Below are 57671 nucleotides of genomic sequence, written 5' to 3' on the forward strand. Positions count from 1 at the left end.
TGAAGGTGCGGAGCGATTGTGCCCCGATGAGTGGGCGTATGATATGAAAAAGCACGGCCAAATGCATCGTGTATCCGCACACAGGTCTCACTAAAGATATAAAGATATAGATCCTCATTCCTTCAGGGCATTAAAGGTTTGCTGCTAAGCTAGCCGCACAAGCGATTGATACAGACTGGATGATTATGACCGAGATCGATTCTCTCCGGGCAGAACTGGATGGCCAGAGCCCCAGGGCAATTCTGAAAGCCGCCCTCGCCCACTATGGCAATCTTGCTATCTCCTTTAGTGGCGCCGAGGATGTCGTCCTGATCGAGATGGCCCATAAACTGACCGACAACCTCCGGGTGTTTACCCTGGATACCGGCCGACTACACCCGGAAACCTACGAATTTGTCGATCGGGTGCGCAAACACTACGACATCGATATTGAAGTCCTGTTCCCGGATGCCAACGAAGTTCAGGCCATGGTCAACCGCAAAGGCCTGTTCAGTTTTTATGAGGAAGGTCATTCCGAATGTTGCGGCATCCGCAAGGTCAACCCGCTGCGCCGGAAGCTCGCCACCCTGGATGCCTGGGTGACGGGACAACGCCGCGACCAGAGCCCGGGCACCCGTAACGACGTGCCGGTCGTTCAGATTGATAGCGCTTTTTCCACCGACGACAAGCCGCTGATCAAGTTCAATCCGCTGGCAAACTGGAGTTCGAAGGAAGTCTGGGACTACATCCGTATGTCGGAAGCGCCTTACAACCGGCTGCATGAACAAGGCTTTGTCAGCATCGGCTGCCAGCCCTGCACCCGCCCGGTGCTGCCCGGCCAGCACGAGCGGGAAGGCCGCTGGTGGTGGGAGGAAGCCACGCACAAGGAATGCGGCCTGCACGCCGGCAACCTGATCGGCAAGTCTGGCTAAAACCGCTCTCAGCGACGACAAAAAAGCCCGCATGGTGTCGACACCATGCGGGCTTTTCTTGACGCGACATTTAATAGGTCGGCAGTTCAATACCTTTGAACAGTTCCTGAATCTCCGACCGGCTGCCCTGATGGGCCACGGCTTCGTCGACTTTTTCTTTGGTGAGGTGAGGCGCAAACCGCTCCATGAAATCGTACATATAGCCTCGCAGGAATGTGCCCTTGCGGAAGCCGATGCGAGTAATTGACGGACGGAACAGTTTGCTGGCGTCCAGCGCGACGAGATCGGTATCCACCTCGGGATCAAACGCCATACTTGCGATGATGCCTACTCCAAGACCCAAACGTACGTAGGTTTTGATGACGTCGGCATCTGCCGCGGTGAAAACCACTTTGGGCGTCAGCCCACGGGTCTGGAACGCTTCATCAAGTTTGGAGCGGCCGGTAAAACCGAACACATAGGTTACCAGGGAGTATTCCGACAACTCTTCCAGCGTCAACTCCTGGCCTTTTGCCAGCGGGTGGTCCCTGGGTACGATGACACACCGGTTCCATCGATAGCACGGCATCATGATCAGGTCGTTGAACAGGTCCATACCCTCGGTAGCAATGGCAAAGTCCACCGCGCCATTCGCCGCCATCTCCGAAATCTGCATGGGCGTACCCTGATGCATATGCAGTGAGACGTCCGGGTACTCTTCAATGAAGCCACTGATAACCGGCGGCAGCGCATAGCGTGCCTGGGTGTGGGTGGTGGCAATACTCAGATCACCTTTGCGCTGATTGCTGAACTCCTGGGCAATTTTCTTGATGCCCTCCACCCGACGCAGGATTTCTCCGGCTTCGCGGATGATAATCTCACCCCCCGGGGTGATGCGCGTGAGATGCTTGCCGCTGCGTGCAAACACTTCAAGCCCCAGCTCATCTTCCAGTAAACGAATTTGCTTGGAAATGCCCGGCTGAGAGGTAAACAGACTCTGGGCTGTCGCAGACACGTTCAAATCGTGATGTGCAACTTCCCAGATATAACGCAGCTGCTGTAGTTTCATTAATACGGTCGCTCCCTGGATTTCCGGCCCGGAGTCGGTGCTTCAAGCACTGCTCGTGAACCCTGGCAAATTCATAACCAGATAATACGCATAAAAGATCTTTTTTTCATTCTTTTTTGATATACAAGATGATCTGTATTCAGTGTAGACCAAATATCCCGTTTCGCTGTCATGCCAACACCTTGCGTCGTCGCAGCCCTTGACTTGTGTGCGGCAAAGCACACAATCTTCTAATCAAACTTTCCCAACTCCGGGACGCTATGCTGCTGACCACCAAATTTCTCAGGCCAACTCCGGATGCCCGGGCCGTTCAGCGGCAGCGGCTGTCGGCATTGCTACAACCCGAATCAGGAAAACGACTGAACCTGGTTGTTGCCCCCGCGGGTTACGGCAAGACCACCCTGATCAGCCAGTGGTGTGCCAGCAATGGCCGCACCACGGCCTGGCTGTCTCTCGACGAACAAGACGACAAACCCGGTCAATTCTGGCAATACGTCATCGGTGCTTTCGAACACGCCGGCCTGATGGGGCTGGAGGAATGCAAAAAACTGCTGGCGCGGCAAGACAACGGCGAACTCACACCTGCCATCACCGCGCTACTGAACACCCTGGCAAAAGATGGCCACGGCTGGTCACTGGTTGTCGATGATTATCATGTTATTCAAGACGACGCGCTTCACAGGCAACTGGCCTGGTTTCTGGACTACCTGCCCCCGGGGATGCTGGTAACACTGGCATCCCGAACCGAACCACCGTTACCGCTGGCGCGCTGGCGTGTCCGAAGACAGGTGCAGGACATACACCCGGGGCTGCTGGCTTTCTCAGAACAGGAATGCGGAGAATTTTTCCGTAGCACCATGGCCATGTCGTTTTCCGAGGAAGACATCCGGGCCATTTGCCGCAAAACGGAGGGCTGGGTTGCGGCGATGCAACTCTCGGCACTCTCGGGCAAAAGCGATGCCGTTACCCCCGGCCATTCATCCCATACTCCCTCCGGGGCTGCGGATAACCGGCTGATTTCTGATTACGTGCTGACCGAAGTACTGGAACAGCTTCCGGAGGAGCTCAAGAACTTCTTGCTGGAGACCGCCTGCTGCACGCGCCTGTGCGCACCGCTGTGCAATGCCGTGAGACAGCGCCAGGACGGTCAGGAGATGCTGTCGACCCTACTTTCGCAAAACCTTTTCCTGATTCCACTGGACAACCATAACAAATGGTTCCGATACCACGACCTCTTCCGCGAAGCGTTACTGCACAGAATTCGCAACAACGCCCCCGTGCAGGCGTCGGAACTTCAATCCCGTGCGATTGACTGGCTGCTTCGCCATGGCCATGTGCAGGAGGGCATCGCCCAGATCGTCCGCACCAATAACACCGAGCGACTGGCTGACGTTCTCGCCGAGCATGGCAACAACCTCATTCACGGTGGCTACCACCTGCCGGTGCTGGAGTGGCTGGATGCTATCCCGGCGGTGAGAATGCAGCACAGCCCGCAACTGCAAATGCTGCGGATCTGGGGGCTGTTTTTCGCAAATCGGGTGGATGGTCTCGACCCCCTGCTGCTGGCGGTGGAGGATCTGCTGGACCGCCAGGTGGCAGACTCACATCCTGACGCAGAGGGGGCCCTGGCGCTCCACAGCGAGATTTCGCTGGTTCGTTCCTATCTGGCGCGCACCCGCAATGACGAGAAGAATGCCTCAGACCTTACGCAGCAGGTGTTGAAAGATATCGATCAGATCAGCATCCCCCTGAAATCGGTCACCTACTACGGTCTGGGACTGGATTATTTTGGCAAGGGAGAACTGAACGATGCTGAAGAGGCCCTGGCATCGGCCGTTCACTATGGACAGGTTGAGCGGAAGGCCAGCACCGTTCTGTCATCCGGCGGTCTTCTGGCCTGGATTCAGTATCATCGTGGCGATACCGACCTGGCGCTGGCGACCACCAGCCAGGTTCGGCAGTGGGTGGATGAGCACTATGCCGACCCCAGCCAGCCCCGGCTGATTTCCTGCTGGCAGAACAGCGCACTGACAGAAATCTACCGGGAGCGAAACCAGACCACCGCAGCCGAGAGCTACCTCGCGCCCCTGAAGGAACACATCCAGACAGGCACGGAACCCGGCCAGCACGTGGTGATCCAGTATGTTCGCGGCCACCTGGCGTTCAGTCATGGGGACCTTGAAACCGCGATTGAAGCGCTTGAAGACGCTGTTGCCACCGGCAAGCGACGCGAACAACACATTGTGTTCGAGCCGCCTGCGGCCTCTGCCCTGCTCGCCCGTTGCTACCTGGCCTGCGGCCGTGCAGAAAAAGCGTTGGCCTGCCTGCAACCGGCTCTGGACAGTCCGGCAACCAATCCACTCAACCGTGAGCAGAACCAGATTGCTCTGGCCAGGGTACAGAATGCGCTCGGGCAATACCGTCAGGCACAGGAAACACTGTCTGCACTCATCCCCACCGCAGAGCGTAACGCCCACAACCGGCATCTTGTGGAGATCCTGCTGGTTTATGCCGAAGCCCTGGCCTATGAAGGACGGGAGAGCGAGTCCGAAGCAATGTTGAGTCGAGCCCTGGACCGGGCGGAGAGCGCCGGTTTTCTACGCCTGTTCGCGGAAGAAAATCAGGTACTCCGGGACAGACTGCTGGATTGCCCCCGCCTGCGCACACCCGGGCGTTGGAACCGCGAGCTGCTGGCCATGCTCAGAGAGCTGGCAGCCGCACAACAGGCCCGCCAGCCCGAACCAACGGCTCCGGTAACGACAGAAAGCGCCCCGGAAGAAAAGCCCGGAGCGGATGCACTGCTGGAACCCTTGAGCCAGCGTGAGCAAGAGGTACTGGTGCTCATTCATCAGGGGCTGGCCAACAAAGAGATTGCCGAGCGGATGTCGGTCGCCCCGGCTACCGTCAAAGCACATATACGCAACCTGTACGGCAAGCTGGGTGTGGGCCGGCGCACCGAGGCACTGGCAAAAGCCCGCGAAATCGGGTTGCTCCGGGATACTAGCAAAGCGTGACGGACGTCACACTTTCTCGACATTAAACCCTCCCACTACGCCCTTTGGACGATCCGCTTACGCCCCCTTAAGCCCTATCATTTAACCATGGTGAGGTTAACGCCTTACCTCGAAATCTGAAATTCAGGCCTTCAGACTTCTTGTTCCGCGTTGTTTCGACGCCCGGGTTCGATAAGAACCCCTTCTATAAGAGCCACCCCTCGGGGATGGCTCTTTTTTTATGGGTAACCCGCGGGTCAGTGCTCAATAATCCGGCGAAAAGGCGGAAGGGCATCCAGCAGCAACTGGCCATAACGTCGCGCCACGATTCGCCGGTCCAGAATGGTTACCCGGCCGGTGTCCTGCTCTGTTCGCAGCAGGCGCCCCACCGCCTGGACCAGCTTTATCGACGCGTCCGGAACGGTAATTTCCATGAACGGATTGCCGCCGCGCTGCGTAACCCACTCCGCCAGACTGGCCTCAATGGGGTCGTCGGGCACGGAGAATGGCAGCCGCGTGATGATGACATGGTGCAGGTAACAACCCGGCAGGTCGATGCCCTCTGCAAAACTCGCAACCCCGAAGAGAACGCTGGGTTTACCCTCGTCAATGCGGTTACGGTGCAGGCGCAACACTTCGTTTTTGGCCATATCATCCTGAGTCAGGATCAAATCCGGATGCTCCGGTGCCAGCGCATCGCGAACCTGCTGCATCTGCCGCCGGGACGTAAACAGCACCAGGGTGGCCTTTTCCCCCGCCCAAAGCTCCGGCAGCCGCCGGATAAGCGCGTCGGCAAAGCCATCGTCAGTTGGCATCGCCATCATCGCCGGCACTTCAACCGTGGCCATTTCCGCGTACCGGAAGGAACTGGGCACCACCAGATAGCGGCTGGCTTCGGGCAGCCCCGCGCGCGAGCGCAGGCGATCAAAACGCCCCAGCGCCGTCAGGGTTGCGCTCGTCAGTACCGCGCCGTAGGCGCGTGACCAAAGCCGCGAATACAGCAGATTATCGGCCAGCACCGGAGAACTGAACAGGGTAATATCTTCGGCATGGTCCCAGCGCTGGCGAACCGCCCAACGCGCGGCAGGCGGCCCTTTACGGGCCGGAGCCTCAACCACGGCTTCCTTGTCTTCACTGACGGTGGTCACGCCCTCGCTCCAGGCGATCCATAGCCGAAGCTGGTCTTCAGCGCGGGCATGGAACGCGCCGATCACCGGATACCAGGAATCCGCAGTATCCCGGTCCAGCTCAGGGTCTTTGCGATCGTCAAACGCGCTTTGCAGTTCATCCGCCAGCGTTCCGAGATGGCGACACAACCCCGCGGTGGCAATGCGAGTCTCGCCCGCCAGCTCGGCAAGCCCCTCCGGCAGCGCCCCTTCCGGATACCGCCACTGGGCACTACGTCGCTCCTCGTTGAAATCCCACCCGGTATTCTGCTCAACCTCTTCGTAGACACGGTTCAGCGCCAAATCGAGATCCCGGCCAGCGGTACTGATTTTTTCCACGGCTTTGGCGGCCTGCGAACCTGCCGGTAACCACGGCTGGATTTTTACCAGGGCCTGAGACAACTGCTTCAGCCACTGGCGAGTCGCACCCAAAGGCACAGAGGCGGCAAAATGGTTCAACGCTTTGTCTGGAAGATGGTGCGCCTCATCAAAAATAAACAGGGCGTTTTCCGGCTCTGGCAGGATAGCCCCTCCTCCCAGTGCCAGATCCGCCAGAACCAGATCGTGATTCGCCACCACAACATCCGCATCGTCCAGATCCTTGCGGGCATCAAAAAACGCGCAACTATCAAAATACGCGCAGTGCCGGTTGGTGCACTGCCGATGATCCGTGGTCACCTGGCGCCAGATTTCATCGGGGATCTGCTCCGGCCAATGGTCCCGGTCCCCGTCCCATTCTCTCGAGCCGTAGCTGGCCAGCATATTCTCGAACGTGGCTTTGCTGCGGGCCTCATCATCTATCGGCTGGTCCAGCAAAAACAGCGGCATGGTATCGCTGTCGCCATGGCCTTCGTCGTGCAACCGGGCCTCTAGCCGGGACATACACAAATACCGCCCCCGCCCCTTGGCCAGCGTCCAGTTGAAATCCAGTTTGCTGTGTTTGCGCAGGTCTGGCAGATCCTTCAGGACAATCTGGTCCTGAAGCGCCACCGTGGCCGTGGAGATCACCAGGGTTTTCCCCAGTGCTTTGGCCACCGGTATGGCGGCGATAAGATAAGCCAGGGTTTTACCGGTACCGGTGCCCGCTTCCACCACGCAGGTGGCCGGTGGTGAGGTACGCTGGCCATCGTTGTCGGTAATCTCACCCATATAGCGCGCAATTTCGGCAATCATCAATCGCTGGCCATAACGGGCACGAATATCCTTGCCGGCCAACACGTCACGATAGGCTTGCTGGATCTGCTGTTTTACCGCATCGGTCAGTGCCATTATTGCGGGCTCAACCAGTCGCGCACCGTGCCAACGCGAAACGGCCGTCCGTCCATGCTTAACACCACACCATCATCGGTAATACGCTCAACCGACAGCGATCCGAAGCGATCTCCGGCTTTTAAGTAGTGGCCATTAATCATCACCCGGCTGGCTGACGGGTCCGAAGAAACAATATGGCTGTTGAAGGTCAAATCAGGAACACTCTTCTGAAACGAAAGGGGCAACTCGACAAGATGAGGCACCCTGCCTTGCGGTACCCGTTCCGTCAAGACGATTTTTTGCTCCGGCGGCTCATCAGCCCGGCTGGGAACGATAACCATCGGCGCTTCATAGGCCTCTGCGCGCTCTTGCTCGCCGGGTGCGGGGGCTGTGGGCGCGACCTCGGCCACAGGCTCCGCAGTGGGTACTTCCTCAGGTTGTGCGGGCCCTGAGTATCCGTCTGGGTCGGCCAGCTTGCCCTGGCTGACCGGCACTTCCAACACTGTTTCTGGCCAGAACAGATAAGCCAGCACCCCGGCATTGACGAAAAGCGCCAGCGCAATCCACACCACTGCCGATATCGGCTTGCGTTTGGCCCGGTACACCATCTGTACCGGCTGGCCAAGGTCGGGCGCCTTGCCCTGCCGACGCTCTGCTTCGGATTTTCTGAGTGCATCGAGAATGTACGACATACCCTACCCGTTCCCGGCCATCGTTGAGGGCACCAGTCTTGGAACCCGGTCGGACAGGTCATTATTCATCTGGATAATCGTCATGGCGCCGGCAATGCCATCCACTGTCAGCCCGCGCTCTTCCTGATACCAGCGTACCTGTTCCGTCATTTCCATCCGCTTGATGCGGGCGGCTTCGCTCTCGCCATTGCTCAAACGCTCCGCCAACTCCATCATGCGAGCGCCAATCCAGAGCTGTTCGCCGGAGTCGTCACGGTAAAAGCCATCGCCGCTCATATATTCCGGAATGCGCCAGAGTACCCGGAAATCACCATACCAGTAGCGCTCGAGCTCCCGGAACGGAACCCGCCGAGAGCCCTCGGCCGTGGCAATCTCCGCAACCTCACCGTCCAGGCTCTGGAGTACCACCTGGCTAATGCGCCCTTGCTCATCTCGCAACTGCAGTATTGCCGGCCGATTGATGAATTCCAGGCTTCGGCGGCTGCCCTGGCGCTCCAGACAGGCAAGCCCGGCTGTGGCGGCGTAATCACACGCGATGGGATGTGCCGAGCGCTCGTAGTTCTTTCCCCACAGCCCGAACAGGGCAGCAAACGCCTCAGGTAACGGCCGGGTATGCTGGCTGAACACGAAGGGCAAGGCAGACTCTGCAGGCCCGGCAGCCTTGCTCTCGGGCTCGGGCGCGCTGTCGGTTTTCGTGTCTGCGGCACGCTCGATAACACCAGCGCCTGAAGAGGCATCCTGCGTGCCAGCCAGCAATGAGGCCGGCAGACCATCCTCATCCAGCAGCCACAAGGTGCCGATGACTGCAATCATCACCGAAGCGAGCACAAGCCCTAACTGACTGGAACGGGCGCCTGAGGTTCGCCGGCCGGGAGCCTGTGACGGTCCACCATTGACCTCTTTCGCCGCTCTGCGAATGTGGGTTGCGGAGATCAGATGGTCACCCTCCGCGTAAGCTCCAAGCAGCGCCCGGTCACTGATCAGATTGATCAGCCGCGGAACGCCCTGACTTTCCCGATACAACCGGCGGATCGCCCCGGGCATAAAGATGTCACCGCGCAAACCGGCCACACCGAGCCGGTATTGAAGATAGGCGGGCAGTTCGTCGCGGCTTATGGCGTCAAGATGATAGCGCGCCGTGACCCGCTGGTTGAGCTGGCGAAGTTCAGGCAGGGCCAGAATATCCTGAAGCTCCGGCTGACCCAGCAACACTATCTGCAGCAGCTTCTTTTCCGAGGTTTCCAGATTGGTCAACAGACGCAGCTGCTCCAGCACCTCGGCGGAAAGATTCTGGGCCTCATCAATAATCAACACCTTATGCCGGCCCGCGGCATGAGCGTTCAGCAGGTCCCGATTGATACTGTCCACCAGGGTCTTGATGGAGGTATCCGGTTGGTGCGGGATTTCCAGCTCGTCGCAAACCGAAGACAACAGCTCACGGGCGGAAAGCCGCGGATTCAACACCAGTGCAATGTCTACGTGCTCTGGTGCATTTTCGATAAAACATCGGCATACCGTGGTCTTACCCGTGCCGACTTCACCAGTAATAACAATGAAGCCACCCTGCCCCTGCACACCGTACATCAGATGCGCCAGGGCCTCTTTATGGCGATCGCTGAGGTAAAGGTACCGGGGGTCCGGAGCGATGGAGAACGGCGGCTCGCGAAAGCCAAAGAAATCGTAGTACATGAGTCCTCAGAGCCTGGCCGGGGCGTTACCGCTTACCAGTTTGAGTTCCGCTGCGCGCCGGTTTTGCTGTTTCAGCCGGCGGACACAACGTTCCAGCGTTTTGGAGATTCGCGCATGGGAACGAATCATCGATATCTTCGGCCAGGTGGCGCGCTCCCCTTCCAGAATCATTTCCCGCACGTACTCCGGGCTGGGATTGGCTAACATACGGCGGTAATGCCGGAGGGAATAATGCGGCGCAATCGTAACATCCCCGGAATACCGCTGGGCCATGATGGTGTGCATCTGGCCCGAGAACTGGCGCAATAATTCAGGCCGGAGACGTTTTCTCAAATAATCAAAAATACCCTGGCCATGGAACTGTATCTCGGCCTTGAGCAAGTGTGACGGCAGATTCGCCAGAGACAGCTTCTCATCGTGACCACGGTTGTTCAGAAACGGCACCACATGGGGATTGGTCTGGCTCACAATCGTGAAATTCACATCGTACAGATGCATCAGGCGTTCGATTGGCAGGTCGCTTACCACCGAACCATCCACGAATTTCAGCCGGGGCATATAAGGCAGGGAGTGACCGTTCAGATCTTTTTTCATCAGCGTCACCGGCGGAAACACCCCGGGCACTGCGGCGCTTGCCAGCGCAGCGCTCCACACCTGCAGATACGGTGAGGTGTAACCGCAGAGCAAGCGGGCCTTCTGATGTGCCTGAACCGGAGAAACACTGATGTTAATGCTGCGCCCGGTACGCTGATAGGCTTCCTCGAAGGTGTAGTCGCCGATATTTTCCTGCAGACACCGGCGCAGTGTCCCCTGGTCCATTAAACCGTCACCACGCATGGCGCTCAACAACCCGCGCCATTTCCAGGCCTTCAGGTTGTGGTTCTCGGGTACCAGCATTCCCGGAATCTCGGCATCGGTGTGCACACCCAGAATGCCGGCAATAATGGCCCCGATACTGGAGCCCGCTATCACCTGGGGCAACAGGCCTTTTTCCCAAAGCGCCTTGATCACGCCAAAGTGAAACATACCCAGGCTGGCGCCACCGCTCAGCAGAAGCGTCGGCCGGCCATAGCTGGTGAGTGTGTCCCGGAAAAACTGAAGCTTGTCGTAAACCGGAAAGCCGGGAACGGGATGGTCGCACAGGTAATCCAGCGACTCACACACCTGGGTAATGTACTCTTCAATCAGGTGTTTGGTGCCCACCCGGGAGCGGGTGTATAGCGCCGGATTACCCATATTGCCCAGGTCGTGATGGAGCCCCTCCCTGAGCGCCCGCTTCAGGCGTTCGAAATCATTCTGCTGACGGTATTGTTTAAGATTGCTCAGGCGATCGTAAACCAGCTCGTAATGGTACAGGTCGGAACCGAAATCCTCTTTCCATTCGGCATTGCCTTCGAGAAAATCCAGCTCCAGTGCCGCCGCCTTCCATTGCTCATAGTTGTTGGCCTCGGCCAACATCTTGCGGAAACGGGCTATCCTCGGGTCCTTGATCACCTGTTGCCTCCCGGCATCAATACTCAGAAATCGTCGAGCATCAGATCTTCGTCGTCACTCGCGAAAGGATCTTCAGTGATCTTACCATCGTTGATCAGGAATTCACGACGCTGCATGAAGGCATTGCGCATAAACGTGTACCGGTCGCCGGAAATAAAGTTCTCCGCGGGTATCAGGTCTGCGCGCTTGTCCACAATCTGCAGCATCCGGAGATAGTACCACTCAGGACTCTCCACCGAGTCCCAGGCGGACGGCAGCATGAACCCGTCGGACGCCATCCCGGTGAAATAACGCGGCGTGGAGGGGCCCAGCAGTGGCAGCATCAGGTACGGCCCCGAGCCCACGCCCCAGGTCGCCAGGGTCTGGCCAAAATCTTCCGGCCTTTCGGGTAGCTCGAAAGCATTCGCCACGTCAAAAAACCCGCCAAGACCAAACACCGTGTTGTAGGTAAACCGGCCCGCGGCGACAACCGCCGATTCGCCCTTGAGCTGGAGAATGCTGTTGGTGAAATTGCGAATTTCAGTCAGATTGTTGAAAAAATTGGTAATGCCGCGGTCTACCAGGTCGGGGGTCACGGCGCGGTAACCCTGGGCCACAGGCCTCAGAAACCAACGATCAATGGCATCATTGAAGGCAAAGACCTTGCGGTTCCAGCTCTCGTAGGGGTCGCTACTGTCGACCGGCATTGCCGGATCCACCGGTGGCTCCTGGAGGTTCTGGGCCATGGCCGGTTTGAGGAATACCGGGATCATAAACACTGCGATGGCCACCAGGAGTGGCCAGCGCCGGAACTTACGCTCGTTCATGTCGTTCTCTTGGGTTGTTTAACCTGTTCAGTTTCGTCAACAATACCGGCGCTTTATTATTTTTTTCATTTTCCGGAGGAAAATCCGATGTCAGTACCGGGTAATCGAGTCAGCAGCCTCACCATGACGCTGCGCTGGGGCGACATGGACGCATACGGCCACGCCAATAACACAGTGTACTTTCGTTTCTTTGAAGAAGCCCGAATTGTCTGGCTTGCCTCACTGGAACTTGGTGGTACAGGCGACGACACCGGGCCAGTCATTATAAAGACCAGCGCCACCTTTCTGAAAGAGCTGACCCACCCGGCCAACGTGGTGGTGGAAACATACGCGGACAAGGCAGGAAACACCAGCCTGGAAACCTACCACCTGCTGAAGGACGAGCACACCGGCGATATCTATGCGGAAGGGTACGCGAAAATTGTGTGGATGGACCGTCACTCGCGGAAATCCACCGCACTGCCAGACACTCTCAGAGCACTGGCAGCGCAGTAGAACGGCTTAGCGGTGGCGCACGACAACGCTTCCGATGGAGTAGCCGGCACCAAAGGAGCAAATAACCCCGAGGTCGCCGGCTTTCAGGTCGTCTTTGTGCTTGTGGAAGGCAATGATCGAGCCTGCGGAGCTGGTGTTGGCGTATTCGTCCAGAATCACCGGCGCTTCGGTAACCGTGGCATCGCGCCCCAGCACTTTGCGGGCAATCAACTGGTTCATATTCAGATTGGCCTGGTGCAACCACATACGAGTCAGGTTGTCCGGGCTCAGTGAAAGCGCGTCGAGATGACTCTGGATGGTGTCCGCCACCAGGGGTGATACTTCTTTGAAGACTTTCCGGCCCTGCTGAATAAACAGCTTGTCCGGCTTGCCAATGCCCGACTCATCCGCCCGGTTAAGAAAGCCAAAGTTGTTCCGGATGTTGTTGGAAAACTTGGTTTTAAGGCGCGTGCCCAGAATTTCGAAGCCCTGACCGGCCCGGGTGTCTTCTTCCCGTTCAACCAGGATGGCAGTGCAGGCATCACCAAAAATAAAGTGGCTGTCGCGATCCCGGAAGTTCAGGTGCCCCGAGCAGATTTCCGGGCTGACCACCAGCACAGAGCGTGCGGCGCCATTTTCAACCGAGTTCACGGCCGCCTGCAGGCCGAACGTCGCAGAGCTACACGCCACGTTCATGTCGTAAGCAAAGCCGTCAATACCGAGGGCGTCCTGTACTTCAATGGCAATGGCCGGATAGCCCCGCTGCAGGTTGGAACAGGCCACAATAACAGCGTCCACATCCGCCGCTGTTTTACCAGCCTGCTCAAGTGCTTCTTTGCTCGCCGCCACGGCCATATCACATTGCACCGAGGGTTCATCGTTACTGCGCTCGGGAATGGACGGGGTCATTCTCTCGGGGTCGAGAATGCCTTCACGGTCTATCACATGGCGCCGCTTGATGCCGGAAGCCTTCTCGATAAATGCCGAGGACGAGGGCTGCAGTGCCGCGATTTCGCCTCGGGCAATCTGGTCTGCGTGCTCGCTGTTGAACAACTCCACATACTGGTTGAAGGCCTCAACCAGCTCATCATTCTCGATAGTGGCGGGCGGCGTATAGAGGCCGGTTCCGCTAATGACGGCTTTAATCACAATAACCCCACGTCAACATGGTAAGAACAGTTTCTGACAATACAATGTCAGAAATACTAACACAGTCCTGCAGAATTGCCCGTGGGACTATCGTCCAGTGGCCCCAATCTGGTGCATGGTACAGACCTAAATCCGGGTCTTTTCCCATTGTTTGTCCAGTCGCTTGACCGAAACAGTCATGACCGTGCCCAATTGCTGGGCAAAAAAGGACACCCGGTATTCCTCCAGCATCCATCGGTAGCTGTCCAGTTCCGGATCTCTGACACCCTGGCGTTTATGTTGTTCGAGTTTCGCAGCATACCGGCTCCACAAAGGTTCGATGGTGTGCAGAAACTCCCGCTCCCGGCCCATCTCCCGGGGCATTTTCTCCAGCCGGATATCCGCAGCCTCGAAGTAGACACCAAATCGCTCAAGCCAGGGTGCCGGGGTACTCACCAGAAATCCGGGATACACCAGCTGCTGCATCTGGAATTTGAGATCTGCCATACTGGCAGCCAGCGCCAGACTGATCTTGCCTTTAAGCTGTTTCGCCACTTTCTGATACCCCTTCATGGCCTGAAACAACCGCTCATCGGCCGCCTCCAGCGCCGGTATGAAGTCGCCACGATAACGGTCGAACAGAGTTACAAAGGCCTGCTCGCTGCGGGGCAACTCCTCTGCCAGAAAGTGCTGCATAACCGTTGACAGCACCAGATCATCCAGCAAAACCTTCGCCCGACCGACAGGGGCAAACATCAGCGCCGACTGCTTGAATCGCGGTAATTTGCGCTCGAGGTCCGCCAGGGTGTTACCAAACCGGTTTACGATGAGCCGGGCAATACCCCTGCGCAAAGTGTCTTCCGCCGTCAATCGATCGAGGTAGCGCACCTCCCGAACCTTGTTGCCCAGATCCTCCAGGGCGGGATAGACCGTTACCTGCATACCGCCTTTTTCGGTCTGGACCTGCGCCGGCAGCGTGCCGAATTGCCACTCGGCAGACTCATCAGCAGGTTTGTGCCCGCCTTCATTCTGCGTCGCCGATGCCAGGGCTTCTTCCGCGCGCCCTTCCAGCTCGCCCTGGAGCTCATCGGCATCCCGGCCCTCGGCGATCACCCTGCCTTTGTCGCCCGTTACCCGGAGATTCATCCTGAGGTGGCGAGGTAATTCCTCCTCAGGCCAGGCATCCGGCGCAATCTGAACACCGGTCATGCGGCGCAGTTGCTCACCCAGTTTGATGGCAAGGGGCTGGTTATCCGGTTGTAAATTCGCAAGAGCTGCATCCACAAAGTCCGGAACCGGAACAAAATTGCGACGCAACGCCTTGGGCAGGCCTTTAACAAGCGCAATGCACTTTTCACGGAGCAGACCGGGCACCAGCCACTCCAGGCGCCGGGCAGGTATCTGGCGCAAAGCCATCAAAGGCACGTTAAGCGTCACGCCGTCACGCTCGCTGGTGGGCTCAAACTCATAACTCAGCGGGTAATTGACGCCCTCCCATTCCAGATAGTCCGGGTACAGCTGCTCCGCGGACTGATCCAGCGGGCGCTGCAGAACATCACTCTCTGTCAGTTCCAGCCCTTTTAATTCCTGAGCCGACAAGCCCTGCCACCAGGTTTCAAAATACCGCCCACTGACAATCTCTGCGGGCATTCGCTGGTCGTAGAACGCCACCAGCACTTCATCATCCACCAGAAGATCCCGGCGGCGGGTTTTCTTTTCAAGGTTTTCGACCGTATCCAGCATTTCCCGGTTCCGGGCAATGAACGGCGCCTTCGATCGGTATTCGCCCTCCACCAGAGCACGGCGGATAAACAGGTTACGGCATTCCTCCGGATCTACTTTCGCGTAAGGAATGCGGCGTTTAGGCACCACATCCAGGCCATACAGAGTCACTTTTTCATAGCCCATCACCTGGGCACGCTTCTGCTCCCAGTGAGGCTCGAAATAGTGGTGCTTCACCACGTGGCCCGCCAGGGGCTCCACCCACTCCGGCTGAATGGCTGCCACCATACGCGCGAACACTTTGCTGGTTTCAACAATCTCGGCTGCCACAATCCACTTGGGCGCGGTCTTGCCTACCTTGGAACCCGGAAAAATCAGCACTTTACGATTTCGGGTAGCCAGGTACTCGCGCTTTTCGACTTTCACGGCAACCTGCCCAAGCAAACCCGCAAGGATGGCTTTATGGACTGCATCGTAGTTCGCCGGCTGCTTGTTGAATGACAGCTTTTGCTCCCGGCAAATCAGGGTCAGCTGGCGATGAATGTCCCGCCACTCCCGCATCCGCATCCAGCTCAGAAACGTTTTCTGACACAGTTTCTTGAGCTGGTTCTGGGACAACTCCTGCCGCTGCTCTTCAAACCAGTTCCAGACGTTGAGCAGCGTTACAAAATCCGATTCCTTGTCGTTGAAGGGCGCGTGCGCCTGGTCGGCTGCCTGCTGTTTGTCCTGAGGGCGCTCTCTGGGGTCCTGAACACTCAGGCCGGCAATCACAATCAGCACCTCGGCCAGGCTGCCCTGCTCCGCCGAGGTAACCAGCATCCGCGCCAGTCTTGGATCAAGGGGCAGGCGTGCCATGGTGCGCCCCAGCCTGGTTACCCGCCGGTTGTCATCAACCGCGCTGAGTTCCTCCAGCAGCTTGTAACCATCGTTTATCTGGCGGCGGTCCGGGGCTTCGAGAAACGGAAAGTGGCGGATCTCGCCCAGGCCGGAAGTCGCCATTTGCAGAATAACCGAGGCCAGGTTGGTTCTCAGTATTTCCGGATCGGTATATTCCGGCCGATTGAGAAAGTCCGTCTCGTCGTACAGGCGGAAACAAATGCCCGGCGCCACACGCCCACATCGTCCCGCACGCTGGTTGGCACTGGCCTGGGAAATGGGTTCAACAGGCAGGCGCTGAATCTTCGAGCGAACGCTGTACCGGCTGATTCGGGCCACACCGGTGTCAATCACATAGCGGATTCCGGGAACCGTCAGCGACGTTTCCGCTACGTTGGTGGAAAGCACTATCCGACGCCCCCGATGGCTCTGGAAAACCCGGTTCTGCTCCTGGTTACTCAAACGGGAATACAGTGGCAACACCTCTGTGTGGCGCAGGTCGGCATGGCGCAGCACCTTGCTCAAGGCACGGATTTCGCGCTCACCGGGCAGGAATACCAGAACATCGCCCGGCGGCTGTTTTTCCTGCCGTTCATGCTGTTCAATTTCCTCGAGCGCCGACAGTACACCGTCGGTCCAGCCCTGGTCCCGGTCGTCTTCATCGCCCGCCAGAGGTCGATAGCGAATGTCCACCGGGAAGGTGCGGCCACTAACCTCAATTACCGGCGCTTCATTGAAAAACTCGCTGAAACGCTCCACTTCGATGGTGGCCGATGTGATGATAACTTTCAGGTCTGGCCGCTTGGGCAGCAGCTGCCTCAGATAACCCAGCAGGAAGTCGATATTCAGACTGCGTTCATGGGCCTCGTCGATAATCAGGGTGTCATAACCATCCAGGAACCGGTCGTGCTGGACCTCTGCCAGCAGAATGCCATCGGTCATCACCTTTACACGGGACGATTCGGAGGTATTGTCGGTAAACCGAACCTGATACCCCACCTGCTGGCCCACCGATTCCCCGAGCTCTTCGGCAATCCGGCTGGACACGCTGCGCGCGGCAATACGCCGTGGCTGAGTATGGCCAATCAGGCCACGAATACCGCGCCCGAGGTTCAGACAGATTTTCGGGATTTGCGTGGTTTTGCCGGAGCCGGTTTCACCGGCGATGATAACCACCTGATGGCTCTGGATCGCCTCACTGATGTCCTCTACCCGGTCGCTGACCGGCAATCCATCCGGAAAGGTGGCTGGCTTGTGCAGAGCCTGGCGCTTGCGCACCTTGTCCAGCCCACATTCCAGCCATTGCCCCATCTTCTCGATATCTTTTTCGCCAGGCTTGCCCTTGCAGCGGCTAACCCGGCGAATGATGCGGGCCGCCTCCTGCTGATTACAGGCATCCAGCTGGCTCATCATGGCTTTGACAGCGACCTTGGGATCAACGGGGGTGTCGGAACGGGTGTTGTCAGTCATTAACAGCTGCAGGCTCATCAAGAGGTGGATGGAACATCGGGCGGAACAGTCTAACGAAATCCGGAGCCAAGAAACACAAAGACCCCGCCGAAGCAGGGTCTTTGAAAGGGCAACAAGGTTCGCCGGTTAACTGGCGTTCGCCTCATCCCGCAACTCACGGCGGAGGATTTTGCCGACGTTGCTCTTGGGCAGTTCATCGCGAAATTCAAAGTGCTTCGGCACTTTGTAGGCCGTCAGCCGTTCGCGACAGAATTCCTTGAGCTCATTGGCGGTCACACCCTCCTGGGTGGGCACCACATAAACCTTGACCGCCTCGCCACTCTTGGCGTCTGGAATGCCCACTGCGGCGCATTCAACTACTTTCGGGTGAGTGGTGATGACGTCTTCGATCTCGTTCGGGAAGACGTTGAAGCCAGAGACGATAATCATGTCTTTTTTGCGATCGACAATCCGGATGTAGCCGTCTTCCTGGATCAGCGCCACATCGCCGGTTTTGAGGAAACCGTCTTCGGTGAAGGACTTCTGGGTATCATCCGGACGCTGCCAGTAGCCGCGCATAACCTGCGGGCCTTTCACGCACAGCTCACCGGGCTCGCCCACGGGTGTTTCGTTGCCGTCGTCATCGATGGTTTTCACCACAGTCGACGGAATTGGCAGGCCGATGGTGCCGATCTGTATCGCACTGCGAGGGTTGAAGGTCACGACCGGAGAGGTTTCAGTCATGCCGTAGCCTTCGCTGATTTCACAGCCGGTCACACGCTGCCACATCTTGGCCGTGTCGCTGGTCAGCGCCATACCGCCAGACGCCGTCAGTTTAAGGCCGGAGAAATCCAGATCCTGGAAGTCTTCATTATTGCAAAGCGCCACGAACAAGGTATTCAGGCCAATAAAGGCCGAAAACTTCTGCTTCTGCAGCTCTTTGACAAACCCAGGGATATCACGCGGGTTCGGAATCAGCACGTTGTGTGCACCGGCTTCCATCATGATGCCGCAGTTCAGTGTGAAGGAATAAATGTGATACAGGGGCAGCGGCGCGATGACGACCTCTTTGCCTTCTTCCACCTGATCTTCCAGCATCGGCCGCACCTGTGTAAGGTTCGCAACCAGATTGGCGTGGGTCAGCATGGCGCCTTTGGCAACGCCTGTGGTGCCGCCTGTGTACTGCAACACGGCCAGGTCGTCTAGCTTGACATCCACCGGTGAGAACTTCTCGCGGGCACCGGCACTGAGTACTGCCGGCAGCTTGTGTGCCCCAGGCAAGTTGAACGCCGGCACCATTTTCTTAAGGTGCTTCACGGCGGCGTTCATCAGGGTCCGCTTGATGGGCGAATGCATATCGGCCAGCTCGGTCACAATTACGTGCTCAATACCGGTATGCGGCAGAACCTTTTCCGCGTTGTCCGCCATATTGGCCAGTACCACCAGAGCCTTGGCACCGGAGTCATTGAACTGGTGCTCCATCTCACGTGTGGTGTAAAGCGGATTGGTGTTGACCACAATCAGCCCCGCGCGCATGGCGCCGAACACCACAACGGGATACTGGGTAATGTTCGGCATTTGCACCGCAATCCGATCACCAGGCTTCAGGTCGGTTTTGTTCTGCAGCCAGGCGGCGAAGTTACGGCTTTGAGTATCAAGATCCCGATAAGTCAGGGTTACACCAACCGCGCTAAACGCAGGCTTGTCGGCATATTTCTGAACCGCCTGCTCGAACACATCCACCATGTTCTTGTACTTGTTGAGATCAATTTCCCGGGGGATGCCAGCTGGGTATTTGTCTTGATAGAACTGCTCAAAATCCATCACCATCTCCTGTCTGATTGGCGCTTTGGGGTACTGCCGGATGGGTTCAGAAGCCCCCTGATTGTAATGTTTTGCCAAGACTGAGCGCATCGGAAAATCAACCCGACAAAAGTATCAGCCTCAAAAAAGTGGGGAGAGAATAGCAGTTTTGTTAACGATGAGGTAGCTTTCAGATAAGCAAGCGGTACCGTTGTACCCGAACACTGAATCACCGGAGCCTGTGATGAGCGATACCCTGGATACGCTGGAAAACATTACCTACAACGAGTTGAACGAAGGCGACTCCGCCACCTTTACCCGCACACTGACCGAAGACGAACTGGTGCTGTTTGCCGCCGTTTCCGGGGATGTAAACCCGGTGCACCTGGATTCGGAATTTGCGGCCGAATCCATGTTCCGTGAGCGCATCGCCCACGGTATGTGGAGCGGGTCACTGATTTCTGCGGCGCTGGCCACCGTCATGCCAGGGCCGGGCACCATTTATCTGGAGCAAAGCCTGTCGTTCAAAAGGCCGGTCAAGCTTGATGACACACTCACCGTTACCCTGAGCGTTGTTCGTAAAGACCCGAAGAATCGGGTTGTTTTCGACTGCGATGTGCGTAATCAGAACAACGACCAGGTAGTTTCAGGCGAGGCCAAAGTGATTGCGCCTACAGAAAAAATGTCTCTGCAAAAGCCCCGCTTGCCCAGAATCACCATCGAGAACTGAGGCCCAACGCGCCTAGCCCGGAAGGAAATCGATGGGGAATCGTACCTTCCGGGTTTCCACCTCGGCGGCACCGAAATCGAACATTCGCACGCGCAGTGCAATGCGTTGCTCCAGCGACGGATGATCCAGTTCAGAGCCGACAACATTACAGGCCGATACGCTGCCGTCCGGTTCAATAACCAGCTCCAGGGTGACCTTGCCCTCCAGCGTCGGATCCTTTCTCAACTCGCGCTGGTACAGCGAATAAAGCACGCTTTTCTGGCCATCAAACACGTTCCGGATATTGCTCATGGCGCGCTCGCCTACCGATGGTCTGGCGGGCTCAGGCTGCGCCGCCACTTGCGGTTCCGATGCCTGGGGCGCGACGACCTCACTCGTTTCGTGCCGCGCCAGTTGTACTTCCCGCACCGGTCCTTCGCGGTTCTCAACACCGCCACTGCCTTCCAGCACCTGCGGGCTCACCGATTCAGGCTTTGATGCAACGGCACTTTCAGTACTGACATTGGCCCGCCGCTGCACCTGTGGCTCACTGGCCTCCACGGCGGTTAGCGCACTGAGCCGGTCTTTCATGGCAAACAGACCAGAGCGGGCGGCGGTTTCCCTGGCTTGTTCTGCGGTTTGCTGCACCGGCCGTGGCTCGGGGCTGGTCGGTTCCGGCTTGGGTGGCAACGCCACCGGCTCTGGCTCGGGCTCAGGCTCAGGTTTGGGCTCAGGTTTGGGCTCAGGCTCGGGCTCAGGTTTGGGCTCAGGCTCGGGCTCAGGTTCAGGCTCAGGCGGCTCTGGCTCATCAACGGGCTGAATCGGCTCGACGGGTTCCGGCGGCTGCACCAGCTTGGCCAGGCGGGGCGGTAACTGTTCCGATGTTTCGCGTTCCGGTTCCGGCACCTGCAATCCGGGAATCATCAGTGCAGGGACTAAAAACACAGCCAGCGTCAGCCCTGCAATCAACCCGAAACGGACGTTTTCGGCTTTATCCCGGGACCAGGGCAGCCGGGAAGATGACAACGGATTCCTGGGGTCAGCCATTCCGAACCTCCGACTCCACGGCAAGGCGCACCTGGCGGAACTCCTCGTCGACACAGGTCTGCATAATTTTTCGCAGCAGTCGGTAATCGGTATCCTTCCCCGCCATGATGGTGACGGCCAGCCCTTGCTCCGGCACCTGCTCCCAGCGGTTCCTGCGATACGCCAGCTCCTCTGACAGCCCGGCAATGCGGGTGTCGGTGGCTTCTATTCCGTCCAGCCTGGCCACTTCCCGCCCCTGCACCAGGATAGACCGGCCCACCACCTGAACAGTGAGGTTCTCTACCGCCTCCTGCTTTGCCGTGGATTGGGGAAGCGGCACATCCGCCGTATTCTGCATAACCTTTACATCAGAGGAGTTTACCATCAGGAAAAATACCAGAATGGTAAATATGTCCATCAGCGACACCAGGTTCAGGCCGCCAGCCTTGTGCATTCGGCCATAATGTCGCTGGCGCAAGCGGGCTCGTCTGGAAAGCTTCATGCGCCCTCTCCTTTCCCGTCTGCCGGATGGGCAGCAAGATCCCGCTCGTCGCCGGCATCCATCAGTGAGACATCCGGAAACAACTCCGCCTCCACCACGCTCGCTGCCACCACGGCGGGATAGGAACGCACCGTATCCATCACGGAGACGAGGGTCTGGTAATCAACGTCGGGACCTACCTCCAGGATTACATCGGTTTTTTCCGGCACATGGGATTTGATTTGCTGCAGTCGCTCACTCAAGCCGGAATAATTGTGGCCCTGCTGGCCTGCAGGCAACACATCAATTAACCCACGGTCGCTGTCTGCCACTTCAATACCTGCCGGCAATACGGTTACAACCAACCGGAACGACTCGGCATCCGGGGCCTGCCCGGCTTCCATCCCGGGAAAGTTAAGCTCGATCATTCTGATCTGGCTGAACACCATACCCAGCAGTAATACCGGAACCAGCACAATCATCAGGTTGAGAAAAGCCGTAATGTCCAGGTCAGCCGAGGCGTGCAGCCGGCGATGTCGACGTCTCATGATCTGCGACTCCTGATCAGATCCAGGTTTACCGGTACCATCACGCCGCGACTTGCCGGCCGGCCGGCTCGGAAACCATGTTCAACAATTTGACGCCCGCCATTTCAAAACTGTCGACAATTTCATTGGTGCGCGTTTGCAGGACAGCGTGAAACAGCAACAGCGGGATAGCTGACATCAACCCAAACGCCGTGGTGTTCATCGCCACTGAAATACTCTCGGACAACAACGAAGCCTTCTGCGCCGGGTCTGCCGCCGCCACAGCAGTAAAGGCGGCAATCAGACCAATAATCGTACCCAACAAGCCCAGGAGCGTTGCAATGTTTGCCAGTGTCGCCAGATATTGCGTGCGCTTTTCCAGCCGTGGCAATACCTCCATCAACCCTTCTTCCATGGCGTATTCAATGTCTTCGCGCCGGCTGTTATTGATCAACCGGGCAATTCCGGCTCCCAGTACCGCAGCAATGGCGCTGTCAGAGCTGGAGGCTGCTTTCATGGCTCGCGGGTAATCGCGTTTTTGCAGTGCGGGCAATATTCCCCGCTCAAATGCCCTGCGGTTGCGCCGGCGAACGGCACCGAGATACAGGAAGCGCTCCAGTGAAATTGCCAACCCCAGCGCCAACACGATGGCAATCGGATACATGAAGGGCCCACCCTCCTGGAAAAAACGGATTACGGTATCAAGCATGGTGTCTGTCTCCATCGACTGCTGGGTTACGGTTGTGAGTCATCGGCTGTGGCCGGCCTTGCTACAGGGACTGGCCCCAGTACAAGCGGGTTCAGGGTCTCGCGGAACTGTCGGTGATTCTCCAGTACCGGTTGAGGCACCGCCTGCAGGAGCTGCGGTGCCTGTTGATTGAGTTCCGTTCTGGGGCGCCGCGGCAACGTTGGCGTTTGCCAGGGCAATATGTAGAGAATTCTCGGATCATCTTCTCCCGGCCCGGCCGACAATCCACGCACCTCGAACATGGATTGGTCGATATCAGCGGGCGAACCGCCCCGCTCTTCGGCATAGGCCCCGAGGGGCAACATGGCAAGGATTACCAGCAGGTTTCGGCAGCGGCAGAGCGTTGCGGGTGTCATTGCAATCTCCTCTCGAGATCGGCAATCCAGCCGGCTACATTCTGGCTGTCATCATCTGCCAGAGCCTGATATTGCCGGTAATGCTCAAGGGCCGTATCCAGATCCAGCAGGTACAGTTCCGAGATCACAGCCAGGTTATAGTGCAAGTCCGGAACCTCTGGGGTAACCGCAAGCCCGGCCTGCAGCAACCGTGCAGCCTCATCAAAACGTTTCTGTTCTTTCAGCAGCAATGCCAGATTATTGCGCACGGTTGCATTGGCGGGGTTCGCCGCCAACGACTTTTGCCAGGCTGTCAAAGCCACCTCCCGATGGCCGGCCTCCAGAGCCTGCCGACCTTCCTGCGCCCATTGCTTTGACTGTTCGGGCCGATAAACCGGAGCCGTCTCTTCGGGCGCCGGCGCGTTCGATGCGCAGCCGGCCAGCCCCGCCATCAGCAACAACACCAACAGGCGGGAAGCCAGCAATACCGGATAACGGTCCATCACGATCCTCCCTGGCTGACATCGGTCGACCAGCTCATCCAGCGAAGCTGCCGGTCGTAACGGCCGGGATGCATGGTGGCCAAAGCATCCAGGCTGCGCTGAATCCAGTCATCAAAACCGACGTCGGTAATACGTGCATGGTTGCGGGCGTGCAAGGCCATCGCCTCTTCCTCGAGGGGGAAGGCTTGTTCTTCAAGTAACATCTGATACTGCATGGTTTCCATGTCGTTGAGCTCTGCGGGCATTTCGGACGCCATCAAATCAGAGGCCAGCGTGCGATACAGTTCAGCGCGACGATACAAAACTTCGGAACGGACACGCTCTCCGGCAAACGACTCCGCTTGCTGCAGGTAATCCTGAGCCTGTTTCATGGCGGCCTGTTTTTTTGCCAGGGAACGTTCAAGCGGATGTACCAGAGCAATTCCGGTAAATCGATCAACAGCCCGAACCCCGAAATAAAGTGCAGAATCTGCCGCCCAGCGGAGTGTTTCTTCGGAATGCCACTGACTGTCGCTTTCCTGAATCAGAAGCTGATTGCGCATGGCATCCACAGACTCACCCGAGGTAATCAGGCGCCAGCGCATTGTTTGATGTTGCAGGTGCTCCTGAGCAGAGGCCGGCTGTGAGGCCACCGCAAGCCAGCGTTTGTACAGAGCGTTTCTGGACGCATCGTCGCCTTCGTCATGGTAAATCGACGCGGCACGCAACCGTTCCGGCCATGGGGCAGCCAGTGTCTCGGCCCGATCCAGCAATTCCTCTGCGGCTTTCGGACCCTGGCCGGATTCCTGGTAAGCAAGGACCAGTTTCTCACTGATGTCAGGGGTCAAATCGTGTTTCGGATAATCGGAACGGAACCGGTTGAGCTCGTTAATGGCGGACAGCCAGTCGGAGGCGCGGAGCAGCGTATTGGCCGCATCGTAACGGGCCCTGACGGCAATCTCAGAGCCGGGCAGAACGCCCTCGACTCGCTGAAAATGTGCCACAGCGAGGGTTGTGTCACTCTTGAGCGCGGCCTCTTCACCTTGTTTATAAATGGCCGTGGCAAGCTGCTCGAGCAGCGTATGCTTTTCGGCACGGGATTCCTGGCTAACCACCTCGGCCAGGCGGATTGCTTGCCGCCAGCCCCTTTCGGCCAGCCCGTATTCTCCGTTGTTTTGCCGAATACGTGCCGTTACCAACCAGGCCGCGTACTGCTCGGAAGGCTTCGCCTGGCCCCACTCCAGGGTACTTCGGGCATATTCGAGAGCCCGGTCATATTCGCCGGTTTCATACCACCGGTTGGCAAGATCGGCGCGCAAGCCCGACAAACGTGCATCCGGCCCAAACGACTTGCCATAACGCTGCTCGGCCTGACTCAGAGCGCCCAGCAATTCGGCCCGGCTTGCAGCTGGAGTTGCCTCAAGATTCTGCCGGGCAATCCGGATGGCTGCCCAGGCGGAATCATCAGAGCCCTGGTGGACATGGTCATACGCTGCAGAACGAAAGTTCTGAACAGCCTCTGGGCGATTACCCGCCAGTAACCGCGCATCACCCGCCAGATGGAGAAACTCGCCGGTTTGCGGTGAGCGGGGTGCCAGTTGTTCGTAATAACCCGCAGCCCGGGCCCATGAAGCCCTGGCGGCCAGCGTTTCATTCCGCCCGGCAAGCTCAGAGCCCATCGCATAATGATGCTCTGCCAGAAAGCGGGCGTACTGTGACCATAGGGCTTGCTGTTGTATGGCCAGCACACGAAACCGGGCGTCATCCCCCAAACGCTGCACATAGCGCTCTCTTGCCGCCAGTGCCTGGGCCGGGTCGCCGGCAAGTTGCCAATACGTCACGCTCTGGGCAAGAAAGTCCGGGCTTGCAGGATGCCCGGGGTACTCCGAAATATAGACGTCGTTGACGGCGACCGCCTGTTCGTATCGACGCTCTACCGAATGCAGGTCTGCGAGACGATCGTAAAGAAGATGCACCCATGGCGACGATTCCCGGTCGGCCAGCCAGGTGCTGAGGGTCTGAGCGTTGTTTTTACGGGAAGCCATCAGTGCCAGCACCCGAAACGTGTCTTCAAGCATATCCATCGCTGACGCGGGCGGACTGTTCAGCGAAGCTGAATCCGGTAGCTGCCGGTCGAGAACGGTCATGAACGTTTGTGCGGCACGGTTCCAGGCGGCCTGGCCCTGTTTGAACTGACTCCAGCCCAGCATATATCGGGCTTTGTCCGCCAGCTCAGGACGACTGCTATCGTCCAGTAACTGGCGATAACCGGTCTCCGCCTCGGCATAGCGGTTTGCCGAGAAAGCAGCCTCGGCAATGCGAAAGCGCGCTTCCGGTACCAGCTCGGACCGTGGATACAGGCCAACCAGCTGCTTTAGTCGGGCAATAGACTGTTCGGGTTGACCAGTCAGCGCGTGAGCCTTGGCCATCTGGTAAAGCAACTCATCCAGACGCCCGGAGAAAGAGCCTTTGGCCAGGATATTTTCATAGCTACCCAGCACCTCCTGGTAGATTGCCGTTTCCTGCTCCTGGGAAAAACCGACGTTTTCGCCGGAGCGATCACGAATATTATTCAGTCGATTCAGGGCATCAACCCGAACTTCCGGCTCATCTGAGGATTCAAACAATTTCTGGTAACGGCGGGCCACCTCGCGCGGTGAAATCGCGGGTAATGGCCGGCTCTCGAACTTGAGAAAGACCGGCCGCATATCCCCGAGGGTTTCACCATCCCGACCCAACTCAACACGAAAGGATTCCTGTGCAGCAGCGGGTATCGGAGCCAAAATCAGAACCAGGGCAAGCAGACCAACAGGGATCTTCGGCGAAAAAACCAGGATCACGGCGTGCCCTCCCCGAGATTTTCCAGCGCCAGATATTCGTAAAGATGCGCAATCTGCTGTTCTGTTTTATCCAGGGCGTGCGTCATCCGCCGGGATTGCCCCTCCACAAACGCCAGGGCCTGCGCATCCAGCTCGCGAGCGGCCTGCTGCCTGAGCGTGAGCGCCCTTTGCTGTAGACCCTCCGTGGAATCTCTCACGGCAGAGGCTTCACGCAAAATACTGTTCAAACGCTCCGGCTGCCTCGCGATACGCTGAGTGAGCGCGGCCAGCCGATCGCCCGATACAGAGAGCGTCTCTTGGAGCCGATCCAGTGCCGCCCCCTGAACAGACGCAGGTGCTTTTGCCAGGAGCTGATCCAGGCGAGCCTCAAGGCTTGCCTGCTGCCTGATGAGTTCGCTCTTTTCCGTATCGCGGGTTTCTTTGCGGGATGAGTGCAACACCCGTTCCAGTGCCTGGATAAACACGGTGAGATTCGCTTTGTTTTCATCAAGGACAGCCAGCATTTCATCCAGCTGTGCCACCCGGCGCACAGCGTTCTGGGCATCAGGCGCTTCCATGAAGCGCATCAGATAGGCCAACCGGGGTTGTGTGAGCGTTCGACTGTCTGCCAGAAACCATTGCAGATCGTTATTTCGGGCATCCTGTACCAGCGTTTTATAAGCACCCTGCTCTCTGATCCGCTTTGCAAGACTGCCCAGGGTGACACGTTCGCTCTCATAAGCAGCGTTGGCCGCAAGCCAGGATTCCCCGGCCTGCCCGGCATACCCGGATAAATCATAGCCCCGCCCCATCCCGATCCAGGCATCAGCTACGCCGGGGAAGGCCAGGGGAAATTTCTTGGCACGATGCCAGCTCTGCATGGCAGCCCGATGGTTACCTTTCTCTGACAGGGCCAGGCCATGAAGGTACAGAGCCTGTGGCGTATGATAACTGTCGAGGGAGACCCTCTCCAGAAAATCAATCGCCTTGTCGTACTGCTCATCGCCAAGCGCGAGGTAACCGGCCCGAAGGTTGAGTTGGTCGAGAAGTGCCCGGCTTCGCTCCGGTGCCTGGTCTTTCGCCGCCATCGCCATGGCAACTCGCAAAGCTACCAGACCTCGAGATGCATTAACGTCATCCCGGGCGAAATCCGCAGCCAGATTCATGTACCCGACAGCAGCCCAGTAGCCATCGTCCATGCGGGCAAGGTACTGCCCTGCTGCATCGGTCTTGCCCTGATTCCGCGCCTGTTCAGCCAGGCCAAGCAAGGCCTTCTGAACGACCTCGCCATAACCGGTTTGGCGAGCCTGTTGATACCATTTTTCGGCACCCGCAGCGTCGGCGTCGTGCAGAGCCATTTCCGCCAGAGCCAATGCCGCTTCGCCACGATGGGTCGTTCCGGCGAACACACCCCTGAAAACCTCACGCGCCTTCTCCTTCTGACCTGAAGACAGCAACCATCTGGCCCGGAGGTAATCTGCAGATTCGCCCTCAAGTGCCGCAGCCAGGCCGGCAACCCTGGCGGGCTCACCGGTATCAAGGGAAAAGCGGACAACACCGGTAGCCAACTGGCCATCCAGAGCGCTGGCCGCTGGCGCGGCCAATCCTGCGCCGAATAAAGCCATAACAATCATGCACTTGTGCAATAACGGATACGTTCGCCCGTTCATGGCCGGTTATTTCCACTCGACAAATGAAACGTCCGGTTCGTAATCCGGGGCCTGGGCACTCAGCGTCATCTGCAGGCGCAAGGCTCCGGGCTCTTTCCGGAACTGGTGGGTGATTTCCCGACGGACGAAACGATTGTTTGAAGCGCGGGCGTTAATGACCGCTTTGAGGCTATGTTGGCCGTCTGCCAGATTACCAAGGAACAGTTGATGTACGCCGCCCTGGGCCAGAGAATTGCGCTCATTCTCACCGTACAGATGGGCTGTTACCGGTTGGTCATCGACAAAAAGCTCTACCGAATCCAGTTCCAGAGCTTGCCTGTTCGCCAGAGAGAGAAAAACGGCCACTCGGGTATTCACCGGATGAAGCAATCTCTGCTCCACGGCATTCACGCGTGCCGAGTGCCTCATAATGTCGGCGCTCAGACGCTCTATCTGCTCCTCCAGCGAGGAGGCATGGGACGTTGCCGAAAATATGGCTACGATAACTCCGGATATAAACAGCCCCCTGATCCCTGGGGCAATCCGGCACTTTTGTGTTTTTTGTCTGCCGAACATCACTTTTCTGCCTTGCCGGGCCGCGTGACTGCGCGGCTCAGGTAACATTTCGAAATAAAGGGTAACACCCGCTCACAACCAAGAACGGTATCCAATTCACCAAATTGGCATTTGAGGGAAGGTTACATCGAAAAAGTGTCGACTAATTTGACAGACGCGCACAGAGGGGGCCATTGGGAACAATCAGCTGCGCTCCCAATTGAAGGATAAAGCTTTGAAATATATAAATTAACAGGAAAGGTGGCCCCGGCCTTGCTAGACCGGGGTTGGCGGGCGGCCTGATCAGGCACAACCCGCTTGAATATGCCGAGCTTTGCCGATGCTCTCAACCGCATCGGCTTTTTTTATTTACTCAGCTGCCTCATGGCGGACTCAAGGCCTTCAATGGTCAGCGGATACATATGATTATTGACCAATTGCTGGGTAATGCCCAGTGAACCACCCGAGCCCCAGTAACTCTCGGGCAACGGATTGAGCCACACCACTTTTCTGAAATGCTCGCTTACGCGCTGGAACCAGGTCGCCCCGGCTTCTTCATTCCAGTGCTCAATAGACCCGCCCGGATGGGTAATTTCGTAGGGTGCCATGGTGGCATCGCCCACAAAAATCACTTTGTAGTCCGGAGTGTACTTATGGAGGATGTCCCAGGTACTCATGGTCTCGTTCATGCGCCGGATATTGTTCTTCCAGACACTTTCGTAGAGAAAGTTGTGGAAGTAGAAATACTCCATGTGCTTGAACTCAAGACGAGCGGCCGAAAACAACTCCTCGCAAACCCGCACGTGAGGATCCATTGACCCACCCACGTCAAAGAAAATGAGTACTTTGACGGCATTATGCCGCTCGGGCACCATCTTCAGGTCGAGATAGCCGGCGTTGCGCGCGGTGGAACGAATTGTGTCGTCCATATCGAGTTGGTCTGCGGCACCCTGTCGCGCAAATTTTCGCAAACGGCGCAAGGCCACCTTGATGTTGCGTAACCCCAGAGTAATGCTGTCGTCCAGATCCCGGTATTCGCGCTTTTCCCATACCTTCACAGCCCGACCGTGCCGGCCTTTATTCTGGCCAATACGAAAACCCTCGGGGTTATAGCCGTTGGCGCCAAACGGTGACGTTCCGCCAGTGCCAATCCATTTGTTGCCGCCGGCGTGGCGCTCTTGCTGCTCTTCCATGCGCTTCTTGAAGGTCTCGATCAGCTCTTCCAGGCCACCGAGGGATTCAATTTTCGCTTTCTCTTCGTCGGTCAGATGTTTTTCAAACTCAGCCCGCAACCAGTCGTCCGGAATCAACGCTTCGAGCAGGTCATCGAGATTTTCAATGCCTTCAAAGTAGGCCTGGAAAGCTCGGTCAAATTTGTCAAAGTGCCGCTCATCCTTGACCAGGCAGACCCTGGCCAGGTAATAGAACTCCTCCATGTCTGCAAAAGCCAGGCGCTGCTGGATGGCCTCCAGCAGATCCAGAAATTCCCGCAGACTGGCTGGCACCCTGGCCCGCCGTACTTCGAGGAAAAAATCGATCAACATAAAGCAGAGCTCTTTTCAGTGATCAGTTTCGGCGACGCGCCATGAAAGCCAGCTTCTGCAGCAGGTGTACATCCTGCTCGTTCTTCACCAGAGCACCGTAGAGTGGCGGTAGAGCCGAGCTGGAGTCCTTCTCCTGCAGCGCCTTCGCAGACAATTCGTCAGCCATCAACAGCTTGAGCCAGTCGATCAGCTCGGAGGTCGACGGTTTTTTCTTCAGGCCCGGTACCTTGCGTACGTCGAAAAATACTTCGAGTGCGTCACGTACCACTTGTTGCTGAATATCCGGGAAATGCACATCCACGATGTTCTTCATGGTGTCGTGATCCGGGAAACTGATGTAATGGAAGAAGCAGCGGCGAAGAAACGCGTCCGGCAGTTCCTTCTCATTGTTACTGGTAATCACCACAATCGGCCGCTTTTTCGCTCTGACAAACTGCTGGGTTTCGTAGACAAAGAACTCCATGCGGTCCAGTTCGAGCAACAGATCGTTCGGGAATTCGATATCCGCCTTGTCGATCTCATCGATTAACAGAACAACCTGCTCATCTGCTTCGAAAGCGTCCCAGAGCTTGCCCTTCACGATGTAGTTACTGATGTCTTTGACCTTCTCGTCGCCAAGCTGGGAGTCACGAAGGCGGGATACGGCATCGTATTCGTACAGGCCCTGCTGGGCTTTGGTGGTCGACTTGATGTGCCAGGGGATCAGTGTCATTCCCAGCGACGCGGCCATTTCTTCGGCCAGCAGGGTTTTACCGGTGCCGGGCTCGCCCTTGATCAACAACGGACGTTGCAGCGCGATCGCTGCATTCACTGCCATTTGCAGGTCATCGGTGGCTACGTACTTATCGGTGCCGGTAAACTTCATGTGTCTGGTTCCTGTTGGTTACTTTTTTGGCTTCTCTTCGTCGTTTTCTGTCGACCCGGGCTTTTCCGGGTCCGAGGACGGATCGTCATAATCGGGCAAATCATCGAACTCTGACAGGTCAAAATCTTCCAGACCAAACTCGTCATCATCAATGTCGAATTCGGATTCGCCAATATCATCGGCCTCTGATGCGTCAGGCTCTGCCTCAGAGGGCACAAGGTCTTCTGCCAGCGGAATATCTGTCTCGTCCGCTTTGACTTCCTCTGAGACCAGTTCATCGGTGACTTCCGGTATGGCTTCCCCGGCGCTGTCACTGGTTATTTCGTCGTCTGCGGGCAACTCCGGTACCGATTCAGGCTCGGGCTCCTGTAATTCCGGCGGCTCCTGCTCTGTTTCTGGTTCCGGCTCCGGTTCTGGTTCCGGCTCAAGAGCGGCTTCTGGCTCCGGTTCCGGTTCTTCTATAGCCGGCGCTTCTTCAGGTTCCGCCTCCGGCTCTACCACAGGCGGTTCCTCCGCTACAGCAGCCAGATCATCCAGAGTTTCCCGTTCAGCCGCTGCCGCCTGCTCCTGCTCGGCCCTCGCTTTTTTCTGCCGCCAGGCAAACAGGCCAAGACCAACAACGGCGACCAGGCCCGCCGCGCCTGCACCCCAGGCCCAGACCGGCACCCCCCACAGCATTCCCTTTTCCGGCTCCGGCTGGTCAGACGCCGGCTCCGCTGCCGCCTCACTGACCGGCTCCGGTGCGGGTGCGGGTACTGGCTCGGCGGCCGGCTCCGGCTCCGACACCTCAGGCGTTTCATTGTCTTCACCGGCAGAGGGCGGCGATGTCTCCTCGGACCCGGGCTCATTATCAAAATCCGGCAGTGGCTCAACCTGTTCCGAGAGGTCCGGAACCATGGGCTCGGTAACAACCTCCAGCGGCGGCTCTTCACCCGGCACCACAAAACTGCTCATTGCACTGAACTTGCGCGAGAAAGTACCCCCGTCCGCAACGACATCAATCTGGTAACGCCCCGGTGCCGGCAATTTCGGTACCGAATCGCGATACACCCCGTCCTCGGGCGGCGCCTCTGGCGACAGCGACTTGGTGCCCTGCCGGCCATCGCTGGCGGTAATCGATAAAGTTACGTCCATTACCGAGAGGAAGTCAGAGCCGGTGATTTTTTCTGCATCCTCGAAAAAAGCCACCTCGATGGACAACGGCTCATCTTCAGAGAACTCTGCCGGAATCGGATTCACCGCCATACGCAAATCGCTGACCACCGTCACCCGGCTACCCTGGCCGAGGTCGCCAACAATACGCCAGCGGCCGGCTGCCGGTTCAGTTACGGTGATCAGGTCATAACCTGGCTCAGACGCCCAGCGGACGTTCTCCGGCGTATTGTTACGAGTAAACGGCTCTCCACCAGGCTCTGACAACGCCAAAGGCTCGGTGTCTGAAGCGCCCTGCCCGGCAAAAATCAGCGCGGTAAATTCACTGACACCCTCATCGACGGCAAAGCCATTTCCTTCAATCGGGACCTGTTCCTGCGGCACAGCCGTGTTCAAGGCATTGGCAAACGCCAGATTCAGCGCTTCCGCCGACTGCGCCAGCTGAAAGCTGCCTCCGGTTTCACTGGCAAGTTCCCGAAGAAACTGTATATCGGCCCGTTCAGAGAGCCCCACGGTATGAATGGTAGCGCCTTTAACCTTGAGCGCCGGCAGGAGCGACCCGAGAATGCGGCGCTCCTCTGCCAGACTGACCTCCGCACTGCCCGGCACATCGACTTTGCCATCGCTGAGGACAATCACATGAGTGTTTTCCAGCGTGCCGCCAGACAACCAGTCATCAGCGGCCTTTTCCATGGCAAGCCCAAGATTGGTGTACAGGGCAACGGAATTGATCTGTTCAGAGCGCTCTATCGCGGTGTCCCGCCAGGCCGGGTCGACCACACCATAGGGAACCAACATATTCACGTATTGCCCGAAGGTCCACAGGCCTGCACTCGCCCCCTCGGGCAGGATTCGCGCCAGCAGCCGGACAGCTGGCCGGCGAAGGTTCCGGGGATCGGTCTCTTTCATGGACCCCGAGATATCCACCACAATGCGGACGTCTGCAGTGCCGGGCATCGACAGCGTTGGCTCCTGTGCCGATATCTGCGATGAAACCAGCAGGAAAACTGCAGCCACCCAGGCGTGTTTGAACCGTTCCATTAAAATGCGCCCTTATCTTTTGTTTTTTTCAGAATCCAATTATTTGCGCACCAATCGGTACCGAACAAGATCGAGTATCCAGACCAGTAACATGACAATAGCGGCAAGACTGAAATTGACCAGCGCGAGACTGGCTGCCTCGGTATTGTCGAGAATCAGTTCATAGCCTGCGAACAGCCAGCCGGGAATCCACCAACCCATAACGTCGGGCGATTCAACGGGCGTGAGCAACAGCACAACCAACGCGGACAAAAGCAGTGTCCGCAGGCCATAAAACGGCACTATTCGAAACAGCGATTTCATCATGTAAAAAAACACAACAAAGGCAACCGCGTAGGCTGCCCAGAAAATCCCGTAGGCTAAAGATGCATCCGAATCGATCATTACAGAATCCAGTGAATGATATGTTCTTCCCAATCCTCTTCCGGAACGCCCTCCTCGGAGCGCGCTTTTCCGTGCACAGACACACCCGCCTTGTGAACGGTTTCAGGGTCGCCGCTGCGCAATGGGTGCCAGTCCGGCAGAGGCCTTCCTTCGGCGAGGGTACGATACGCACAGGTGTACGGTAACCAATGGTAGTGATTGATCGTGCCCGGCGTGATGACTGTGCACCCCGGCACTTTTTCCAATCTCTGTTCGTAGACCGAGCAGCCACAGGTCTCGAGGTTCATGTAACGACACGCCAGGTTGGTATGGTAAACCTCCCCGGTGTCCTCATCTTCCAGTTTCTGAAGACAGCACTTACCACAACCGTCACACAGGGATTCCCATTCCGGCCCGGTCATTTCCGCCAACCGTTTGCGCTGCCAGAAGGGAATCTGGGCAATCATTTGCGGTTTTGCTCAATCTTGCGTTTAAAGTCCACGATGTAGGTGTCCTGCTCTTCCGGCATCTGCAAATAGAAATCTTTTTCCGCGATGGCTGCCAGAACTTCCTCGCCACTGGTGCGCGCCAGCTTCTTGTCTGGCGTGAGCAACAGATCCATCGAGTGGACGGGCTGGCCGAAGATGCTCCTCAAGGCGTCCGGCAACTCCTGCCAGTTCTGCCCTCGGCGAACATAAAGGTATGTGTCGTTTTTTTTGCTACTGCGAAACACCGATACGAATTCGCGGTCAGTCATTGGCTGAGAAGTTCCTCTATATCTTGCCTTACCGGCGCGATGATCGCTGCGCGCCAGCCCTCAAAAAATTCCTGCCCCTTGCAAGTACCGTCCTGGATCAGCTTTTCTATGCGCTTTCTCGGCGCCAGTAATTCCATTGGAATATCATGCTGTTCGGCAGCGTTACTAAAGTAACGCTTTACTTGCTTGTACAGTGCCTGCTGATCTCGGCTCAGGGGCCGGGGGATTAGTTCAAGCCCGGCATGATCCGCATCCCGGGCGCTCTGCACCAGCTCGGCCAGATGTTCGCCGTAACGTTTGACGAAACCACCAGGCACACCCTGCACATCCCGAATCATCGCGGCAGAGGTTGGTAACTGTTCCGCAATAGCAATCAGTAAGCCGTCATTGAGCACCCGGTTTCTGGGCCTGTCCTTTCTTCGGCACTCGTGTTCACGCCAGGCAACCAACGCCTTGAGTACGGCCTGTTGCTCCGGATTCAGGGCCCAGCCGCCGCGAAGCTTGAGGTAGTGCTGCCCGGCATCTTCCTGGGTTGCTGCTTCGTTGGCAAATCGACGGGACTCATCCGCCAGGGCCTGCTCCAGCTTACGCTGCCGAAGATTGGTTTTAACCCATTCATAAAGCGGTTCCAGAAAGCGGATATCGTCGAGGGCGTAGCGTTCCTGACTTGGACTTAGCGGCCGCGACACCCAGTCAGAACGTGTGCAGGACTTATCAAGGGTTTCGCCAAACAGGGTCTCGACCAACCGCGCATAGCCAACGGAGAAACCGGCACCCGCCAGTGCCGCGCCAATCTGCAAATCCAGGATGCCGGCCGGCTCTAACTGCAACCAGTGACGAAACAGTTCCAGGTCCTCACTCATTGCGTACAGGAGCTTTACCCGTGCGTCATCCGCCAGCATGGCGCGGAACGCCTCTGACGCTTCGGCAACCTCCGGATCGACCAGCCAGAACTCACCGTTCGCGCCTAACTGAACCAGGCCGGGGATCGGGTAAAAGGTGGAGACCCGTTCAAACTCGGTGTCCAGGGCTACAGGCAGACCTGGCTCAAGACTTTCCAGCCATTGATTCAACTGTTGTGGCGTTTTCAGCCAGTGAACGCTGTCCGGCGCCGGGGGAATTGATACAGCCGGGGAGGTTTGGGTCATAAACAGAACCTGGAAGCTTATTCAGACAGGGGTTTTCGACCCCGGAATGCATGGGTAAGTGTAAAGCCATCGACATATCCCAGCTCGCCACCCACGGGAATGCCGTGAGCCAGACGGGTAATCAGAATGTTCTGGCCATCCAGGCGATCCGCGATGTAGTGAGCCGTTGCCTCACCTTCCACCGTGGGATTGGTCGCCAAAATCATTTCCGTGACACCTTCCTGGCGCACGCGGCTCAGCAGGCGCTCGATGCCGATTTCTTCCGGCCCCACGCCATCGATGGGCGACAGATGCCCCATCAAGACAAAATAACTGCCTTTGTAATCGCCGGCCTGCTCAATGGCGAGCAAGTCTGAGGGGCTCTCGACCACACATAAGGTGCCGTTGAGGCGCTCCGGCTTTTCACAAATCTGGCAGATCTCGGTGTCCGAAAAGTTCTGGCAACTGTCACAACGGCGCACGCCATCCATCGCATGATTCAGCGCTGCGGCCAGCCGGGTGCCACCCGAGCGCCCGCGCTCCAGCAACTGGAAGGCCATGCGTTGTGCCGTTTTCTGGCCAACGCCCGGTAAACACCGGAGCGATTCCACCAATTCATCAACCAGAGGGCTGAAGGCCATGACTACTCCTTAAAAATCAATGGCAGGCCCGCTCAGAACGGCATTTTGAAGCCGGGCGGCACGCCCATGCCAGACATCATGCCGGACATCTTGTCTTTCTGGTTCGCCTCAACCCGACGTACCGCATCGTTCACCGCCGCCGCCAACAGGTCCTCGAGAATCTCTTTATCCTCAGACAACAAAGACGGATCGATGTCGACCTTGCGCACATCATGCCGGCCATTCATGGTGACTTTTACCAGGCCTGCGCCGGCTTCTCCGGTCACCTCCGCCTTGGCGATCTCTTCCTGGGCCTTTTGCATCTGCTCCTGCATTTGCTGGGCCTTTTTCATCAGGTCGCCCATATTATTCATCATCTACTTATCTCCTGGCTGTGTCTGCGGGACGGATACTCTCTTCGACGACCCGCCCTTCAAATCGTTCCACGATGCTTTTTACCAGAGGGTCATGCCGGATAGATTCCTCTGCCGCTTTCTGCCGGGCCGCGCGTTGGCGCTCTTCATAGGCCGCCGGCGTATGATCCCCTGGCACACCCTGCTCTATTCTCAACTGTGTGGCGTCACCAAAGCGTGATCTCAAGGCCGCGAGGATTTTTTCTTCATGCCGGGTGTTCAGCAGCCGGGCGTGGCCATCATCCAGCGTCAATACGATGGCATCGCCGTCTCTGTGCATACAGGCATAACTGGCAAGATTCCCCGGCATTCCGGTGATACCGAGAGAGCGGAAATCGCGCTCCCAGACAAATCCCTCTTCGGATACTGGCGGCTGAGATTCAGGGCTGGCCTGCGGCGCTGCATCCGCCGTAACAGGCGTTTCCGGCGGCTGCTCCGCAGGTAATGGCTCAGGTTCAGCCGGAGCCTCATCAACCGGGGACTCATCAGACGGTGCCAACTCCGGAATCCTGTCGGCCTGCGGTTGCAAGCCATCATCCTCAGGCTCCCAGGGCGGCGGTTCATCAGCGACCGGCGGTTGTGGTGCGGGTTCGGGTTCGGGTTCGGCCTCCGCGACCGCGGCAGTGTCAGTGTCAGTGGCCGGAACGGTAGCGTTTTCCGGCGCAGGGCCGGGCTCGGGCTCTGACTCGGCCTGGCCCGTTTTACCTCCGCCCGAGGCCAGTGCCGGTGGCTCACGCCGATCGGCACCCGGCCGGAAGGCCAGCATTCTCAGCAGCGTCATCTCAAAGCCCATGCGGGCATCCGGAGTGACCGACAGATCTTTGCGGCCGATCAGCGCGGTCTGGTAGAACAGCTGTGCGTCTTCAGCGCTGAGCCGGCGGGCAAGCTCCTGCACCTGCGCGGCATCCCCCATGGCATTATCTGCACTACCCGGCACAACCTGCTCCATGGTCACCCGATGGAACAAGGAGAGCATATCGGACAGAATCACACCGTAATCCGGAGCAAAATCGGAAATGCGATTCACTTCAGAGAGCAACCCCGGGCCGTCGCGCTCGACCAGTGCGTTCACGATGCGCTGAATATCACGCTGGTCTATGGTGCCAAGCATCTTGCTGACATCACTGGCCGCCAGGTTCTCATTGCCAAAGGCAATCGCCTGGTCAGTCAGGCTCAAGGCATCCCGCATACTGCCGTCGGCAGCCCGCGAGAGCAGCCACAATGCCGGCTCTTCAAAAGGTATCTTTTCTTCCGTCAGCACGTGCTTCAGATGTCCGACGATGTGCTCCGGAGTCATGCGCTTCAGGTTAAACTGCAGACAACGGGAAAGCACCGTTACCGGGAGCTTCTGGGGGTCTGTTGTGGCCAACAGGAACTTGACGTGCTCGGGAGGCTCTTCAAGGGTTTTCAGGAAGGCATTGAACGACTGATTGGTCAGCATGTGCACCTCGTCAATGAGGTACACCTTGTAGCGACCGCGAGTCGGCGCATACTGCACGTTATCCGTCAGTTCCCGCATATCGTCGACGCCGGTGCGGGATGCCGCATCAATTTCGATCAGATCGACAAAGCGGTTTTCAAGTATCTCCCGGCAGCTGTCACACTCACCACAAGGCTTCGCAGTGATGCCCGTTTCACAGTTAAGACACCGGGCCAGCAAACGACCAATCGTGGTTTTGCCCACCCCCCGTGTGCCTGTAAACAGATAAGCATGATGCAGTCGCTGGTGCTCAAGGGCATGAATCAGCGCCTGCAACACGTGCTCCTGTCCCACCATATCTTCAAAGGTGTGGGGGCGCCATTTTCGGGCTAAAACCTGATAGCTCATGATCCGTCAACTGCTCTGAAAAATGATGGTAACTCTAGCATGGACGCGGAATGAGAAGAAGCCGCTATCACCCTCTCCAAGGGAGCGTCGTGAAGACACGAAAACACAGCAAAGCCGCCAGGCATCACATAGCGTCGAAGATATGGGAGAGCAACAGAAAAGGGGGAGAGAAATCTGGGGGTGACCCCACCAGCGATCCTCCGGCACACACATCCACCGCTTCGGCTGCTCCCTTCCGGGCCTGACCGGGTTCACGGTTTCATGTTGCGGAGGCACCAATGGGGCCACCATAACGGCGCTTCGAGGCAATTCCCTCGAAAGCGGCGCGCATAGTAACAGAAGGATTTGAGGACTACAACGGCAACGGAACCTCATCCCGACGGAACCAGCAGGCTATGCTGTAACGGGTGCGGTTGGCTGGCAACACCTCATGAGGTATATCTTCACTCAGAAACAGCACCGCACGCCCGGCCTCCGGCCGAACCATCCCGATAACCTGCTCCTCATTGTCGGGGCTGAAGACACGTAAATCGCCGCCATCTTCCAACCCCCAGTTTTCATTAAGGTACAGCACCAGGCTGATCACGCGGGATGCCCTGCCCCGGAAACTGTCCAGATGTCGCTTGTAAAAATCACCGGAGTGATACGTTGCGTAATGGGCCTCGAAGCGCTTCAGGCCCAGGAACAAGCGTTGATTCATCCCCAGCCGGAGCACTTCGAAAAACCGGAACAGTTCGGCCTGGGCCATGGTGTAACCGTCGAGCCAGGCAATTTTGTCGCGCCGCACACTGCGATCACGGATCAGATCGGTACCGCGACCAACCCCGGCGCGCCCCATGGCTTCGGTTCGGTCGAGGATCGCCACCTCATGGCGCAGGGCCGCGACTAAACCGGCCGGCAAATGCGCTGTCAGATCCAGATCAACCCAGGCGTTGCCACACAACCTGTCGGCCAACTCATCCAACCAGCCTTCGTCAACCGGCTGCGCACCGCGAACCCCGGCCACACCGGCTCCTGCAGCATCACCGGCCAGCCGATCCAGCTGCCCCGAAGCCTCCTCAAGCCGCGGTTCCGGCAAGGGAAGCACTGCAGCCCTGGTCTTTTCGGATTCCATATTCAGACCCTCTCAATTTCGGGTTATTGTAGTCTGAAACTCGCCGAACACACGGTTTTAATTTACTCTGCAAATACGAAGTTTTACCTAAGGATGCAGTCTCTGAATATGTCGGACAGCAGTAGCAAGCCGCCAGCCACCGGAGCTCCCGGCAACTGGTCATTCACCCGCTGGAATACCATCGGGCAACTGGAAGCCCTGGAGGTTCATCACCCTCTGTTTCAGGCAACACTGTTTCTGCAGGGCGCACACCTCACTCATTTTGCCCCGAAAGATGAAAGCAACTGGCTTTGGCTGAGTGAATTCGCCCGCTTCCAGCCGGGACGAGCCATTCGGGGTGGCATCCCGGTTTGCTGGCCCTGGTTTGGGGACCCTGCGCGTAACCCGCCCGAAATTCGTAAACGCATTGCCGCGACATCGGCCCATGGCTTCGCGCGAACCTCACTTTGGCGACTCGAAGATGTTCGCGAAAGCGCCCATGAAGTCGAAATCAGCCTGTCTCTAAGCGCAAACGATGACTTCAAGGAACACTGGGACGGCCACGCACTGGTGCTGATCACCTTCAGCTTTTCGGTGCGGGGCTGCCAGATAGCCCTGACAACCACGAATTTATCGAAGGCGCCGTTGGCATTCAGCCAGGCTTTGCACACCTACCTCCCCACAAACGACATCCAGCGAACCCGGATACTGGGGCTGGGCAACAGCCAATACATCAATGCCATCAAAGATTGGGAATACACCCATCAGGAAGGGCCCGTCTATTTCGAGGGCGAGGTAGATCGCATTTACGAATCAGGCGAGACACTGACGGTGGTCACGCCTTCGAGCAGGTGCAAACTCAGCTCCGTGGGCAGCGACTCTACCGTTGTGTGGAACCCGGGGCCTAACAAAGCACGTCGCCTTTCCGACTTTCCGGATTCGGCATGGCAAAAAATGCTGTGCGTCGAAACAGCCAATGCGGCGTCGGATTATCGCGTGTTAAATGAGGGGCAGAGCCATACTTTGGGTGTCTTTATCGGTCGCGCGTGAGCACCCCATGATCACAACAGGGAGCGGGCATGGGCCTGGCATCGTATCTGAAAACAAAATTGATACCGGCAGAACTGGACGAACAGGTAAACCGGATTCGCAAACCGATAGGCTCGCTCGGGTACGATCCCTGGGGTTACAACAACGAGGCCGTAAAATACGGTTTTTCGATTGCCCGCCAGATCTACGAAAAATACTTTCGAGTCAGTGCTTCCGGCGTGGAGAATGTCCCCGCTGAAGGACCGGTTCTGATTATTGCCAACCACTCCGGCCAACTGCCCATTGATGGCCTGCTCATTGGCTATGCGCTTGCCTCCAGAAAACAGAGCCCGAGAATTCCCAGAGCCATGATCGAGCGCTTCTTCCCCACGGTGCCCTGGCTTGGCAACCTGCTGAACGAGGTTGGCGCCGTGCTCGGAGACCCGGTTAACTGCGCAAAGATGCTGGCCAATGATGAAGCGGTGATCGTGTTTCCCGAGGGCATTCGGGGCTCTGGCAAGCTTTACCGCGACCGATACCAGCTAAAGCGCTTTGGTAATGGGTTTATGCACCTGGCCATGAAGTACAAGGCCCCTATCGTGCCGGTGGGCGTGGTCGGTTGCGAGGAAACCATCCCCGCCATCGCCAACATCAAACCGTTGGCCCGAACCCTGGGCGTCCCCTACGTGCCTGTAGCCATGCCCATAGTTCTGCCCGCCAAAGTACACCTGAATTTTGGCGAGCCCATGTACTTTGATGATGCCGAAATTCCCGAAGAACAGGTAACCGAGCGGGTGGAAGCCGTAAAGGCGGCAATCAGCCGGCTGATCGACAAGGGACTGAGCGAACGGAAAAGGCTGTTCTGATGACCGAGCAACAACGCCCCCGCATTCTGATTACGGGCGCCGCCGGCGCCCTCGCCCAACAGGTAATCCGGCGTTTACGCGACACCTGCGATCTCGTTGCCGTCGATTTCCGCGAACAGGTTTACCTGGGCGACGATATCCCGAGCTACTGCATCGATTTCAACAAACGGGTTTTCGAGGATCTGTTCCGCCGATACCGCTTTGACGGAGTCATTCACCTGGGGCGAATACTTTCCAGCCAGCTAACCCGTATGCGCAGGTACAATGCCAATGTACTGGGTACCCAAAAGCTGCTGGACTTGTCCCACAAGTACGGCATTCGCCGGGTAATTGTGCTTTCCACTTACCACGTATACGGCGCTGTGGCCTATAACCCGGCCCTGATTGACGAATCCGCTCCCCTGAAAAGCGCGGGACTGAGTGCCGACCTGGTGGATTCGGTGGAGCTGGAGAATCTGGCCAATATCTATCTTTGGCGGTACCCGGAACTCAACATTACCCTTCTTCGCCCCTGCAATATTGTGGGTCCCGGTGTCCGGAACACCATGAGCCTGCTGCTGGGCAGCGAGCGGGCACCGGTGCTGGCCGGTTTTTCACCCATGATGCAGTTCATTCACATTGATGACATGGCCGACGCCATCGTCGCAACCTGGCGCAAACCCGTTAAGGGCGTATTCAACGTTGCACCACAGGATTGGGTGGCCTACCAACACGCACTGAAACTCTGCGGCTGTAAAACCGTACCGATTCCCTCCGTGCCGCCGGGCGTCCCCAAAGCCATTGCCCGCTTCCTGAATCTCAGGCGCTTCCCCCCTTACCTGATGGCTTTCTTCAAATATCCGGTCGTTATTGACGGGCGCGCCTTCGCCCGCGAATTCAGTTTCGAACCGAAACGGCCACTTAAAGAGATCTTCAGTTACTATCGCGGCAATAAAAAGCCGGTGTGACTTCCGTCGTCTATTTGGGTTTCGAAATAGACGCGCCCGTATTTTCAAGGCTACTCTGTAGGGGTTAAGTACAGTCCCCGGGCATCGAGAGCCACGGGAGTCCCCGAGGGGTCAAGGAAAGGACGAATGTTCAGGGATCTCAGCGTGATCAGTCACGGTGCAGCCGCCGCCTTATTTGCGGTTCTGGCTGTATTGGTGGCCACCCGTTATCTGCGGCGCGACATTGATCGTGCCCTTTTTCTGGCGGCTACCGTTACGTCCCTGTGGGCCGCCATTATGGTCACCCAGAGTCTTTGGGGCGCGCCGGGGTTTTTTGTCCGCTATCTCCTGGAGCTGCTCCGGGATACCACCTGGATACTTCTGCTGTTCGCGATGTTGCGGGACGGGTTCCGGCAGGGTCCATTCGGCAGGCAAAGTAAAAAGGTGTTGGGTGGCGCAACGGCGGTGCTCATCCTCACTCTGCTCAGCCTTGGCCTCCTGGAATTCGCACTGGATATCGATCTGGTGCACGGCAAAAGCAAAGTAGTGGGCCAGATTGCCCTTTCGCTCCTGGGGCTGTCGCTGGTCGAGCAAATCTGGCGCAACTCGACTGCTTTCGGTCGCTCCAGCATGAAATATCTTTGCATTGGCGTGGCAACCATTTTTGCGTTCGATTTCTTTATGTATGCCGATGCACTGCTGTTCGGGCAGGTCGCGGATTCATTCTGGAATGCCCGGGGGTTTGTAAACGCGGCGCTGATGCCACTATTCGCCATTAACGTGGTAAACACCCGGAAACAGCCTGTCGATTTCCAGCTGTCTCGCTCGGCCGTCTTCCATGCCGGCACGCTGCTCTTCGCCGGTGGCTACCTCTTGCTGCTGGCGGCCGGCGGCTATTATGTCAGGGCGCTTGGCGGGCAGTGGGGCGAAGCCCTTCAGGTTTTGCTGATCACCATTTCACTGGCATTTCTCGCAGCGCTCTTGTTGTCTCGCCGGATCCGCGGCCGACTGATGGTCTTTATCAGCCAGAACTTCTTCGACTACAAGTATGATTATCGTGAGGAGTGGCTGAAACTCACCAAAGAACTCGCCGACCTGAGCAACGAGCCGCCGCTTCCGGAAAGGGTTGTGCGCATTCTCTCGGGACTGGTCGAAAGCAATGCCGGCGCACTCTGGATAAAAGGAGAACAGAAAGATTTCTACCTCAAGGCGAGCGTCAATATCGCCACGCCCAAGTACACAGTCATTGACGAAGATTCAGACCTGATTCGCTTCTTCCAACAAAGGGAGTGGATTATCGACCTCAGGGAATACCGGGAAGACCCCGTGAGCTATAACCTTCTGGAAATACCGGATTCCATCACCAAAACGCCAGAAGCCTGGTTGATTATCCCCCTGTATCTGGATTTTGAACTCTACGGCATTGCCATGGTGGGCACCCCTTACGCGAAAGTTGAACTGAACTGGGAGAACTTTGATCTGATCAAAGTCGTGGCGCGCCAAACCTGCAACCTCATCGCCCAGAACGATGCACAGAATCGTTTGTCGCGAGCCATGCAGTTCGAGGCGGTCAGCAAAGCCAGCGCCTTCATGGTGCACGACCTCAAGACACTGATCGCCCAGTTATCTCTGCTGGTAAAAAACGCGCCCAAACACCGGGACAATCCCGCCTTTATCGACGACATGATTGCCACCACCGACCACGCCGTGAGAAAAATGTCCAACCTGGTCGATCACATCCGCAAACCCTCCTCAAGCACCGGAGAACGACGGGAGCCGATCAACCTTACCCGGCTGGTGCAAGAGTTGATTGAGGAAAACAGCCGCCGCAGCCCTGCACCGGCTCTGCTCGGAACGCCCCCGGTCATCCGTGTCTGCGCAGATGAAGAGCAACTGCGGAGCGTACTGGGACATCTGATCAAAAATGCTCAGGATGCCACACCGCCAGACGGCGAAATCACGCTGAACCTGAAAACCGCCAAGGGGAACGTGGTGCTGTTTATTCAGGATTCCGGCAGCGGCATGACCGAAGACTTCATTAGCACCCGCCTGTTCAAGCCGTTCGAGAGCACCAAGGGGCTCACCGGTATGGGCATTGGCGCACACCAGGCCAGAGAGTACATCCAGGAGCTCGGCGGGTTGATCGACGTCACCAGCGAACCCGGGGTGGGCTCCTGTTTTTCGGTACGGATTCCACTGGCCAGTGCGGAATCGGTTAATCAAAGAGGTAATCCTCCGGATTCGCCAGATTCTGACGCACAAGAGAGCGCCAAAGCCGTCAATTAACCGACGCGTGATGCAATTTTTCGAGGCCAGCATTGCAAACTGTCAATGTTCAGTTAAGAATCATAGACAGGGAATCGCCATTCGCCTCAGAGGCGTCTATCCAATACGAACACGGAACAAAGGACTGGTTGCTGTGGTGAAGCAGTTATTGATAGTTGAGGATGATCCAGGCCTCCAGAGCCAAATGCGATGGTGCTTCAGTGAAGATATCGAAGTGTCCGTTGCCGCTGACCGGGAGTCGGCACTGACAGCGCTCCGGCGGCTCGAGCCGGAAGTTGTGACGCTCGATCTTGGCTTGCCGCCGGACCCGGGCGGAGCCACCGAGGGTTTTGCCCTGCTCGAAGATATTCTCCGGCTGGCCCCGATGACCAAAGTTATTGTGGTAACCGGCCGGGAAGACAAAGAGAACGCCGTCAAGGCTATTGGCATGGGCGCGTGCGACTTTTACCAGAAGCCGCTGGATGCAGACATTCTCACCTTTGTCGTTAACCGGGCATTCCGACTGGCCGAACTGGAAAAAGATAACCGCGAACTGTCCACGCAGAACCACGGCACCAACATCAAGGGTATCGTGGCCGCCAGCTCCGAAATGCTCGCCATCTGCCGCACCATCGAGAAAGTTGCGCCCACCGATGTCACAACTCTGATCACCGGCGAAACCGGCACGGGTAAAGAGCTGCTGGCCCGGGCCCTGCACGATCTCAGTCATCGCGCAGACAAACCCTTTGCGGCCATCAATTGCGCCGCCATTCCCGAAAACCTGCTGGAAAGCGAGTTATTCGGGTTTGAAAAAGGCTCATTCACCGGAGCGACGCAATCCAAAAAAGGCAAAATTGAAAACGCGAACGGTGGCACGCTGTTTCTGGATGAAATAGGCGATATGCCCATGGCGCTGCAAGCCAAATTGCTTCGTTTTCTGCAAGAGCGGGTGGTCGACCGTGTCGGTTCGATCAAGCCCGTTTCCGTTGATGTTCGAGTGGTGTGCGCCACCCACCGGAATGTCCAGGATCTCATTACCCAGGGCGAGTTCCGCGAGGATCTGTACTACCGGATCAGTGAAATTACGCTGGATGTGCCGGCGTTGCGGGAACGCGATGGCGACCCACTCGTGGTTGCCCAATCGCTGCTGAAAACCCTGGGCAAGCAAATGGACCGCCCCAACCTCACCTTTTCTGACGATGCCGTGCAGGCTATCAATGGCTACAGCTGGCCGGGCAATGTGCGAGAAATGATCAACAAGGTAAAGCGAGCCATCATCATGGCAGACGGCAAGCGCATCTCAGCAGAAGATCTGGTGCTGCCTCAGGAAGGCTGCGACACCGGTTTCCTGCTGAATCTTCGCCAGGTAAGAGAGGACGCCGAGCGCAAAGCCATCATGCAGGCGCTGACCACCAGTAATTTCAATATGGCTCAGGCCTCACGCCTGCTGGGCGTTACCCGCCCGACACTTTACAACCTGACAGACAAGTACCGGATCGAAACCAGCACGGCCACGAATGAGGCCTGAGATACCCGATGCCGGATCAGGACCAGAACAAGACCCGACGAAGGAAGGAACAGGGCATGAAGATCAAAACCATCGCGCGTGCATCACTGCTCTCTGCCGCTATTGCATTAACCGTGACGGGATGCAACAACGAGCCCGATATGTCGCAGGACGACATTCAATACATCAGCCATGTCGACCAGGCGCGCTTTTTCCAGCGCCAGGGGGAGCTCAAAGCCAGTACCATCGAGGCTCGGAGCGCCATTGATATCCAGCCAGAACGCCCGGCACCCTACTTTGTCATCATTAATAACCTGCTGACTGCCGGCGATGCGGCCAATGCCGAGCGACAGCTCGACAAACTCCTCGAGAACACTAACGTAAGCGAACTCAGCCAGTCCGAGCGCAATCAGGCCGCGATCATCAGAGCCGAGGCACAGATTCTACAAGGCCAGAGCCAGCAAGCCCTTGAGGCACTGAACCAGATAGCCTCGCCCTCACCGGACCAGCAACTTCAGGCAGATAACCTCCGGGGCCGTGCCTGGCTGACCAGCGGCGACTTCGCGAAAGCTGAGCAGGCCTACCAGGCGGCCTTCGACACCCACAACAACAACGTGGTTGCAATGGTTGGGCTTTCCCGGGTGGCCATGGCCCGTGGCGATGTTGATACCGCCCAGGAACGCCTTGAGCAAGCGACAACCATTGACGCCGAGCACGAGGAACTCTGGCTGTGGAAAGCCCAGTTCGCCCATGCCCGGCAACAATGGGCCGAGGCCGAGCGAGCTTACATCAGGGCACTGGAAACCATCGGTCAGTTCGATGTCATGACCTTCAGAAAATACCAGACCATCTCTGCGCTGGTGACGGTCTTACGCGAGCAAGGCAAATCGGCCGAGGCATTTGTGTACGAAGAAATACTGGCCAAGTCCGGCCCGGGCACCATCAAGAGTAATCTTGAAGCGGCCTCCGCCGCCTATAACGAGGGAGATCTGGATGAAGCTGCCAGATTCTTGCAGGAGGTTCTCAACCAGGTTCCCAATCATCAGCAGAGCGCGCTGATGCTAGGTGTTATCCGCTTCCGGCAAGGCCGCTCTGCGGAAGCCGAAAAGCTCCTCGAGCCACTGACGGATATGGAAAATGCCGAAGATGTGCGCAAACTGCTTGCGGCTACCCGTATTTCCATGCGCGACCCCGAAGGCGCCAAGTCGCTTCTGGAAGGCCTGGAAGGTAAGGACGCAGATCCGCAAACTCTGGCACTGGTCGGCATTGCCAGCCTCGCGTCCGGCGACGACCAAAGTGGTCGTCGGCTACTCGAGAAATCTCTCGAGCTGGCACCCGACAATCACAACCTCCGATTGCGTTACGCAGCGTACCTGACCCAGACCGGCGATTACACCAGCGCCATCGATCAGGCCCGTAAGATTCCCGACGACGCAACGGAGGCCCTGCAGGCCACCATTCTGACCTCCCGGGCCCAGGCACTATCAGGCAATGCCGAGGCCTCCAAAAATACACTCGATACGTGGCTGCAGGCCAACCCGGACAGTCTGGCCGTGCTTATTGCCCGGGGTAATCTGGCCGCCAGCCTGAACAACCTGCAACAGGCCGCCAGCTACTTTGAACGGGCCCGCAAACAACATCCAGAAGCCGCCGCACCACTGGTGGCTCTGGGCAACCTGGCACGGAACCAGGGTCAAACAGAGGAAGCCGTCGCTTTTTACAAGCAGGCGATAGACGCGCAACCGGATAATCTTCCTGCGATTCAGGCCATTGCCGGCGTTATGGAGCGGGAGGCGCTGACCGGCTTCATGCGGGAGATAAACGCGGCCCATCCGGACGCAAACGGGCCCCGGCTGATACTTCTGGAATCGGCTCTGATCAGTGGCGACACCGTCAAAGCCGACGAATTGACCGCCCAGCTGATGGAGCGCCAGCGTGAGGATCAGCCCTCGGCAGCAGAGCCGATGGTAGCGGCGGTCTATGAGGGCATTGCTACCCAGATGGCGCAGCGCGACAGTACAGAGCGTGCCCTGACGATTCTCAGCCGCGGCCGTGCGCTCTTCCCTGAGAGCGAGCCGATTGCCTTGAAAGTCGCCGCTATCGAATTCAACAACGGTAATGCCACAGCCGCACGCAATGCCTTGCAAGATGCCAAGCAGCACCACCCGAACTCACCGGCGCCCTATCAGGTTGAGGCCAGCTACTACGAAAACCAGGGCGAATATCAACAAGCGGCCGAACTGTATCAGCTGGCGATTGCCAAACGACACACGCCCGAACTGGCGGTGGCCTATGCGAGAGCGCTCGTGAATGCAGGCCGAACCCAAAGCGCCCTTGAATCACTGCAGAAAGCCAAAACGCAGTTTCCGAATCATCCGGCCATTCTGCTGAATCTTGCACTCCAACTGCAGCAAGCCGGGCAAACGGAACCGGCCATCAGCCATTATCAGCAAGCGCTTGCGCGCAATCCCGACAATCCCCTGGCGCTGAACAATCTGGCCTGGCTGTATTACGAGGCCGGTAACGCTGAGGCGGTTGACTTGGCAAAACGCGCCTATGAGCTGGCACCTGAGAACGCCGCAATTGCCGATACCTATGGCTGGATCCTGTTTGAGTCCGGCGAGCGGGAGCAAAGCCTTGCCGTTCTGGAGAAAGCTCACGCCCTGGCGCCGGAGTCCCAGGAAATAGCCATGCACCTGGCGGAAGCCTACCGCGCAGCAGGCCGCACAACTGCCGCCCAGCAGCTGATGGATAAATTCAGTTCCGGCACCAATGGTTAACGCACACAAGGCATAACGATAACGGGAACATAACGAAACGTTCCTAGCCGCCAGTGGCAGCCCTGACACACTGCAACAATACTTTACGTATTGTTTCCAATCGCAAGGAAGGTGGGTTATGGCTGCTCTTAAAGTGCTGGGCGCGGGAACGCTGGCGGTTCTGGTCAGTGGTTGTCAGAGCTGGCAGTTCCGGGACCTGGATGATTTGCCGCCAACGGCGGCGCTCCCGGAGACCAGCGAACCCGGCAAGGTAGACGTATGGTATTTTGACAATGTGTCCGGCAATTACGTGCAAAATCTGCTGGACGCAGAGAAGTACCCGGACTCCCCCGATGAAATCAGTGAACTGACGCAACTCCGCCAGCCTGCCAGCCGCGCCAACAATTACGGCACACTCATTCGGGGCTTTGTTGAACCGCCCCAAACCGGTGAATATACCTTCTACATCAGCGGCGACGATCAAACCCAGCTGTGGCTGTCTGAATCCCAGGACCCGGAAGCCGCCATTCAGATTGCCGCGACCATGTCCACGCCGCTGGATAACTTCACCCGGTACGCATCCCAGACATCCGGGGTGAAGTATCTGGAAGCCGGCAAGAAATACTATTTCGAACTCAGACACAAAGAAGGCGGCTGGGACGACCATTTCACAGTGGCCTGGTCTGGCCCCGGCATCACTCAGCAAGTGATCAGCGGCAGCGCGCTGCACAGCTACGCCCTTGCCTCCCCCGATACCGCTCCTGAAATGACCCCCGAAGACGCCTATCATCTGGGCTACAGGATTGGCCATTTCGATGCCGAGCAAGGATTGTCCTTCAACAACCAGTACCCGCCACTTGATGCCGATGCAGACGGCCTTTACGACAACTGGGAAATCGTTTTCGGGCTGGACCCGTCCAATGCCGGCGATGCAACATCCGATACCGACAATGATCTGCTAACCGCCCTGGACGAATTCTGGGCTCGCACCAACCCCGGCACTGAAGATACCGATAACGACGGCCTGCCCGACGGTTACGAATACGCGTATGGCCTTGACCCCACCAATCCCGCCGATGCAAACAACGATTCCGACGGCGATGGCTATACCGAACTTCAGGAATACCAGGCGGGCACCAACCCGGCTGATGCCAGCGACTTCCCCGCCCCACAGGAAGTATACGCAAGCGGATTTGTCGGCCAGTATTTCACCGGGACCGAGTTCGACAGCTTTGTTTACAGCCAGCGGGATACCGCCATCAACTTCAGCTGGAACAGCGGCAGCCCCTCCGCAGAATTACCGCGGGATCGGTTCAGTGTGCGCTGGCAGGGATGGTTTACTCCGCCCCATAGCGAAGGCAGCCGTGAATACACCTTCACAACCACCACAGACGATGGTGTGCGCCTGTTAGTGAATGGCTCGGTTCTGATTGACCAGTGGAAAAACCAATCCCCCACCAGCTACACCGCAACAGCCAGCCTGGACGCCGAAACCCCGGTTGCGGTGACCATGGAGTACTTTGAATTCGGCTGGGGCGCCACCGCACAACTGGCTATTACCGACGCTGCCACCGGGGATGCCATTTCTGCGGCCAATACAGTCCAGCATCTGGCGCTGGACAGTGAGTTCGCTGAAAGCACTCTGAACGACGGCGTCGATGACCTTTACAAGTTGCGGTACGGGCTGCCCCTGATGCAACCCTCCGCCAGCAAGGTTCTGAACGACAGTGGGGTAACGGTGCTTGAAGCTTATCAATCCGGATTACACCCCTACACCCTTGAAACCGTATCGCAGCCAGAATCCCCCGAAACCAGCCTGCCGGATAGCGGCGGCGATGCCACCCGCAGCGTAACGCTGTCCTGGACGCCACCCGGTACACGGGTAGACGGCAGCAGCATCTCTCTGAGTGAAATTGACGGCTACCGCATTAACTACGGACAAGACCCCAACAACCTGACCGAGGTACGGGAAGTCCCTGCCGGCACAACGACCACGACAATCAGCGACCTCGCGACTGGTGCCTGGTACTTCACCATTCAGGTGATTGATATCAACGGCTTGAGCAGTGAACCCTCGGATTCCGTGGAACACGATGTGAAATAACAGGCACCTGGGCTTGTCGATTTATTTTACAGCTCCAAATCGACAAGCCATTTTAATGCTTAACTTTCAGTGAGTTACACATTGGCACGATGCCTGCTTAAATTACAGCGTGAAGAACGAAGACCACTCACTGGAGGAGTGACTCAAATGAAAAAATTTACTCAAGGCTTGGCGTTGGCCGCAGCTGTTGGTTTTGCCGGGGTGGCTCAGGCTGCTTACATTGGCGCTGTTGCAAACGGTAATTCCCCAGGACCGGTTAGTGAACAAAGTGTTCCGGGCGATAACGACTATGCCACTCGCCTAAATGGTAACTGGACAGCCGATGCTCCGCTCTACAGTGTTGGCGACACCGTTTTGTTCGGTAACAACCTGGAGTCCACCAGTTCCGATCCTTTCAAGCTTACCTTTACCTACCTTGGTAAAGAGGCGAACGACAACAACCAGTTTTACTGGGATAACACCCTGGTGTTTGATACAAACACGGCTGTTGATACTCAGTACAGCACCGTTTTCACCGGCGGCCTTAATGCCCTGCTCGACTTCAAGTTCATTAATGGGAGTGGCGTCACTATTAATAATGACGCCAACAATGGCAGCCAGTTGAACAACTCAAACCCAAACTCCACCACTAACTTCAACCTGTTCTACGTTGCAGACGATTACTTCCTGATCAGTCTGGATGACGGTTACGTGGGTGACGACAACCATGACGACATGGTTATTGCCGTTCGTGCCTCCAAGGTTCCAGAGCCTGGCACCCTGGCTTTGCTCGGTCTCGGCTTGGCCGGTATCGCAGTTCGCATGAAGGGCCGTAAAAAAGCCTGACATAGAGTTCTATGCTACGCTTTAAAAGCCCTGCACTTGCAGGGCTTTTTCTTTCCGGGTCAGGTTCATGGATGTACTGATTGTTTATGCCAATAGCGGCAGAGGGCTGCAAAAAGATGCCAGGATAATGGAAGCAGCCCTGCAACGGCTTGGGCACCAGGCCAGGCAGGTTCAACTGCCCCCTACTCCCTTATGGCGTTCCCGCCTTTCAGCTTATCGTTTCAAGGCATTAGAACGACTTTGTCCCGGATTTCTCAGCAAACTCTTCTATCGAACTCAAATTGCTTTACTCCGGCTGCTGCATACGGGTCAACGGGCAGATCTCGTCATTCACCTTGAGAATCTCTGGATATCTCAATTGGCTGCTGGCCGACGCCACTGGCTCATCCCTAACCAGGAATGGTTCATTGAATCGAGAGGTCCCTACCTCAGCTTTATCAACCGTATACTCTGCAAAACACACCACGCGGTCTCGATTTTTTCCGCCTTACACTCAGATACTCGGTACCTAGGGTTTACCGGTGGTGAAATCGGTGCCCGGACCGGCTTAGAAAGGAAAGACTACTGTTTGGCTTTGCATGTAGCCGGCAACAGCCAGTTCAAGGGCACGCAACGTGTTATTGAATGTTGGCAGAAACATCCTGACTGGCCAGAGCTGGTCATTGTCTCCCAGCACCAGGACACCTCCTCCGCCGCCAATATCAGAATTGAGAAGAGCCTCACGAACACTGAACTAAACACACTCTGGGCCCAGGCCGGTTTTGCGGTACTGCCTTCCGAAGTGGAGGGTTATGGCCAGGTGCTGGCAGAGTCAATGGCCAATGGCTGCATCACAATTACAACTGATGCACCGCCGATGAACGAGTTGGTTGGGGAGGATAGAGGCATTCTGGCAGAGGTGGAAAGAAAGCTGACGTTCCGCCTCGGTACCCGTTACCTTGTCTCAGAGCAAGCTCTGGAGCAGAGCATTCAAGCTGCGATAGACCAGCCACCAGCCACGCTGGCCCACATGTCCAGGCTGGCAATCGAATGGTATTCAATCAATCACGAACAGTTTCTGTCCCGATTAGAGAGCCAACTCAAGGATCTGGTCGCTCCACCTCTTGATCAATCTGCTCAAGAATCACCGGAAAGGTAGACTCAATAAACTCAGCAAGCGTTGCAGCCACCTCACAGCCATCGCACGCCACTGCAGAGATGAGTAAAGAGGCATCATCACGGCCACTGAAGAACCCGCCCACCTGAGCAAGCTTCGCGCGCCACTGATCGGTTTCCCACTGCCCCTGAACAAAGTAGCTATACCCCAGATGCACACGTTGTCCGGAAACACGATGTTTCAGGGTGACTCCCTGCACCGGGATATTCAGGCTGTTTTCAACATCAAAGAAGCCTTCCGGAATCCAGAAATCACGGTCATAAAGGCGGTTACTGTACTGGATGAGTTCCGCACGATGCCTTTGATAGTCATAGGTAAACGCGCCCAGATAGTAGGTTGTGCCCAAACCTTGCCCGGCGCGGGCCTGCAAACGGTCAAACAGGGTCTGCGCATACACCCTGTCTGGATTAAGAACGTTGGGGCGCCAGCCTTCCAATGCTGATCCGAACACCGGGGAGTACCTTTCACTCAAATCAATGGCGTACCCCTCGGGTTCAGAAGCAATGTTGCCGTGCTTGTCCGGCAAAGCGATCCAGGTAACCAGCCCCAACAGCGCGACAACCGCAACAGCAACGGTAGCTTTCCCGGCAGGTTTAGCGTGATCCTGCGTCTCGTCATTCTCCTGGCTGGCAACAGCCTGATCGTCCCGTTTCTCAAGCTGACGAGCCAGAAAATAGAGGGGAACAAGCGTGCCCGCAAACACCCACCAACCAAAGTTTTCATGATCCTCAATCAGGCTGGACTGCATATTCGTTTCATATCCCATGTAGATGATGACGAACACCCGAACCCAGTTGGCGAGCAGAGCGAAGGCCACCCCGAGGAAGAACAAGCTGATTCGGGAACGCACCCGCGACAGGTATAGCTCCCCATAAATCAGGGCCAGCGCCTGCCCCACCAGAAGATACCGGAGTCCAGAGCATCCATGGGCAACTTCAAAGGTACCGACACCGATGAGGTAAACGAAAACGCCCTCTACCTCAAAATCAATATCGAAAAAACCCAACAGAAATTTATTAATGGCAACGGTAATTACCTGTAGCGTCCAGGCCAGGAAATCCCACACAGGAATGGTCAGAAACAGCAAACCCAGCGGAACCAGGAACCAGCGTACCTGGCGCCAACCCATCAGCGTGGCGCAGGCGCTCAATAGCATAGGTACCAATGCCAGGTGTTGTAATGCCTGGAGCCGGATGAGGCCCCCCACCCAATACGCACCAAAGCAGGCCAGCAACGGTAAAAGCCACAGCGGATAAAACCCGGGAACGACTGGATGAGCCTTTGCTGCACGTGCTGTCAAATACACAGACACCGCCGCAAGGAGTATGCCGTGGGAGTACGATTCATCTAGCTTGAGCCATCGGTTCACAATACCGTCGATCGAGGGAAACGTAACCAGTGCCAGCAAACATAGCAAAGCAAGAAATGGCCATAGACGACTCATCATACTCATAGACGGCATCCTTTCCTCGGTCATCACAACACCTGACTAAAGACGAAAAAAACGGTTGATCGACGATACCAAGCGAGAAGGCAGGCAACCTCTTGCACTGTACGCCAGCTTCAAAACCGGGGAACGCACATACTCCACGGTTGTAAACAGCACGTCCTCGCCCCGGAAATGGCTTTTATAAAAGGTGTTCTTTCCCGCCCCGGCCAATAAATCGTAACTGAAAACCTCAGTATCCCGGAACGCACGCTCAACGGCATAGCCCAGGTGCAAGGTTCCCAACGACACTTTGTTGTTCAAATTCTCCATAAAACCCGCCTGCAAGTTGTATACCCGGTTACCCGCTTGCACATCATAAAGCACAGAGACCACCTCTCCGCTGGCTGTCAGCACGGACAAGCTGGGCCTCTGATTGCGAGAAAGACGGCCGAGCATAGCTTGATGAAAGCGAACAGCGTTCTCGTCAAAACACGGTTTTCCCCAACGCTCCCAATGAAAGTGGTTCAGTTGCTCCAGAAACTTCTGGGGATCATTAAATTCCTCGTATCGCCCCTGTAACGAGTTCTCAAACCAGTTACGGCGGTTATAGACTTTCAATCGGGTATTCTTACCAAGGCGCGCCAACCAATCTTCAAACAACCCCTGCACCGGAATAACTACCCCCCCCGATTCACTCCGGACCAGGCGAGATAAGTCCAAGCGATCACACAGACTGGACTCAACCATACTCATAGACCGAGCGGAAGCATCAGCAAAGATCATTTCGTCCCAATCAAGACGCGCAAGATAATCGGAAAGCGCCTCCATCACCGATTGCTGTTGGCGGCGCTCCACGATCACGCCCACGTATTCTGTCCTAACTGTGGGGCCAAGCTTCCAGGCATTACCCACCACGTGCAGCCTGCGAACCTTCCATCCCAGCGGTGTGGTGACCGAGCTCAAGTAGAGTGGCGCAATTCCTACAAGGTTTTCATCGCGGTCGAAAACACCAAGAAGTAATAGCTCTAGATCGAGTTTATTGCCCCAGATTTCCCACCAGGACACCTGCCAAGCCCAACTCATAAATAATGGGTCTGCATTGCTTGTTTTGAGGAGAGCGTCCCACTGGTCCTGCAGGTTGAAAAAATCCCTCTCAAATAAACGGCGAACGGTATAGCTCATGTTCGCCTCCCTGCCCCGGGTACAAACCCGAATTTGAAGGCGAATCTCCATGGCCCGGGCCAAAATGGATCCTGTCTAAGGGCGCGGAGAAGGCATTGAAAAGCCTGCTTACGACGGCCTACCGAAAGCTCATACCGACCTTTCCGGATATGGAAATAGCTCAACCCCCTACGGGCTTCCCTTCGGGTGACCGCCTCAGGAAAGGCTTGCAGAAAACTGCGGACAATCTGCTCGTTGGCCCGAAAGCGACTGTCTTTGTCCGAAGAGATCTGGTTCTCCATTACCCGGTAATACCCCAATATTTCCGGAATGTAGAGAAACCGATAACGAGTAGAGAAGCGCAGCCAAAGCCCGTAATCTTCTGCCAGCCGGTCTGCATTATCGAAACCACCCATCTCGTCAAAACAGCGCCTTCGAGTCACGGTAGTGTTCATACTGACAAAATTGTCTCGCAGCAAATGAGGAGTTATGCGACCGGAATAGCGCTTCATTCGGTTAACGCCACGTTCCTGCCCTTCCCCGTCTATGACCATATAATCGCCATAGACTATGTCCGCCTGAGGATCTGCCTCGAAAGCCTTGAGCGTGCGTTCTAACTTGGCTCTGACCCAGGCATTATCGGAGTCAAGAAAACAAATGAACTGACCTCGTGCTTCATCAATGCCCCGATTCCTGGCCACACTCTGGCCCTGGTTCTTCTGATGCAGATACCGCACACGAGGATCTGAAACATATTTTTCCATCACCTCAGCTGTGCCATCAGTGGAGCCATCGTCAACGACAATCAACTCCAGATCATCGAAGGTCTGTGACAGCACACTCTCAACTGCGAATGGCAGATAATCCGCTCGGTTGAATGTTGGCGTAATGACTGACACCAAAGGACTCAAAGACATGACCACTTTACTTCCCTGTCTTGTTCAGCATTGTTGTTATTTCAGCGCTACCGCAAAGAGTGCGCGCCAGACATTCGACTCCGCAGGCGCGTACTTGAGTGCTTTCACAATCTCCTTTAGACCGGCGGCCTTCTCGCCAGTTGCTCCGAGGTAGCGGCCCTTCCGGATATAGAAATGAGCAAATCCTTTATCAAAATCCCTGGTACTCAGCGCCTCGGGATACTCACGCCGGAAATCGTGAATAATGGCTTCGTTAACTTTAAAGCGTTGGGTTTTATCTGAAGAAATCTGATCTTCCATCACACGGTACCAGGCCCAGTATTCCGGTTCATATCGGAATTCATACCGGGCAGAAAACCGCAGCCAGAGGTCATAGTCGTCCGCCACTCTTCGCTTACCACTCATACCGCCCATTTCTTCGAAGCAGCGCCGCCTGGCCATGGTCGTATTCATCGCAACACAGTTATCCTGAATCATTCTGGCTGCAATTCGGCCGGAATAGCGGGACATGTTTTTCCGGCTGATTTCCTTACCCTGCTCATTGATAATCACATTATCGCCGTAGAGCACATCCACTTCCGGATGCTTTTCAAAAATACGAATCTGGTTTTCCAGTTTATCCAGGGGCCAGTAATTATCGGAATCCAGAAAACAGATAAACTCCCCAGCCGCCTCTGCGAGAGCAACATTCCTGGCCACACTTTGCCCCCGGTTTTCCTGTTGGAACAAACGTACTCTCTCGTCCTTGAGATAGGGCTGAAGCAACTCGACCGTGTTGTCCGTTGAGCCATCATCAACGATGAGGAACTCAAAGTGCGGATAACTCTGTTTTATGACACTCTCAACTGCTTCCAGGATGAATTCCGAACGGTTGTATGTCGGAGTGATAATAGTGACTAAAGGGTTTTCAACCGACATTCGCCGCCTTCCTTGTTCGTATCTTTTTCGTTCCAGTTTTCTCGAGCAGACTGCAGTAATTCACCATCGGAATCCCCCCCCATGACGAACCAACCTTGTATGCACTGCTGGGTCTCGGCTACAGACTCACGTTCCGGGGAGGCCCACACAAAAAACCTGGGTTGCTCGCGCCC

The 57671-nt window shown here is 56.9% G+C and carries 47 protein-coding genes and 1 other RNA gene (1 of these 48 cut by a window edge); 13 read left to right on the forward strand and 35 right to left on the reverse strand.

The features are described 5' to 3' along the window. The first annotated feature begins 185 nt into the window (after positions 1-185). The gene (locus ACP2AU_RS01055) at positions 186-911 is read left to right on the forward strand and encodes a phosphoadenylyl-sulfate reductase (RefSeq protein ID WP_426373915.1); all 726 of its coding nucleotides are present in this window, start codon (positions 186-188) and stop codon (positions 909-911) included. Between the two features lie 70 nt (positions 912-981). Here the strand turns inward: ACP2AU_RS01055 and cysB are convergent, their stop codons facing one another. Beyond that, entirely contained in the window at positions 982-1959 is a 978-nt protein-coding gene (cysB, locus tag ACP2AU_RS01060; RefSeq protein WP_426373916.1) for an HTH-type transcriptional regulator CysB, read from the reverse strand. Positions 1960-2219: 260 nt separating this feature from the next. On the opposite strand from cysB, the gene ACP2AU_RS01065 reads away from it, so the two are divergent. Next, positions 2220-4973: a LuxR C-terminal-related transcriptional regulator gene (locus ACP2AU_RS01065; protein ID WP_426373917.1), complete on the forward strand. Its 2754-nt coding sequence runs from the start codon at positions 2220-2222 to the stop codon at positions 4971-4973. Positions 4974-5209: 236 nt separating this feature from the next. Here the strand turns inward: ACP2AU_RS01065 and dinG are convergent, their stop codons facing one another. The 5 genes from dinG to ACP2AU_RS01090 are packed head-to-tail and all read right to left on the reverse strand — an operon-like array spanning position 5210 to position 12050. Continuing rightward, complete coding sequence (gene dinG / locus ACP2AU_RS01070; RefSeq protein ID WP_426373918.1) at positions 5210-7387, reverse strand: ATP-dependent DNA helicase DinG; 2178 nt, start codon at positions 7385-7387, stop codon at positions 5210-5212. Then, positions 7387-8061: a general secretion pathway protein GspB gene (locus tag ACP2AU_RS01075; RefSeq protein WP_426373919.1), complete on the reverse strand. Its 675-nt coding sequence runs from the start codon at positions 8059-8061 to the stop codon at positions 7387-7389. The genes dinG and ACP2AU_RS01075 overlap by 1 nt, the downstream gene beginning before the upstream one ends. Before the next feature lie 3 nt (positions 8062-8064). Next, positions 8065-9750, reverse strand: a complete 1686-nt coding sequence (locus ACP2AU_RS01080) for an ExeA family protein (RefSeq protein ID WP_426373920.1) — start codon at positions 9748-9750, stop codon at positions 8065-8067. 6 nt (positions 9751-9756) lie between these two features. After that, on the reverse strand, positions 9757-11244 hold the full coding sequence (locus ACP2AU_RS01085) for a DUF3336 domain-containing protein (protein WP_426373921.1): 1488 nt from the start codon (positions 11242-11244) through the stop codon (positions 9757-9759). A gap of 23 nt (positions 11245-11267) precedes the next feature. Next, positions 11268-12050: an MlaA family lipoprotein gene (locus ACP2AU_RS01090; RefSeq protein WP_426373922.1), complete on the reverse strand. Its 783-nt coding sequence runs from the start codon at positions 12048-12050 to the stop codon at positions 11268-11270. Between the two features lie 87 nt (positions 12051-12137). Between ACP2AU_RS01090 and ACP2AU_RS01095 the strand changes: the two genes are divergently transcribed. Further along, positions 12138-12545, forward strand: a complete 408-nt coding sequence (locus ACP2AU_RS01095) for an acyl-CoA thioesterase (protein WP_426373923.1) — start codon at positions 12138-12140, stop codon at positions 12543-12545. 6 nt (positions 12546-12551) lie between these two features. Here ACP2AU_RS01095 and ACP2AU_RS01100 read toward each other — a convergent pair whose 3' ends face one another. The 3 genes from ACP2AU_RS01100 to ACP2AU_RS01110 form a co-directional block, all read right to left on the reverse strand. Further along, positions 12552-13673, reverse strand: coding sequence for a beta-ketoacyl-ACP synthase III (locus tag ACP2AU_RS01100; protein ID WP_426373924.1), 1122 nt, complete (start codon positions 13671-13673; stop codon positions 12552-12554). A gap of 126 nt (positions 13674-13799) precedes the next feature. Further along, positions 13800-17720: an ATP-dependent RNA helicase HrpA gene (gene hrpA, locus ACP2AU_RS01105; protein WP_426373925.1), complete on the reverse strand. Its 3921-nt coding sequence runs from the start codon at positions 17718-17720 to the stop codon at positions 13800-13802. Between the two features lie 126 nt (positions 17721-17846). Next, positions 17847-19523 carry a long-chain fatty acid--CoA ligase gene (locus tag ACP2AU_RS01110; RefSeq protein ID WP_426373926.1) on the reverse strand — a complete coding sequence of 559 codons (1677 nt, stop codon included), beginning with the start codon at positions 19521-19523 and terminating at the stop codon, positions 17847-17849. 223 nt (positions 19524-19746) lie between these two features. Here ACP2AU_RS01110 and ACP2AU_RS01115 point away from each other — a divergent pair, with 223 nt between their 5' ends. Continuing rightward, positions 19747-20232, forward strand: a complete 486-nt coding sequence (locus tag ACP2AU_RS01115) for a MaoC/PaaZ C-terminal domain-containing protein (protein WP_426373927.1) — start codon at positions 19747-19749, stop codon at positions 20230-20232. 12 nt (positions 20233-20244) lie between these two features. Here the strand turns inward: ACP2AU_RS01115 and ACP2AU_RS01120 are convergent, their stop codons facing one another. From ACP2AU_RS01120 to ACP2AU_RS01220, 21 genes are all read right to left on the reverse strand, one after another. Continuing rightward, positions 20245-21258, reverse strand: coding sequence for an AgmX/PglI C-terminal domain-containing protein (locus tag ACP2AU_RS01120; protein ID WP_426373928.1), 1014 nt, complete (start codon positions 21256-21258; stop codon positions 20245-20247). Continuing rightward, positions 21251-21739 carry an ExbD/TolR family protein gene (locus tag ACP2AU_RS01125; RefSeq protein ID WP_426373929.1) on the reverse strand — a complete coding sequence of 163 codons (489 nt, stop codon included), beginning with the start codon at positions 21737-21739 and terminating at the stop codon, positions 21251-21253. The genes ACP2AU_RS01120 and ACP2AU_RS01125 overlap by 8 nt, the downstream gene beginning before the upstream one ends. Continuing rightward, positions 21736-22266 carry an ExbD/TolR family protein gene (locus tag ACP2AU_RS01130; RefSeq protein ID WP_426373930.1) on the reverse strand — a complete coding sequence of 177 codons (531 nt, stop codon included), beginning with the start codon at positions 22264-22266 and terminating at the stop codon, positions 21736-21738. The genes ACP2AU_RS01125 and ACP2AU_RS01130 overlap by 4 nt, the downstream gene beginning before the upstream one ends. Positions 22267-22306: 40 nt before the next feature. Continuing rightward, positions 22307-22954, reverse strand: coding sequence for a MotA/TolQ/ExbB proton channel family protein (locus ACP2AU_RS01135; RefSeq protein WP_426373931.1), 648 nt, complete (start codon positions 22952-22954; stop codon positions 22307-22309). Between the two features lie 26 nt (positions 22955-22980). Next, positions 22981-23349, reverse strand: a complete 369-nt coding sequence (locus tag ACP2AU_RS01140; protein ID WP_426373932.1) for a hypothetical protein — start codon at positions 23347-23349, stop codon at positions 22981-22983. Next, entirely contained in the window at positions 23346-23831 is a 486-nt protein-coding gene (locus ACP2AU_RS01145; protein ID WP_426373933.1) for a tetratricopeptide repeat protein, read from the reverse strand. Before ACP2AU_RS01145 ends, ACP2AU_RS01140 begins: the two co-directional genes overlap by 4 nt. Continuing rightward, complete coding sequence (locus ACP2AU_RS01150; RefSeq protein ID WP_426373934.1) at positions 23831-26650, reverse strand: tetratricopeptide repeat protein; 2820 nt, start codon at positions 26648-26650, stop codon at positions 23831-23833. Before ACP2AU_RS01150 ends, ACP2AU_RS01145 begins: the two co-directional genes overlap by 1 nt. Then, positions 26647-28299 carry a hypothetical protein gene (locus tag ACP2AU_RS01155; protein ID WP_426373935.1) on the reverse strand — a complete coding sequence of 551 codons (1653 nt, stop codon included), beginning with the start codon at positions 28297-28299 and terminating at the stop codon, positions 26647-26649. The genes ACP2AU_RS01150 and ACP2AU_RS01155 overlap by 4 nt, the downstream gene beginning before the upstream one ends. A 6-nt stretch (positions 28300-28305) precedes the next feature. Next, positions 28306-28854, reverse strand: coding sequence for an AraC family transcriptional regulator (locus ACP2AU_RS01160; protein ID WP_426373936.1), 549 nt, complete (start codon positions 28852-28854; stop codon positions 28306-28308). Positions 28855-29198: 344 nt separating this feature from the next. Continuing rightward, entirely contained in the window at positions 29199-30377 is a 1179-nt protein-coding gene (locus tag ACP2AU_RS01165; protein ID WP_426373937.1) for a vWA domain-containing protein, read from the reverse strand. A gap of 22 nt (positions 30378-30399) precedes the next feature. Next, positions 30400-31242, reverse strand: coding sequence for an AAA family ATPase (locus ACP2AU_RS01170; protein ID WP_426373938.1), 843 nt, complete (start codon positions 31240-31242; stop codon positions 30400-30402). An 18-nt stretch (positions 31243-31260) separates the two neighbouring features. After that, positions 31261-33435, reverse strand: coding sequence for a VWA domain-containing protein (locus tag ACP2AU_RS01175; protein ID WP_426373939.1), 2175 nt, complete (start codon positions 33433-33435; stop codon positions 31261-31263). 39 nt (positions 33436-33474) lie between these two features. Next, on the reverse strand, positions 33475-33819 hold the full coding sequence (locus tag ACP2AU_RS01180) for a hypothetical protein (RefSeq protein ID WP_426373940.1): 345 nt from the start codon (positions 33817-33819) through the stop codon (positions 33475-33477). Next, entirely contained in the window at positions 33819-34265 is a 447-nt protein-coding gene (locus ACP2AU_RS01185; RefSeq protein WP_426373941.1) for a YcgN family cysteine cluster protein, read from the reverse strand. The genes ACP2AU_RS01180 and ACP2AU_RS01185 overlap by 1 nt, the downstream gene beginning before the upstream one ends. Then, positions 34262-34555 carry a YcgL domain-containing protein gene (locus ACP2AU_RS01190; protein ID WP_426373942.1) on the reverse strand — a complete coding sequence of 98 codons (294 nt, stop codon included), beginning with the start codon at positions 34553-34555 and terminating at the stop codon, positions 34262-34264. Before ACP2AU_RS01190 ends, ACP2AU_RS01185 begins: the two co-directional genes overlap by 4 nt. Next, positions 34552-35703, reverse strand: coding sequence for a ribonuclease D (locus ACP2AU_RS01195; protein WP_426373943.1), 1152 nt, complete (start codon positions 35701-35703; stop codon positions 34552-34554). The genes ACP2AU_RS01190 and ACP2AU_RS01195 overlap by 4 nt, the downstream gene beginning before the upstream one ends. Before the next feature lie 17 nt (positions 35704-35720). Further along, positions 35721-36323, reverse strand: a complete 603-nt coding sequence (gene recR / locus ACP2AU_RS01200) for a recombination mediator RecR (RefSeq protein WP_426373944.1) — start codon at positions 36321-36323, stop codon at positions 35721-35723. A 32-nt stretch (positions 36324-36355) separates the two neighbouring features. Next, positions 36356-36679 carry a YbaB/EbfC family nucleoid-associated protein gene (locus ACP2AU_RS01205; RefSeq protein WP_426373945.1) on the reverse strand — a complete coding sequence of 108 codons (324 nt, stop codon included), beginning with the start codon at positions 36677-36679 and terminating at the stop codon, positions 36356-36358. A gap of 4 nt (positions 36680-36683) precedes the next feature. Beyond that, positions 36684-38543 carry a DNA polymerase III subunit gamma/tau gene (gene dnaX, locus ACP2AU_RS01210; RefSeq protein ID WP_426373946.1) on the reverse strand — a complete coding sequence of 620 codons (1860 nt, stop codon included), beginning with the start codon at positions 38541-38543 and terminating at the stop codon, positions 36684-36686. A 184-nt stretch (positions 38544-38727) separates the two neighbouring features. Continuing rightward, an RNA gene (gene ffs, locus ACP2AU_RS01215) (signal recognition particle sRNA small type) lies at positions 38728-38824 on the reverse strand. 71 nt (positions 38825-38895) lie between these two features. Beyond that, on the reverse strand, positions 38896-39657 hold the full coding sequence (locus ACP2AU_RS01220) for a 2OG-Fe(II) oxygenase (RefSeq protein WP_426373947.1): 762 nt from the start codon (positions 39655-39657) through the stop codon (positions 38896-38898). 108 nt (positions 39658-39765) lie between these two features. On the opposite strand from ACP2AU_RS01220, the gene ACP2AU_RS01225 reads away from it, so the two are divergent. From ACP2AU_RS01225 to ACP2AU_RS01265, 9 genes are all read left to right on the forward strand, one after another. After that, a complete protein-coding gene (locus tag ACP2AU_RS01225; protein ID WP_426373948.1) occupies positions 39766-40686 on the forward strand; it encodes a D-hexose-6-phosphate mutarotase in 921 nt (306 codons plus the stop codon). 29 nt (positions 40687-40715) lie between these two features. After that, entirely contained in the window at positions 40716-41531 is an 816-nt protein-coding gene (locus ACP2AU_RS01230) for a lysophospholipid acyltransferase family protein (RefSeq protein WP_426373949.1), read from the forward strand. Then, complete coding sequence (locus tag ACP2AU_RS01235) at positions 41531-42478, forward strand: SDR family oxidoreductase (protein ID WP_426373950.1); 948 nt, start codon at positions 41531-41533, stop codon at positions 42476-42478. The genes ACP2AU_RS01230 and ACP2AU_RS01235 overlap by 1 nt, the downstream gene beginning before the upstream one ends. Before the next feature lie 126 nt (positions 42479-42604). Beyond that, positions 42605-44743, forward strand: a complete 2139-nt coding sequence (gene prsK, locus ACP2AU_RS01240; protein WP_426373951.1) for an XrtA/PEP-CTERM system histidine kinase PrsK — start codon at positions 42605-42607, stop codon at positions 44741-44743. Positions 44744-44879: 136 nt separating this feature from the next. Next, complete coding sequence (gene prsR, locus ACP2AU_RS01245; RefSeq protein WP_426374415.1) at positions 44880-46250, forward strand: PEP-CTERM-box response regulator transcription factor; 1371 nt, start codon at positions 44880-44882, stop codon at positions 46248-46250. A 56-nt stretch (positions 46251-46306) separates the two neighbouring features. Beyond that, positions 46307-49009: a tetratricopeptide repeat protein gene (locus ACP2AU_RS01250; protein ID WP_426373952.1), complete on the forward strand. Its 2703-nt coding sequence runs from the start codon at positions 46307-46309 to the stop codon at positions 49007-49009. A gap of 118 nt (positions 49010-49127) precedes the next feature. Then, positions 49128-51092: a PA14 domain-containing protein gene (locus tag ACP2AU_RS01255; protein ID WP_426373953.1), complete on the forward strand. Its 1965-nt coding sequence runs from the start codon at positions 49128-49130 to the stop codon at positions 51090-51092. Between the two features lie 147 nt (positions 51093-51239). Then, on the forward strand, positions 51240-51917 hold the full coding sequence (locus ACP2AU_RS01260) for a PEP-CTERM sorting domain-containing protein (protein ID WP_426373954.1): 678 nt from the start codon (positions 51240-51242) through the stop codon (positions 51915-51917). A gap of 67 nt (positions 51918-51984) precedes the next feature. Continuing rightward, the gene (locus tag ACP2AU_RS01265) at positions 51985-53055 is read left to right on the forward strand and encodes a glycosyltransferase (RefSeq protein ID WP_426373955.1); all 1071 of its coding nucleotides are present in this window, start codon (positions 51985-51987) and stop codon (positions 53053-53055) included. On the opposite strand, the gene ACP2AU_RS01270 is transcribed toward ACP2AU_RS01265, so the two are convergent. The 5 genes in view from ACP2AU_RS01270 to ACP2AU_RS01290 are tightly spaced (at most 36 nt apart) and all read right to left on the reverse strand, a layout consistent with a single transcriptional unit that may run on beyond the window. Beyond that, entirely contained in the window at positions 52997-54526 is a 1530-nt protein-coding gene (locus tag ACP2AU_RS01270; RefSeq protein ID WP_426373956.1) for an exosortase/archaeosortase family protein, read from the reverse strand. The two genes, ACP2AU_RS01265 and ACP2AU_RS01270, sit on opposite strands and share 59 nt — an antisense overlap. Before the next feature lie 36 nt (positions 54527-54562). After that, positions 54563-55684 carry a GNAT family N-acetyltransferase gene (locus ACP2AU_RS01275; RefSeq protein ID WP_426373957.1) on the reverse strand — a complete coding sequence of 374 codons (1122 nt, stop codon included), beginning with the start codon at positions 55682-55684 and terminating at the stop codon, positions 54563-54565. Beyond that, positions 55681-56580, reverse strand: coding sequence for a glycosyltransferase (locus ACP2AU_RS01280; protein ID WP_426373958.1), 900 nt, complete (start codon positions 56578-56580; stop codon positions 55681-55683). Before ACP2AU_RS01280 ends, ACP2AU_RS01275 begins: the two co-directional genes overlap by 4 nt. A 36-nt stretch (positions 56581-56616) precedes the next feature. After that, the gene (locus ACP2AU_RS01285; RefSeq protein ID WP_426373959.1) at positions 56617-57498 is read right to left on the reverse strand and encodes a glycosyltransferase; all 882 of its coding nucleotides are present in this window, start codon (positions 57496-57498) and stop codon (positions 56617-56619) included. Beyond that, positions 57477-57671 carry the end of a hypothetical protein gene (locus tag ACP2AU_RS01290; protein ID WP_426373960.1) on the reverse strand. The gene runs 879 nt beyond the window's last position, so 195 of the gene's 1074 nt are visible here — the last part of the coding sequence; its start codon lies beyond the right edge, outside the window; the stop codon is at positions 57477-57479. The genes ACP2AU_RS01285 and ACP2AU_RS01290 overlap by 22 nt, the downstream gene beginning before the upstream one ends.

It is taken from the genome of Marinobacter sp. VGCF2001 (assembly GCF_049943275.1).
GTDB lineage: Bacteria > Pseudomonadota > Gammaproteobacteria > Pseudomonadales > Oleiphilaceae > Marinobacter.

What these genes read in the sequence shown, in the direction of transcription:
- prsK (WP_426373951.1), top strand. Translation starts at nt 42,605, where the DNA reads ATGTTCAGGGATCTCAGCGTGATCAGTCACGGTGCAGCCGCCGCCTTA.
- ACP2AU_RS01235 (WP_426373950.1), top strand. Translation starts at nt 41,531, where the DNA reads ATGACCGAGCAACAACGCCCCCGCATTCTGATTACGGGCGCCGCCGGC.
- ACP2AU_RS01280 (WP_426373958.1), bottom strand. Translation starts at nt 56,580, where the DNA reads ATGTCTTTGAGTCCTTTGGTGTCAGTCATTACGCCAACATTCAACCGA.
- ACP2AU_RS01115 (WP_426373927.1), top strand. Translation starts at nt 19,747, where the DNA reads ATGAGCGATACCCTGGATACGCTGGAAAACATTACCTACAACGAGTTG.
- ACP2AU_RS01155 (WP_426373935.1), bottom strand. Translation starts at nt 28,299, where the DNA reads ATGAACGGGCGAACGTATCCGTTATTGCACAAGTGCATGATTGTTATG.
- ACP2AU_RS01125 (WP_426373929.1), bottom strand. Translation starts at nt 21,739, where the DNA reads ATGAAGCTTTCCAGACGAGCCCGCTTGCGCCAGCGACATTATGGCCGA.
- ACP2AU_RS01230 (WP_426373949.1), top strand. Translation starts at nt 40,716, where the DNA reads ATGGGCCTGGCATCGTATCTGAAAACAAAATTGATACCGGCAGAACTG.
- ACP2AU_RS01120 (WP_426373928.1), bottom strand. Translation starts at nt 21,258, where the DNA reads ATGGCTGACCCCAGGAATCCGTTGTCATCTTCCCGGCTGCCCTGGTCC.
- ACP2AU_RS01205 (WP_426373945.1), bottom strand. Translation starts at nt 36,679, where the DNA reads ATGATGAATAATATGGGCGACCTGATGAAAAAGGCCCAGCAAATGCAG.
- ACP2AU_RS01255 (WP_426373953.1), top strand. Translation starts at nt 49,128, where the DNA reads ATGGCTGCTCTTAAAGTGCTGGGCGCGGGAACGCTGGCGGTTCTGGTC.
- cysB (WP_426373916.1), bottom strand. Translation starts at nt 1,959, where the DNA reads ATGAAACTACAGCAGCTGCGTTATATCTGGGAAGTTGCACATCACGAT.
- recR (WP_426373944.1), bottom strand. Translation starts at nt 36,323, where the DNA reads ATGGCCTTCAGCCCTCTGGTTGATGAATTGGTGGAATCGCTCCGGTGT.
- ACP2AU_RS01055 (WP_426373915.1), top strand. Translation starts at nt 186, where the DNA reads ATGACCGAGATCGATTCTCTCCGGGCAGAACTGGATGGCCAGAGCCCC.
- ACP2AU_RS01275 (WP_426373957.1), bottom strand. Translation starts at nt 55,684, where the DNA reads ATGAGCTATACCGTTCGCCGTTTATTTGAGAGGGATTTTTTCAACCTG.
- hrpA (WP_426373925.1), bottom strand. Translation starts at nt 17,720, where the DNA reads ATGACTGACAACACCCGTTCCGACACCCCCGTTGATCCCAAGGTCGCT.
- dinG (WP_426373918.1), bottom strand. Translation starts at nt 7,387, where the DNA reads ATGGCACTGACCGATGCGGTAAAACAGCAGATCCAGCAAGCCTATCGT.
- ACP2AU_RS01170 (WP_426373938.1), bottom strand. Translation starts at nt 31,242, where the DNA reads ATGAAGTTTACCGGCACCGATAAGTACGTAGCCACCGATGACCTGCAA.
- ACP2AU_RS01270 (WP_426373956.1), bottom strand. Translation starts at nt 54,526, where the DNA reads ATGAGTATGATGAGTCGTCTATGGCCATTTCTTGCTTTGCTATGTTTG.
- ACP2AU_RS01265 (WP_426373955.1), top strand. Translation starts at nt 51,985, where the DNA reads ATGGATGTACTGATTGTTTATGCCAATAGCGGCAGAGGGCTGCAAAAA.
- ACP2AU_RS01135 (WP_426373931.1), bottom strand. Translation starts at nt 22,954, where the DNA reads ATGCTTGATACCGTAATCCGTTTTTTCCAGGAGGGTGGGCCCTTCATG.
- ACP2AU_RS01195 (WP_426373943.1), bottom strand. Translation starts at nt 35,703, where the DNA reads ATGACCCAAACCTCCCCGGCTGTATCAATTCCCCCGGCGCCGGACAGC.
- dnaX (WP_426373946.1), bottom strand. Translation starts at nt 38,543, where the DNA reads ATGAGCTATCAGGTTTTAGCCCGAAAATGGCGCCCCCACACCTTTGAA.
- ACP2AU_RS01065 (WP_426373917.1), top strand. Translation starts at nt 2,220, where the DNA reads ATGCTGCTGACCACCAAATTTCTCAGGCCAACTCCGGATGCCCGGGCC.
- ACP2AU_RS01110 (WP_426373926.1), bottom strand. Translation starts at nt 19,523, where the DNA reads ATGGATTTTGAGCAGTTCTATCAAGACAAATACCCAGCTGGCATCCCC.
- ACP2AU_RS01225 (WP_426373948.1), top strand. Translation starts at nt 39,766, where the DNA reads ATGTCGGACAGCAGTAGCAAGCCGCCAGCCACCGGAGCTCCCGGCAAC.
- ACP2AU_RS01145 (WP_426373933.1), bottom strand. Translation starts at nt 23,831, where the DNA reads ATGGACCGTTATCCGGTATTGCTGGCTTCCCGCCTGTTGGTGTTGTTG.
- ACP2AU_RS01180 (WP_426373940.1), bottom strand. Translation starts at nt 33,819, where the DNA reads ATGATCGATTCGGATGCATCTTTAGCCTACGGGATTTTCTGGGCAGCC.
- ACP2AU_RS01175 (WP_426373939.1), bottom strand. Translation starts at nt 33,435, where the DNA reads ATGGAACGGTTCAAACACGCCTGGGTGGCTGCAGTTTTCCTGCTGGTT.
- ACP2AU_RS01095 (WP_426373923.1), top strand. Translation starts at nt 12,138, where the DNA reads ATGTCAGTACCGGGTAATCGAGTCAGCAGCCTCACCATGACGCTGCGC.
- ACP2AU_RS01260 (WP_426373954.1), top strand. Translation starts at nt 51,240, where the DNA reads ATGAAAAAATTTACTCAAGGCTTGGCGTTGGCCGCAGCTGTTGGTTTT.
- ACP2AU_RS01090 (WP_426373922.1), bottom strand. Translation starts at nt 12,050, where the DNA reads ATGAACGAGCGTAAGTTCCGGCGCTGGCCACTCCTGGTGGCCATCGCA.
- ACP2AU_RS01185 (WP_426373941.1), bottom strand. Translation starts at nt 34,265, where the DNA reads ATGATTGCCCAGATTCCCTTCTGGCAGCGCAAACGGTTGGCGGAAATG.
- ACP2AU_RS01285 (WP_426373959.1), bottom strand. Translation starts at nt 57,498, where the DNA reads ATGTCGGTTGAAAACCCTTTAGTCACTATTATCACTCCGACATACAAC.
- ACP2AU_RS01165 (WP_426373937.1), bottom strand. Translation starts at nt 30,377, where the DNA reads ATGTTGATCGATTTTTTCCTCGAAGTACGGCGGGCCAGGGTGCCAGCC.
- ACP2AU_RS01140 (WP_426373932.1), bottom strand. Translation starts at nt 23,349, where the DNA reads ATGACACCCGCAACGCTCTGCCGCTGCCGAAACCTGCTGGTAATCCTT.
- ACP2AU_RS01080 (WP_426373920.1), bottom strand. Translation starts at nt 9,750, where the DNA reads ATGTACTACGATTTCTTTGGCTTTCGCGAGCCGCCGTTCTCCATCGCT.
- ACP2AU_RS01220 (WP_426373947.1), bottom strand. Translation starts at nt 39,657, where the DNA reads ATGGAATCCGAAAAGACCAGGGCTGCAGTGCTTCCCTTGCCGGAACCG.
- ACP2AU_RS01160 (WP_426373936.1), bottom strand. Translation starts at nt 28,854, where the DNA reads ATGTTCGGCAGACAAAAAACACAAAAGTGCCGGATTGCCCCAGGGATC.
- ACP2AU_RS01130 (WP_426373930.1), bottom strand. Translation starts at nt 22,266, where the DNA reads ATGAGACGTCGACATCGCCGGCTGCACGCCTCGGCTGACCTGGACATT.
- ACP2AU_RS01075 (WP_426373919.1), bottom strand. Translation starts at nt 8,061, where the DNA reads ATGTCGTACATTCTCGATGCACTCAGAAAATCCGAAGCAGAGCGTCGG.
- ACP2AU_RS01250 (WP_426373952.1), top strand. Translation starts at nt 46,307, where the DNA reads ATGAAGATCAAAACCATCGCGCGTGCATCACTGCTCTCTGCCGCTATT.
- ACP2AU_RS01190 (WP_426373942.1), bottom strand. Translation starts at nt 34,555, where the DNA reads ATGACTGACCGCGAATTCGTATCGGTGTTTCGCAGTAGCAAAAAAAAC.